A 56,177-nucleotide genomic window follows, 5' to 3' on the forward strand; every position below is an offset into this window, starting at 1 on the left:
CATGGCCGCCATTGCCGTGACCACCGCCATCACCGTCGCCATGGCCGCCATTGCCGTGACCACCGCCATCACCGTCGCCATGGCCGCCATTGCCGTGACCACCGCCATCACCGTCGCCATGGCCGCCATTGCCGTGACCACCGCCATCACCGTCGCCATGGCCGCCGTTGCCGTGACCACCGCCGTCACCATCGCCACCACCGCCGTGGCCACCGTGTCCGCCGTGACCTCCACCGCCGGAGGTGCCGCCGCCGGAAGTGCCTCCGCCTGAAGTACCGCCACCGGAAGTGCCTCCGCCCGAAGTGCCGCCACCCGAAGTGCCTCCGCCCGAAGTGCCTCCGCCCGAAGTGCCTCCGCCCGAAGTGCCGCCACCCGAAGTGCCTCCGCCCGAAGTGCCGCCACCCGAAGTGCCTCCGCCCGAAGTGCCGCCACCGGAAGTGCCGCCACCGGAAGTGCCTCCGCCTGAAGTACCGCCACCGGAAGTGCCGCCACCGGAAGTGCCTCCGCCTGAAGTACCGCCACCGGAAGTGCCTCCGCCCGAAGTACCGCCACCGGAAGTGCCTCCGCCCGAAGTGCCGCCACCGGAAGTGCCTCCGCCCGAAGTACCGCCACCGGAAGTACCGCCACCGGAAGTGCCTCCGCCCGAAGTACCGCCACCGGAAGTACCGCCACCGGAAGTGCCACCACCGGAAGTGCCACCACCGGAAGTGCCACCACCCGAAGAACCACCACCCGAAGAACCACCACCCGAAGAACCACCACCCGAACCCCCGGTGCCAGACGCATTCCCTCCGCGGCCCGAGCCACCCGAACCACTCGTACCGCCGGATGTTCCGCTCGTCGTTCCACCGACGCCAGCAGGTCCGACGGTACCGTTCCCGTTGTTGCCACTGCCGCTGCCATTGCCATTTCCGCTACCGGGGCTGCCGCCGCTGCCATTGCCATTGCCGCCGGCACGACCACCGGCGAAGACGTGCACCGCGCACGCAGCCGGATTGGCTGCGCAAGGCGAAGCGTCGTCGACCAGCGTCATGATGGCGTCCGCGTTGGCAACTGCATCGGCCGCGGAGTCCGGTGTCGCATCCTGCGCGACGGCATACGAGCAGCAACACGCGAACGCGGCTGCGGCGAACAAGGTTGCGCGATAGCGCCGTCCCGGCGTACGGAACGGTTGTTTCGTCTTGAGCATCATGGCCTCCCCATGCGCGCGATGCCTCGTCGCCGCGCGGCGATCTACGTGTGGTGCAGGGGGCCAGTAAAGGTTCGTAGTCCTGTCGGCAGCCGATCGCTTTCGGGCGGGCGCTGGACGCCAGCCGAGATCGCGGAACGGCATGCGGGCCCGCCGTGCAGAATCCCTATCTGCGAGATTCGTGCCACCGGCCGCTTACGCCCGTCGCACAAGGCGCACGCAGGCGCGCGACGGCGCATGCAACGTTTTTGGGGGGAATTTTGTTTCCGGAATGAAACGTCTGAGCTAAGTTCAGCGCGCCGGCGCGTCGGCCGCGCGCTGCCAGCGGTGGAACAGGATCGACGCGATCCAGCAGACGAGAAACAGCGCGACGATGCCATAGCCGATCGTGCCGAAGCGGTCGCCGACCGCGTCGAGCGCATCGCGCACCGGGCCCGTCAGCGACAGCTTGTCCGCGAGCAGGCCGGCGGCCTCGATCCCGCCGATCGCGATCGCGACGGCCGCCGACACGAACGTGATGCTCGCGTTGTAGAGCAGCTTGCGCTGCGGATCGTCCATCGCCCAGCCATACGCATGAATCATCAGCACGTTGTCGGTTGAATCGATCAGCGTCATGCCGGCCGTGAACAGCGCGGGAAACAGCATCACCGTATAGACCGGCAGCCCCTGGCTCGCCTGCGCGGCCGCGATCGCGAGCAGGCCGATTTCGGTTGCAGTATCGAAACCCAGCCCGAACAGCACGCCGACCGGATACATGTGCCAGCTTTTCGACACGAACCGGAACAGCGGACGCAGCAGCCGGGACACGAGCCCGGCAGGACGGTGCACATGCGTGGCATCGTGCGTGTGCCCGTGCCCGTGCGTGCCGCGATAGCGCCGCCACAGATCGCGCAGGATCACCAGGTTCACGCACGCGAGCACGAGCAGGAAGGTGGCTGACACCGCCGTGCCGATCGTGCCGCCGATCTCGCGGAACGCATCGAACCGGTCGCGCAGCGCGAACGCGGTGAGCGCGATGCCGAGCGTCGCGGCGATCACGATCGTCGAATGGCCGAGCGAGAAGAACAGGCCGACGCTCACCGGGCGCTGGCCGTCCTGCATCAGCTTGCGCGTCGCGACGTCGATCGCCGCGATATGGTCGGCATCGACCGCATGGCGCAAGCCGAGCCCATACGCGATCGCGGCGGTGCCGAGCAGCAGCGGATGATCGTGCAGCACCGCGAGCGCCCACAGCCAGACAGCGGCATTCGCGGCGATCAGGCCGGCATAGAGGATCAGCAGGCGGCGCAGGGCAGGGGTGGACGGCATCGGGACGGTTCCATCTGACGAATCGCGATGCATTGTGTCACGCGAAAAAATTGCCGGGCGTGCCGATCAAAAAGCCGTGCACCGTGCGCAGCGGACGAAAAAAAGCCCGTCCGGAACCGGACGGGCCTTGCCTGCATGCGACAGCGCGCGAGCGCGCTGCGCTTACTTCACTCTCGCGCTGATCACGCCTTCCGATACGTTGGCCGGCGTTTCCGCGTACTGCTTGAACTCCATCGTGTAGGTCGCGCGGCCCTGCGTGGCCGAGCGCAGCGACGTCGAATAGCCGAACATTTCCGCAAGCGGCACTTCGGCGCGCACGAGCTTGCCGCCGCCACCCGCGATGTCTTCCATCCCCTGCACGATGCCGCGCCGGCTCGACAGGTCGCCCATCACGTTGCCCATGAATTCCTCGGGCGTCTCGACCTCGACGGCCATCATCGGCTCGAGCAGCACGGGCTTCGCCTTGCGCATCGCTTCCTTGAACGCCATCGAGCCGGCCATCCGGAACGCGTTTTCGTTCGAGTCGACGTCGTGGTACGAGCCGAACGTCAGGTGCACCTTCACGTCGACGACCGGGTAGCCCGCGAGCACGCCGCTCTTCAGCGTCTCGGTGATGCCCTTGTCGACGGCCGGGATGAATTCGCGCGGAATCACGCCGCCCTTGATCTCGTCGAGGAACTCGTAGCCCTTGCCCGGGTTCGGTTCGAGCGTGATCACCGCGTGGCCGTACTGGCCGCGGCCACCCGACTGCTTGACGAACTTGCCTTCGACGTCGGACGCCGTGGTGCGCACCGTCTCGCGATACGCGACCTGCGGCTTGCCGACCGTCGCTTCGACGCCGAATTCGCGTTTCATCCGGTCGACCAGGATTTCGAGGTGGAGCTCGCCCATCCCCGAAATGATCGTCTGGCCGGATTCTTCGTCGGTCTGCACGCGGAACGACGGATCTTCCTGCGCGAGGCGGTTCAGCGCGAGGCCCATCTTTTCCTGGTCGGCCTTCGTCTTCGGCTCGACCGCCTGCGAGATCACCGGCTCCGGGAACTCCATCTTCTCGAGGATGATCGGCTTGGCCGGATCACACAGCGTGTCGCCGGTGGTCGCTTCCTTCAGGCCGACGGCCGCCGCGATGTCGCCCGCGCGCACTTCCTTGATCTCCTTGCGCTCGTTCGCGTGCATCTGCAGGATCCGGCCGAGCCGTTCCTTCTTGTCCTTGGTCGCGTTGAGCACCGTGTCGCCCGATTCGACGACACCCGAATACACACGGAAGAAGATCAGCTGGCCGACGAACGGGTCGGTCATGATCTTGAACGCGAGCGACGAGAACGGCTCGTCATCGCTCGGATGACGTTCCGCCGGCTTTTCCGGATCGGCGAAGTCGTGGCCGAGGATGGCCGGCACGTCGACCGGCGACGGCAGGTAGTCGATCACTGCGTCGAGCATCGCCTGCACGCCCTTGTTCTTGAACGCGCTGCCGCACAGCATCGGCACGATCTCGTTCGCGATCGTGCGCTTGCGCAGCGCGGCCTTGATTTCGTCCTCGGTCAGCGATTCATGGTCGTGCAGGTACTTCTCGAGCAGTTCCTCGCTCGCTTCCGCCGCGGCCTCGACCATCTTCTCGCGCCATTCGTGCGCAAGCTCGACCAGGTTCGCGGGGATGTCCTCGTACGCGAACTTCACGCCCTGGCTTTCGTCGTCCCACACGATCGCCTTCATCTTCACGAGATCGACGACGCCCTGGAAATGATCTTCCGCGCCGATCGGAATCTGGATCGGCACGGCGACGCCTTTCAGGCGCTCGCCGATCTGCCGCTGCACGCGGAAGAAATCGGCGCCGATGCGGTCCATCTTGTTGACGAACGCGATGCGCGGCACCTTGTACTTGTTGGCCTGGCGCCAGACGGTTTCAGACTGCGGCTGCACGCCGCCGACCGAGTCGTAGACCATGCACGCGCCGTCGAGCACGCGCATCGAGCGCTCGACTTCGATCGTGAAGTCGACGTGCCCGGGCGTGTCGATGATGTTGATCCGGTGCTCCGGATAATTGCCGGCCATGCCCTTCCAGAAGGCCGTGGTCGCCGCCGACGTGATCGTGATGCCGCGTTCCTGCTCCTGCTCCATCCAGTCCATCGTGGCCGCGCCGTCGTGCACTTCACCGATCTTGTGGCTCACGCCGGTGTAAAACAGGATGCGTTCGGTCGTCGTGGTTTTGCCGGCATCGATGTGAGCGCTGATCCCGATATTGCGATAGCGCTCGATGGGGGTTTTGCGGGGCACGTGAACCTCCTTAGGTTCGGATCGTAAGCGGGCCGGCGGGGCCGGCCCGGGCTGGACTAGCGAGACTTAAAGCATAGCGCTTGCGCGTGGCTTTTGCAGATGCGGCCAGCACGGGCGGAATCAAGCCGGGTGCCACTGCCGGCGGGCGAAAAAAAAGCCGGCGCGCAACGGGCGGCCGGCTTCGGTCGATGCGCGGCGCGACGCCGCGGCAATGGCCGTTACTGGGCCTTCGGCAGCCCTTCGAGCTTCATGCCGGGCTTGATGCCCTTCGCTGCGAACCAGCCCTTGCTCATTTCGAGCGCGTAGACGCCGTTGTTGCGCGGGCAGTGGTTGTCGGTCGTCTCGGCCTTCATCTCGTCGATGTCGGTGATCGTGCCGTCCGCGCGGATGAACGCGATCGACAGCGGGATCAGCGTGTTCTTCATCCAGAAGCAGTGCACCGCGTTCTCGTTGAACACGAACAGCATGCCTTCGTTCGGCGCGAGCTGCGAACGGTACATCAGCCCCTGTTCGCGGTCGGGGTCGTTCGCGGCGACGGCCGCGTCGATCACGTACATGCCGGCGCGCAGCTTCACGCGCGGGAATTCGCTCGGCTGCTTGGCGCCAGGGGGCACTTGCGCGCTGGCGGCCTGCATGCCGAGCGCGAGGACGGCGAGCGCGGCGGGAAACACGGCGGCGCGCGCAAGGCGGCCGAGCGACGAGCGCAGGGAGAATTGCACAGCAAGGCTCCTATCTGGAAAACGAGACCCGCATGGTACGCGATGCGCACCGGCGGGCACACAAAAGAAAAAGGCAGATCGCCTTGCGGTGATCTGCCTTTCAACGCCGTAAGAACGGCAAGACTGCGTGTTCTTGACTGCGTTATTACAGCAAGCTTACTTAGTTCGAAGCAGCTGCCGGTGCTGCTGCGTCGCTTGCTGCAGCCTTCTTCGATGCCTTGTGGTGCTTCTTAGCTGCGTGGTGCTTCTTAGCAGCGTGCTTAGCCGGTGCCGAAGCAGCTTCAGCAGCTGCCGGAGCAGCTTCCGGAGCCGATGCTTGTGCGAAAGCAGCCGTTGCGAAGAGGCCAGCGACCAGAGCGGCGATCAGTTTGTTCATGTTGTGTTCCTCAGCTTTAGTTAATTAACCAAATGACCCGGCAATAGGAGTCATGTCGTCTAACGGTGCCATCCACCTTTCGGTTGACAGACGCTTCGAGAAATTTCTCATTGCGCTGCGGGCGCCGAATCGTATTCGATTAAAACGTCGCTTTCGTGACGCAAACACGGGTTCGGCTGCCAATGCCGGATAGCTAAGGTTGGCATCTGCGTGGTTTAACGCGCGATCTTCGCAGGCGGTTGACGAAAAAGATGACGAAAAATTCGCCCGTCGCGAATTCGTCATCCGGCGGGCGCGAAACCGTCCCACGGCGCGCGCGGCGGCAGCGCGATTGTTTCTCCCGGTGCAATGCCGAGCGCGAATATATCCAGCGCTCCGACGCCGACGCGCACCAGGCGCAACGTCGGGAAGCCGACGGCCGCCGTCATCCGGCGCACCTGCCGGTTCTTGCCTTCGGTGATCGCCAGCTCGATCCACGTCGTCGGGATCGCGGCGCGGTAGCGGATCGGCGGGTTGCGCGGCCACAGCGTGTCGGGCGGTTCGATGAATTCGGCGCGGCATGGGCGCGTCACGTAGTCGCCGAGGTCGACGCCGCGCGCGAGCGCCTTCAGGTCGGCGGGGCCGGGCGCACCCTCGACCTGTGCCCAGTAGCGCTTGACGAGCTTGTGGCGCGGTTCGGCGATGCGCGCCTGCAGCGCGCCGTCGTCGGTGAGCAGCAGCAAGCCCTCGCTGTCCGCGTCCAGCCGGCCGGCCGCGTAGACGCCGGGCGTTTTTACCCAGTCGCCGAGCGACGGGCGCGTCTCGTGCGCGGAAAACTGGCAAATCGTGCCGAACGGCTTGTTGAGGGCGATCAGGTTCATGGCGGGGCGTCCGCCCGGCGGGCCGCGGGAAGCGGGGGCGGGCGGTCTATGGCAAATGGCGGAATCTTAATGCATAATACGGAACGGCAAGTCCTCTGTCTTATATAAGACATAAGTGGGGTCTTGATACGCAGTGCCGCGCTTCATGCCGAAGTGCCCGGTTGGGGCGCTAGAATAGCGGCTCGCTGTTGCCGTCACGGGGTGGCCATGCCGCGCCCCCGCCGCGCGCGCAGCTTCGACCAGCATCACCTGCTCAGCCACGTCACTGGAGTCGATCATGCCGTATCAGCACATCAAGGTTCCGGAAGGCGGTGACAAGATCACCGTCAACAAGGACTTCTCGCTCAACGTTTCCGATCAGCCGATCATTCCCTATATCGAAGGCGACGGTACGGGCTTCGATATCACGCCGGTCATGATCAAGGTCGTCGACGCGGCGGTCGCGCATGCCTACAAGGGCAAGCGCAAGATCCACTGGATGGAGATCTTCGCGGGCGAGAAGGCGACGAAGGTGTACGGCCCGGACGTGTGGCTCCCGGACGAAACGCTGCAGGTGCTCAAGGAATACGTGGTGTCGATCAAGGGGCCGCTCACGACCCCGGTCGGCGGCGGCATCCGGTCGCTGAACGTCGCGCTGCGCCAGGAACTCGACCTGTACGTGTGCCTGCGCCCGGTGCAGTACTTCAAGGGCGTGCCGTCGCCGGTGCGCGAGCCGCAAAAGATCGACATGGTGATCTTCCGCGAGAACTCGGAAGACATCTACGCAGGCATCGAATGGGCCGCGGGCTCCGAGCAGGCGAAGAAGGTGATCAAGTTCCTGCAGGACGAGATGGGCGTGAAGAAGATCCGCTTCCCGGAAACCTCGGGGATCGGCGTCAAGCCCGTGTCGACCGAAGGCACCGAGCGTCTCGTGCGCAAGGCGATCCAGTACGCGATCGACAACGATCGCAAGTCGGTCACGCTGGTGCACAAGGGCAACATCATGAAGTTCACGGAAGGCCTGTTCCGTGATGCCGGCTACGCGCTCGCGCAGAAGGAATTCGGCGGCGAGCTGATCGACGGCGGCCCGTGGATGCGTGTGAAGAACCCGAAGACGGGCAACGAGATCGTGATCAAGGATTCGATCGCCGATGCGTTCCTGCAGCAGATCCTGCTGCGCCCGGCGGAATACGACGTGATCGCCACGCTGAACCTGAATGGCGACTACATCTCCGACGCGCTGGCCGCGCAGGTCGGCGGCATCGGGATCGCGCCGGGTGCGAACCTGTCGGATTCGGTTGCGATGTTCGAAGCGACCCACGGCACCGCGCCGAAGTACGCGGGCAAGGATTACGTGAACCCCGGTTCCGAGATCCTGTCGGCGGAAATGATGCTGCGCCACCTCGGCTGGACGGAAGCAGCCGACACGATCATCGCCGCGATGGAGAAGTCGATCCTGCAGAAGCGCGTCACATACGACTTCGCGCGCCTGATGGAAGGTGCGACGCAGGTGTCGTGCTCGGGCTTCGGTGAAGTGCTGATCGAGAACATGTAAGTCCCCTTCCGGGGTGGGCCGGCGCGTGTCCGGCCGCCCCGGCGCCTACTGCCGGCGCCGGAGCGTTTCGTGGATGGCAGGTTTGTTGGCAGGGCGGTCCGGCATGCGGGCCGCGGCGCCGCGATGCGGCCCGGAGCCCCTGCAAGGTAGAACATGACGGCCCTCGCAACACCACCGCCCGGCTGAGCCGGCGCGCCCCTTTCGCGACCGACCCGGTCGCTCCCCGCCGGTTACCCGCCGGCGCTCCCAGTCCAAATTTTCAAGTAGCAACGCATCGACCATGTCCACTTCGCCCAAGATCATCTACACCCTCACTGACGAAGCGCCCGCGCTCGCGACCTATTCGCTGCTGCCGATCGTCAAGGCCTTCACGCGCTCGTCCGGCGTCGCCGTCGAAACGCGCGACATCTCGCTCGCCGGCCGCATCATCGCGGCATTCGCAGACGTCCTGCCGCCCGAGCAGAAGGGTGCCGACGATCTGGCCGAACTGGGCCAGCTCACGCTGAAGCCGGAAGCGAACATCATCAAGCTGCCGAACATCAGCGCATCGGTGCCGCAGCTCAAGGCCGCGATCGCCGAACTGCAGGCGCAGGGCTACAAGCTGCCGGCCTATCCGGAAGATCCGTCGACGGACGAAGAGAAGGCGGTCAAGGCCCGCTACGACAAGATCAAGGGCAGCGCGGTGAACCCGGTGCTGCGCGAAGGCAACTCCGACCGCCGCGCGCCGCTGTCGGTCAAGAACTACGCACGCAAGCATCCGCACAAGATGGGCGCATGGAAGGCCACGTCGAAGGCGCACGTCGCGCACATGAGCGAAGGCGACTTCTACGGCAGCGAGAAGTCGGCGCTGATCGCCGATGCCGGCAGCGTGAAGATCGAACTCACGACGGCCGACGGCGCGAAGAAGGTGCTGAAGGAAAAGACGGCCGTGAAGGCCGGTGAAGTCATCGACGCATCGGTGATGAGCCGCAACGCGCTGCGCAGCTTCATCGAAGCGCAGATCGCCGATGCGAAGGCGCAGGACGTGCTGTTCTCGGTGCACCTGAAGGCGACCATGATGAAGGTCTCCGATCCGGTCCTGTTCGGTCATTTCGTGTCGGTGTTCTACCGCGACGCGCTCGCGAAGCACGCTGACGTGCTGGCGCAGGCCGGCTTCAACCCGAACAACGGCATCGGCGACCTGTACGCGCGCCTGAAGGACCTGCCGGCCGACACGCGCGAAGCGATCGAAGCCGACATCAAGGCCGAATACGCCGTGCGCCCGCGCCTCGCGATGGTCAACTCCGACAAGGGCATCACGAACCTGCACGTGCCGAGCGACGTGATCGTCGACGCGTCGATGCCGGCGATGATCCGCGATTCGGGCGGCATGTGGGGCCCGGACGGCCAACTGTACGACGCGAAGGCCGTGATTCCGGATCGTTGCTACGCGGGTGTCTACCAGGCCGTGATCGAGGATTGCAAGCAGCACGGCGCGTTCGATCCGGTCACGATGGGCAGCGTGCCGAACGTCGGCCTGATGGCGCAGGCGGCTGAAGAATACGGTTCGCACGACAAGACGTTCCAGATCCCGGCGGACGGCGTCGTGCGCGTCACCGACGAAGCGGGCAACGTGCTGCTCGAGCATGCGGTGGAAGCGGGCGACATCTGGCGCATGTGCCAGACGAAGGACGCACCGGTGCAGGACTGGGTCAAGCTCGCGGTGAACCGCGCGCGCGCGACCGGCGCACCGGCCGTGTTCTGGCTCGATCCGGCTCGCGCACACGACGCGCAGATCATCGCGAAGGTCGAGCGTTACCTGAAGGATCACGACACGAACGGCCTCGACATCCGCGTGATGACGCCGGTCGACGCGACGCGTTTCTCGCTCGATCGCATCCGCGCGGGCAAGGACACGATCTCGGTCACCGGCAACGTGCTGCGCGACTACCTGACCGACCTGTTCCCGATCATGGAACTCGGCACCAGCGCGAAGATGCTGTCGATCGTGCCGCTGATGGCCGGCGGCGGGATGTTCGAAACGGGGGCGGGCGGCTCCGCGCCGAAGCACGTGCAGCAGTTCGTCGAGGAAGGCTTCCTGCGCTGGGATTCGCTCGGCGAATTCCTCGCGCTGGCCGCGTCGCTCGAGCACCTCGGCAACGCCTACCAGAACCCGAAGGCGGTCGTGCTCGCGAAGACGCTCGACCAGGCGACCGGCAAGTTCCTGGACGAGAACAAGTCGCCGGCGCGCAAGGTCGGCGGCCTCGACAACCGCGGCAGCCACTTCTACCTGTGCCTGTACTGGGCGCAGGCGCTGGCCGAGCAGAGCGACGACGCGGCGCTGAAGGCGCAGTTCGAAGGCGTGGCGAAGGCGCTGTCCGACAACGAAGCGCGCATCCTGGAAGAACTGGCGGCTGCGCAGGGCAACGCGCAGGCCATCGGCGGTTACTACCGTCCGAACGTCGACCTGACGAGCCAGGCCATGCGCCCGAGCGCGACGCTGAACGGCATCGTCGACGCGGTCGCCTGACGCGGGCCGCGCGATCGCGCGAGTCGATGCGTGTACCGGCGCGGTGGGCATTGCCGCCTGCCGCCCGTTACAAAAGGAAAACGCCCCGGACGCCCGGGGCGTTTTTCGTTGCAGGCTTGCCATTCAGACGTGAACGATTTCCCATTCGGCGATTTCGTGCGGCACTTCGAGCGTGGCCGTATCCAGTTCGGACGGTTGCTCGCAGTCGCCGCGGGAGATGTGGTCGGCTGCCACTTCGGGGCACGAGAACGCGCCGAGCAGGGCGTTGCCGAACGTCGCTTCCCAGCCGCCGTTACCCGGCAGGATGTAGAACGACCCGAGCGCTGAACCAAAGCGAAATCCCTTCATTTCCGTTCTCCCTTTCTGATCACAAGCGATTCTGTTGTGCCATCTGGTGGCCCGACTGGCTGCTTGCACCGGGTTCCGTATCGAACGTCGTGGCGAAGCGTCAGTGCATGGAACAAAGTCTACGTCCGGGACCCGATCGGATGGTGCATGTAGAACAGCTTCACTAAACAAAAATTCTCTTTTAAAAACAAATAATTATTTGCATCGTTTTGTATTGCGGAACGTTTTTTGGCATCGCGAAACGGGAAATTTGTGCCCTGCACCACGAATTTTTACAACGCAGAGACTTGTTCCGCATTGTGAAAAATTGACGGGATGGCGGGCGGGTGGTGCGGCAAGCGCCAAGGCGGGGCCGAACGACAGGCGCCGGGCGACCACCTGGAAGCCGCAAGGGGCGGGATTGAGTGGGGTTGCGGTCGCGCGTGACTCGCCGTGCAGCGCCGGTCGGCGATGTCGGTCGACGTGCATGAATCGGGTACGGCGTTGTTGAACGCTGCGGCGTATCGCCGCCCGGCCGGCGGCGGCGCTTTTCAATATGGGCCTGCGGTTATGATGACGCGGGCATCAGGATTCGCGTCGCGCATCGAGCGACAGCCCGCCGGCGCGGGCGTTGCGGCGGCCGCGCGACGCAGCATGGATAACGAGGAACGATTGATGATACGGAGAACCTTCCTGTCGCGCGCCATCGGTGTCGCGGCCGCGTCGCTGTTCGCGCGCGCCGCGTGGGCGCAGCATGCCGGTCACGCAGGCATGGCCGGTATGGACTCGATGGACGACATGCCAGGCATGTCCGGCATGTCGGGGATGGCAGGGCACGGGCAGCACGGCAAGTCCGCCCCGGCTGCGCTCGCGGCCGCCGACGCGCTGCCGGCCGGCGCGCCGCTTGCGGCGCTGCGCACGCTCGCGAACGAAAGCCGCGAGCCCGGCACGTTCCGGGCCACGCTGGTGGCGCAGCCGGTAGCGCGCCCGATGCTGCACGGCGCGCGGCCGACCACGTTCTGGCAGTTCGGTGCGGGCACGCAGGGCCCCGTCGTCGGTCCGCTGATCGACGTGCGCGAGGGCGACACGGTCGAGATCAAGTTCGTGAACCAGCTACCGCAGCCGTCGACGATCCACTGGCACGGCCTGCCCGTGCCGCCCGACCAGGACGGTAATCCGTCCGATCCCGTCGCGCCCGGCGCGTCGCGCGTGTACCGCTTCACGCTGCCGAAGGGGAGTGCCGGCACCTACTGGTACCACCCGCATCCGCACATGATGACGGCCGAGCAGGTCTTCCGCGGGCTGGCCGGCCCGTTCGTCGTGCGCGCCGCGGACGATCCGCTGGCCGGCTGGCCCGAGCGCAACCTGTTTGTGTCGGACCTGAAGCTTGCGCGCGACGGCACGATTGCACCGAACGACATGATGGACTGGATGAACGGCCGCGAGGGCCAGTTCGTGCTGGTCAACGGCGCGCGCCGGCCGCGGCTCGACGTCGCGGGCGACGAGCGCTGGCGCGTGTGGAACGCGTGCAGCGCGCGCTACCTGCGCGTCGCGTTCGACGACGGCCGTGCGTTCGAGCACGCGGGCACCGACGGCGGGCTGTTCGACGCACCGCGCCGCGTCACGTCGCTGCTGATCGCGCCGGGCGAACGGGCGGAGCTGCTGGTGCGTGCCGGCGATCGCCCGTCGCACGCGGTGTTGCAGGCGGCTGACTACGACCGCCGCACGATGTCGATGTCGCACGATGACGGGCACGGCAGCCTGCCGCCCGATCCGGCGCTGGCCCTGGCCCTGGCCAACGTCGCATTCGCGCCGGCCGCCGCACGTGTGCTGCCGGCGACGCTGCGCGCGGTGCCGCCGCTGGGCGAGCCGGTCGCGCACAAGGAGGTCGCGTTCGGCGAAGAGATGGACATGGACGCGATGATGAAGGGCGGGGCGCACGGCCGCCCGGCGGGCATGCGCTTCACGATCAACGGCGACACCTACGCGCCGCACCGCGCGACGCTCACGAGCCGCCGTGGCGACGTCGAGCGCTGGACGATCCGCAATGGCACCGACATGGATCACCCGTTCCACCTGCACGGCACGCAGTTCCAGGTGATCGAGCGTGCGTCGGGCGGTTCGCGCACGAGCGAACCGTTCCGTGCATGGCGCGATACCGTGAACGTGCGCAGCGGTGAAACCGTGACGATTCTCGTCACGCAAGACATGCCCGGCGAGCGCATGTTTCATTGCCACATTCTCGAACACGAGGATCTCGGCATGATGGGCACGCTGAAGGTCGTGTAACGAAGTAGTGATTATGTTTCACGTGCCGGACGAGTATCCGATTTGCGCGCGAGACAAGACAATGCGTGTTCAATTATCGGGATTGAACGAAAAGGCCGGCCAATCGATTATCGATTGGCCGGCCTCAAATAAAGAAACCCGGCGCAATACATGCGCCGGGTTTCTTCGTCAGATATCCGGTGCCTTATGCGGCCTGGATGTTCGACGCTTGCTTGCCCTTCGGTCCTTGAACGACGTCAAAGCTCACCTTCTGGCCTTCCTTCAGCGTCTTGAAGCCATTCATGGTGATAGCCGAGAAGTGCGCAAACAGATCTTCACCGCCCTCATCGGGAGTGATGAAACCGAAGCCCTTCGCGTCGTTGAACCACTTAACGATACCAGTTGCCATTTCCTACTTCCCCTGTCACACAGTCGCTGCTACTTACCACGAGCACGCTCGAAAAGCTAAACGACCGGAAAATACAGCCGTTCCCCCCTCACAAGCTCACCTTCGGCCTCTTTCATTTTGCCAACCGGCAAATTGAAAAAAGTGCCAGCTTGATTGTTGGCGCTCTTTATTGGAGTGTCAAGTGGAATTTTTAGACGTTTAGAGGGTCGTTGTAAAGAACCCATTTTCAGGGTTTTTCCGGCTTTGCTTGGCAGCACGCGGCCAAGCGCGAGGTCTTGAAAAGCCGCATAATCGGCTCATATACCAGGCTCGAGTGACACGCGTTCGAGTCGTCCCGGCTTGTGGGATACTGGATGCGGACACGACGTTCCGGTGCGGTTCCCCCTGACGGTTCGTGTTCCGCGCCACGCGTGAAAGCCGGCACCGCAGCCGGCTTTCGTATGGCACGAAGAAGATCGCGTGTTCCGGGATTCCGGGGAGGGCGCCGGCCGGTCGGTCGGGTAATGGCAGGATTGCGGGCCTGTCCGAGTTGTTTAGAATGGGTGTATGGCGATTATCCCGGACAAGCAGGACAGCACCGTCCTGGAACGCAAGCAGCAGAAGCTCAAGCCGCCTTCGATGTACAAGGTGGTGCTGCTGAACGACGACTTCACACCGATGGAGTTCGTCGTGATGGTGGTCCAGGAGTATTTCAAGAAGGATCGCGAGACGGCCACGCAGATCATGCTGAAGGTCCATCGCGAAGGGCGAGGGGTTTGTGGGGTCTATACGCGGGACATCGCGTCGACCAAGGTTGAGCAAGTCGTTACCCATGCGCGGCAGGCCGGGCATCCGCTGCAGTGCGTGATGGAGGAAGCATGATTGCCCAGGAATTGGAAGTCAGCCTGCACATGGCGTTCATGGAAGCACGCCAGGCGCGCCATGAGTTCATTACGGTCGAGCATTTGCTGCTGGCCCTGCTGGATAATCCGACGGCAGCCGAGGTGTTGCGCGCGTGCGCGGCAAACATCGAGGACTTGCGTCAGAACCTGCGCAATTTCATCCACGACAACACACCTACCGTCCCGGGCACCGACGATGTCGATACCCAGCCGACGCTCGGTTTCCAGCGCGTGATCCAGCGCGCGATCATGCACGTCCAGTCGACGTCGAACGGCAAGAAGGAAGTCACCGGCGCGAACGTGCTGGTCGCGATCTTCGGCGAGAAGGATTCGCACGCGGTGTACTACCTGCAGCAGCAGGGCGTCACGCGCCTCGACGTCGTGAACTTCATTTCGCACGGCATCGCGAAGACGAACAACGGCGAAGCCGCAAAGTCGGCCGATGCGAACGCGGAAAGCGAAGACGCGAATGCGCAGAAGGAAACGCCGCTCGCGCAATTCACGCAGAACCTGAACCAGATGGCGAAGGACGGCCGCATCGATCCGCTGATCGGTCGCGAGCCCGAGGTCGAGCGCGTGGTCCAGGTGCTGTGCCGTCGCCGCAAGAACAATCCGCTGCTCGTCGGCGAGGCCGGTGTCGGCAAGACCGCGATCGCGGAAGGGCTCGCGTATCGCATCACGCGCGGCGAGGTGCCGGACATCCTCGCGAACGCGCAGGTCTACTCGCTCGACATGGGCGCGCTGCTCGCGGGCACCAAGTACCGCGGCGATTTCGAGCAACGTCTGAAGACGGTGCTGAAAGAGCTGAAGGAGCGTCCGCACGCGATCCTGTTCATCGACGAAATCCATACGCTGATCGGCGCGGGTGCCGCGTCGGGCGGCACGCTCGATGCGTCGAACCTGCTGAAGCCTGCACTGTCGTCGGGCACGCTCAAGTGCATCGGCGCGACCACCTTCACCGAGTATCGCGGCATCTTCGAGAAGGATGCGGCGCTGTCGCGGCGCTTCCAGAAGGTCGACGTGACGGAGCCGACCGTCGAGCAGACGGTCGCGATCCTGCGCGGGCTGAAGTCGCGCTTCGAGGAGCATCACGGCGTCAAGTATTCGTCGGGTGCGCTGTCGGCCGCGGCCGAACTGTCGGCACGCTTCATCACCGACCGTCACCTGCCGGACAAGGCGATCGACGTGATCGACGAAGCGGGTGCCGCCCAGCGCATCCTGCCGAAGTCGAAGCAGAAGAAGACGATCGGCAAGAGCGAAATCGAGGAAATCATCTCGAAGATCGCGCGTGTGCCGCCGCAGAGCGTGTCGCAGGACGACCGCAGCAAGCTGCAGACGCTCGACCGCGACCTGAAGAGCGTCGTGTTCGGCCAGGATCCGGCGATCGACGCACTGGCTGCGTCGATCAAGATGGCGCGCGCGGGCCTCGGCAAGATGGACAAGCCGATCGGCGCGTTCCTGTTCTCCGGCCCGACGGGCGTCGGCAAGACCGAAGTGGCGCGCCAGCTCGCGTTCACGCTCGGCATCGAGCTGATCCGCTTCGACATGTCGGAATACATGGAGCGTCACGCGGTGAGCCGCCTGATCGGCGCGCCGCCGGGCTATGTCGGGTTCGACCAGGGCGGCCTCTTGACCGAAGCCGTCACGAAGAAGCCGCACTGCGTGCTGCTGCTCGACGAAATCGAGAAGGCGCATCCGGACATCTTCAACGTGCTGCTGCAGGTGATGGACCACGGCACGCTGACGGACAACAACGGCCGCAAGGCGGATTTCCGCAACGTCATCATCATCATGACGACGAACGCGGGCGCCGAGTCGATGCAGAAGGCGACGATCGGCTTCACGACGCGCCGCGAGACGGGCGACGAGATGACCGACATCAAGCGCCTGTTCACGCCGGAGTTCCGCAACCGCCTGGATTCGATCATCAGCTTCCGCTCGCTCGATGAGGAAATCATCATGCGCGTGGTCGACAAGTTCCTGATCCAGCTCGAGGAACAGCTGCACGAGAAGAAGGTCGACGCGCTCTTCACCGACGCGTTGCGCAAGCATCTCGCGAAGCACGGCTTCGACCCGCTGATGGGCGCGCGGCCGATGCAGCGGCTGATCCAGGACACGATCCGGCGCGCGCTGGCCGACGAGCTGCTGTTCGGCAAGCTCGTCAACGGCGGCCACGTGACGGTCGACGTCGACGAAAACGACAAGGTGCAGCTGTCGTTCGACAAGCTGGCGAATCCGCCGCACAAGCCGAACGAAGAGGCGGTCGAAGTCGAGTAAGCGATAATCGGGTAGTTCATGCGAACGGCGCGGGATGTCTTCCGCGCCGTTTCGTTTTATCTGGCGCCGGCGGCGCGTGGGTGGTGCAGGGGAGTGGCAACGCAGTGACACAACAACAACGGACGTTCGACGACATCGTCGCGCGCGAACAGGGTTTGCGCCATGCGCTGACGTCAGGGCAGATGGCGATGATCGCGATCGGCGGCGCGATCGGCACGGGGCTGTTCCTCGGCAGCGGGTTCGCGATCGGGCTCGCCGGCCCGAGCGTGCTGGTCTCGTATGCGATCGGTGCGTTGATCGCGCTGCTGCTGATGGGCGCGCTCGCGGAAATGACGGTCGCACATCCGACGGCCGGCTCGTTCGGCGCGTATGCCGAGCACTATGTCGGCCCGCTCGCGGGCTTCCTGGTGCGCTATGCGTACTGGTTCGCGGTCGTGTTTGCGATCGGCACCGAGATCAGCGCGATCGCCGTGTTCATGAAGTACTGGTTCCCGGCCGTGCCCGGCTGGTACTGGGTAATCGGCTTCTCCGCGCTGCTGATCGCCGTGAATCTCGCGAGCGTCACGCTGTACGGCACGGTCGAATATGCGTTCTCGCTGCTGAAGATTGCGGCGATCATCGTGTTCATCGTGCTCGGTGCGTATCTCGTGTGGTCGGCGCCGGCCGCATCGGGCATCGGTTTCGCGAACTACACCGCGCACGGCGGCTTCATGCCGAAGGGGCCGTGGGGTACCTGGGTCGCGGTGATCGTCGCGATCTTCAGCTACATGAGCATCGAAGCCGTCGCGATCGCGGCCGGCGAGGCACGCGATCCGCAGCACGCGGTCACGCGCGCGTTCCGCTCGACCGTGTTCCGGCTCGTGCTGTTCTACCTGCTGACGCTGTCGCTGATGCTCGCGATCGTGCCGTGGACGCAGGCCGGTACCGACGAAAGCCCGTTCGTGAAGGTGATGGCTGCGACTCACGTGCCGTACGCGGCAGGCGTGATCAACTTCGTGCTGCTGATCGCGGCGCTGTCGGCGATGAACAGCCAGCTTTACGTGACGACGCGGATGATGTTCAGCCTGTCGCGCGCGCGACTCGCGCCGGCGGTGTTCGGCCAGCTCGGCACGAATGGCGTGCCGCGCGCGGCGCTGTGGATCTCGACGAGCGGCGTCGCGGTGGCGGCCGTGCTGGTCGCGCTGGCACCCGACACCGCGTTCACCGTGATGATGGCGATCGCGATGTTCGGCGCGCTGTTCACGTGGCTGATGATCTTCGTCACGCACCTGCGCTTCCGTGCGCGGTATCGCGGCCCCGCGCTCGCGTTCCGGATGTGGGGGCACCCGTTCGGCAGCCTGCTCGGTGCGGGGCTCGTCGCGGCGATCCTGTTCACGACCGCGTTCACGCGTGAATTCCGGATGACGATGGTGGTCGGCGTCGTGTTCGTCGTGCTGCTCACGCTCGCGTACGCGCTGCATTACCGGCACCAACACGCGCGTTGATGGCCATGGCGCGGCCGCCCGCGTCGATTCCCCGTTCGCTAAGGTGCCGTTAAGCCCGCGGCGACTACATTCGATCCTGTCTGCAAGGCGGGCCGGCACGCGCCGGACCGCCGCTTTCCTGCATAAAGGGGTTCGAATGAACAAACTTCCCGAAATCACGCTCGCGTTCTGGATCATGAAGATCTGCGCGACTACGCTTGGCGAAACCGGCGGCGACCTGCTGTCGATGACGCTGAACGTCGGCTACGCGGTGAGCTCCATCCTGCTGTTCGGTTTCTTTCTCGTGACGCTGGGCGCGCAGCTCAAAACGACACGCTATCGCCCGGCCATCTACTGGGCCGTGATCGTCGCGACGAGCACGGCCGGCACCACGATGTCGGACTTCATGGACCGCACGCTCGGCCTCGGCTATGCAGCCGGCTCGTCGATCCTGGTCGCGATCCTGCTGGCCATCTTCGCGGTGTGGCGACTCAGCGGCGAATCGCTGTCGGTCGACCTGATCCGTACGCGCAAGGTCGAGCTGCTGTACTGGATCGCGATCCTGTTCTCGAATACGCTCGGCACCGCGCTCGGCGATTTCCTCGCGGACAGCTCCGGGCTCGGCTTCGGCGGCGGCGCGCTGCTGATCGGCGGGCTGCTCGCGCTGATCGTGCTCGCCCACTACTTCACGCGGATCTCGGGTGTGCTGCTGTTCTGGGCCGCGTTCGTGCTCACGCGCCCGTTCGGCGCGACGGTCGGCGACCTGCTGACGAAGCCGGCGGCGAAGGGCGGTCTCGCGCTCGGCACGATCGGTTCGTCGGCCGTGCTGCTTGGGGTGCTGGTCGCGCTGGTGATCTACGCGATCGTGGCCCAGGCGCGGCAGCGCGACCTGACGCCCGTGCGGATCGCACAACCCGTCGAGGAATGACGGCGAAGGAAAAGAAAAAGGGGCCTTCCAGGAGGCCCCTTTTTCGTTGCGTCGTTCAGTGACGGCCGGTGCTGCCGAAGCCGCCCTCGCCACGATCGCTTTCGGCGAAGTCGTCGACGATGTTGAACTGCGCCTGCACGACCGGCACGATCACGAGCTGCGCGAGGCGCTCGAACGGGTTCAGCACGAACTCGGTCTGGCCGCGGTTCCACGTCGAGATCATCAGTTGGCCCTGGTAATCGGAATCGATCAGGCCGACGAGGTTGCCGAGCACGATGCCGTGCTTGTGGCCGAGGCCCGAGCGCGGCAGGATCAGCGCCGCGTAGCCGGGATCGGCGAGATGGATCGCGAGGCCGGTCGGCACGAGCGCCGTTTCGCCCGGCTTCAGCGTCAGCGGCGCATCGAGGCACGCACGCAGGTCGAGGCCCGCGCTGCCGGTGGTCGCGTAGGCGGGCAGGTAGTCGCGCATGCGCGCGTCGAGAATCTTCAGGTCGAGTTTCATGCGGTCGTCGGATGGGTCGGGAAGGGCGCGGCAGCGACGGCCGCCGCGCGGGAGATCAGATCAGGCGGTTGTCGGGCAGGCGCTTCGCGATTTCCGCGACGAGCGTGTGCGCGAGTTCGTCCTTCGGTGCGCGCGGCAGGCGCGTGAGGCCGGCGGCCTCGAACAGCACGACTTCGTTGTCGTCGCGGCCGAACGTCAGCGGGCCGAGGTTGCCGACGAGCAGCGGCACGTTCTTGCGCTTGCGCTTCTCGTCGCCGTGCACGTCGAGGTCGCCGCTTTCCGCCGCGAACCCGACGCAGAACGGCGGATCGGGCAGCGCCGCGACCGACGCGAGGATGTCGGGGTTCTCGACGAACGCGAGCGCGGGCACCTTGTGGTCGGCCGTCTTCTTCATCTTGTGCTCGGCCGGCTGCGCAACGCGCCAGTCGGCGACCGCGGCCACCGCGATGAAGATGTCGGCATCGGCGACGGCATGCATGACCGCGTCGTACATCTGCTGGGCCGTCTGCACGTCCTGGCGGTAGACGCCCCACGGCGTGTCGAGCGCCACCGGCCCCGCGACCAGATGCACGTCGGCGCCAGCCTGCTGCGCGGCGCGCGCGAGCGCGAAGCCCATCTTGCCGCTCGAGCGGTTCGTGAGGCCGCGCACCGGGTCGAGCGGCTCGAACGTCGGGCCGGCGGTAATCAGCACGCGCCGGTGCGCGAGCACCTTCGGCGCGAAGTGCGCGACGATCGCTTCATAGATCGCCTCGGGCTCGAGCATGCGGCCGTCGCCGACTTCGCCGCACGCCTGCGTACCCGAATCCGGGCCGAGCACCGACACGCCATCCGCGCGCAGTTGCGCGGCGTTGCGCTGCGTGGCCGGGTTCTGCCACATCTGGCGGTTCATTGCGGGGACAACGAGCAACGGACAGTCGCGTGCGACGCACAGCGTGGACAGCAGATCGTCCGCGAACCCGTGCGCGAGCTTCGCGAGGAAATCCGTCGACGCGGGCGCGATCACGATCGCGTCGGCTTCGCGCGACAGGTCGATGTGCGCCATGTTGTTGTCGACGCGCGCGTCCCACTGGCTCGTGTAGACGGGCCGGCCCGACAGCGCCTGCATCGTGACGGGCGTGATGAACTGGGTCGCGGCTTCGGTCATCGCGACCTGGACGGTCGCGCCAGCCTTCGTGAGCAGCCGGGTGAGCTCGGCGATCTTGTAGCAGGCGATGCCGCCCGTCAGGCCGAGAACGAGGTGTTTTCCAGCGAGTTCTGCGTGTGCCAACTCAGGCCTCCAAGGGTCGAACGGAACGGCCGGCGCGAAGCCGGCCGTCGACGCCGAGTATGCGCGCTTAGCGTGAGCCGCGCACGCGACGCAGTTCGTCGTAGATCAGCAGCACCGCGCCGATCGTAATCGCGGAATCGGCGAGGTTGAACGCCGGGAAGTGCCAGGCGCCGAGATGGAAATCGAGGAAGTCGATCACGTGGCCGTAGACGAGCCGGTCGATCACGTTGCCGAGTGCGCCGCCGAGGATCAGGGCGAGCGACAGGCTGAACATACGCTGCTGGCCGTGACGCTTCAACAGGAAGCAGATCACGAGCGTCGCGGCGATGCCGAGCGCGGTGAACGCCCAGCGCTGCCAGCCGCCCGCGGTCGACAGGAAGCCGAACGCGGCGCCGCGGTTGTACACCAGCACGAGATTGAAGAACGACGTCAGCTCGTGCTGCGCGCCGTACACGAACGTTTTCAGGATCGAGATCTTCGACAACTGGTCGAACAGGATCACGATCAGCGAAATGCCGAGCCAGGGCGCAAGCGCGCCGCTGGCCGGTTTCGACAGGGTTTTCGCCATAGTTAAGCAGCGCTCCGGATTTCGCCGTTTTCAAACAGGTTGGAGAAGCAGCGGCCGCACAGCGTCGGATGATCGGCGTGCGCGCCGACATCTTCGCGGTAGTGCCAGCAGCGCTCGCACTTCTGGTACTTCGACGCGGCCACGTCGACGCTTTCCTGCGCTTCGTCGTCGACCTTGACGACCGTCGCAGCCGACGTGATCAGCACGAACTTGAGATCGTCGCCGAGGCTCGTGAGCGCGTCGTAGCGAGCGCCGCTCGCGTGCACCGCAACTTCGGCCTGCAGCGACGAACCGATGCGGTTCGCGGTGCGCGCTTCCTCGAGCGCCTTCGTCACGTTGCCGCGCACATCGCGCAGCAGCGCCCACTTCTCGATCAGCGCGGCGGAGCCGGCGACTTCCGGATACGCGTAGTAGGTTTCCGTGAAGATCGTGTCGCTGGCCGGCTGGAACACCTTCCACGCTTCTTCCGCCGTGAACGACAGGAACGGTGCGAGCACGCGCAGCAGGCCGTGCGTCAGGTGATACAGCGCCGTCTGTGCGGAGCGGCGGGCGCGCGAATCGGCCGCGCTCGTGTACAGGCGGTCCTTCAGCACGTCGAGGTAGAAGCCGCCGAGATCTTCCGAGCAGTACGTCTGCAGCTTCGCGACGACCGGGTGGAACTCGTACTTCTCGTAGTGGCCGAGCAGCTCCGTCTGCAGTTGCTGCGAGAACGCGACCGCATAGCGGTCGATTTCCAGCCATTCCTCGACCGGTACCGCGTGCTGGGCGAAGTCGAAGTCCGACAGGTTCGCGAGCAGGAAGCGCAGCGTGTTGCGGATGCGGCGATAGCCTTCGGTCACGCGCTTCAGGATTTCCTCGGAGATCGCGAGCTCGCCCGAATAGTCGGTCGACGCGATCCACAGGCGGATGATTTCCGCGCCGAGGCGGTTCGCGACTTCATGCGGGTCGATGCCGTTGCCGAGCGACTTGCTCATCTTGCGGCCTTCGCCGTCGACCGTGAAGCCGTGCGTGAGCAGGCCCTTGTACGGCGCACGGCCGTCGATCATCGACGCCGTGAGCAGCGACGAGTGGAACCAGCCGCGGTGCTGGTCCGAACCTTCGAGGTAGAGATCGGCCGGGAACTGCAGCTGATCCTTGTGCGAGCCGCGCAGCACGTGCCAGTGCGTCGTGCCCGAGTCGAACCACACGTCGAGCGTGTCGCGGTTCTTTTCGTACAGGTTCGCGTCGTCGCCGATCAGCTCGCGCGGGTCGAGCGTCTGCCACGCCTCGATGCCCGACTGCTCGACGCGCTTCGCGACTTCCTCGAGCAGCTCGAGCGTGCGCGGGTGCAGCTCGCCGGTTTCCTTGTGCACGAAGAACGCCATCGGCACGCCCCATTGGCGCTGGCGCGACAGCGTCCAGTCGGGACGGTTCGCGATCATGCTGAACAGGCGCTGCTTGCCCCACGACGGGTAGAACGCGGTCGCGTCGACGCCTTCGAGCGCCGTTTCGCGCAGCGTCTTGCCGCCGTCGCGCGGCGTCACGTCCATGCCGGCGAACCACTGCGACGTCGCGCGGTAGATGATCGGCGTCTTGTGGCGCCAGCAGTGCATGTAGCTGTGCGTGTACTTCTCGCTGCGCAGCAGCGAGCCGGCCGCATTCAGCGCCTCGATGATCTTCGGGTTCGCGTCCCAGATCGACAGGCCGCCGAACAGCGGCAGCGATTCGATATAGCGGCCGTCGCCCATCACCGGGTTGATGAAGTCCGCATCGGTCATCCCGTGCGCCTTGCAGGACACGAAGTCCTCGATGCCGTACGCGGGCGACGAGTGCACGACGCCGGTACCCGTGTCGGTCGTCACGTAGTCGCCGAGGTAGGCGGGCGAGGTGCGCTTGTAGCCGGGGTGGGCCGACGCGAGCGGGTGGTGGAAGCGCAGGTTCGCGAGCTTCACGCCCGGCGTCGTCGCGATGACGCGGCCGGTCAGCTTGAAGTCGGTCATGCATGCTTCGACGCGCTCTTCCGCGATGATCAGCAGCCCGCGCTCGGTGTCGACCAGCGCGTAGACGATTTCCGGATGGAGGTTCAGCGCCTGGTTCGCCGGGATCGTCCACGGCGTGGTGGTCCAGATCACGATGCCGCCTTCGGCGCGCGGCAGGGCCGGCAGGCCGAACGCTTGCGCGGTCTTTTCCGGTTCCGCGAACGCGAACATCACGTCGATCGTCGGATCGGTGCGGTCCTTGTACTCGACTTCCGCTTCGGCGAGCGCCGAGCCGCAGTCGAAGCACCAGTTCACCGGCTTCAGCCCGCGATACACATAACCCTTCTCGATGATCTTGCCGAGCGCGCGGATCTCTTCCGCCTCGTTGAGGAAGTTCATCGTCTTGTACGGATTGGCCCAGTCGCCGAGCACGCCCAGGCGCTTGAAGCCGACCTTCTGCTTTTCGATCTGCTCGGTCGCGTACGCGCGCGCCTTGCTCATCACTTCGGCCGCCGGCAGCGACTTGCCGAACTGCTTCTCGATCTGGATCTCGATCGGCATCCCGTGGCAGTCCCAGCCCGGCACGTACGGCGCGTCGAAGCCGGCCATGTTGCGCGACTTGACGACGATGTCCTTCAGGATCTTGTTGACGGCGTGACCGAGGTGGATGTCGCCGTTCGCATACGGCGGGCCGTCGTGCAGGATGAACTTCGGCCGGCCAGCGCTGGCCGCGCGGATCTTCTCGTAGAGGCCGCGCTCTTCCCATTCCTTGACCCACTGCGGCTCGCGCTTGGGCAGGTCGCCGCGCATCGGGAACGGCGTGTCGAGCAGGTTGACCGGATACTTGGCCTGCGGTTTCGAATCGGCTTTCTTGTTGCTCATGATGGGATCGCTATCTAAATCTCGGGGGACGCGCGAGCGTCGTGAATCGGGAGTGCGCGCGAGTGAGCGGCGCGAGGGTGCGGCGCAGGGCGCCGCCGTCCGGATCAGCTAATTCGGTCGGTGGCCGACGTCGAGAAGCCCGTGGCGCGGCTGCCCGGCGCACGGTCGCGCTCGATGAAGTACGCGCGCGCATTCGCGACGTCCAGCGCAATCGCGCGCGACAGCGCCTCGAGATCGTCGAATTTCGCCTCGTCGCGCAGCTTCTTCAGGAATTCGACGCGGATGAGCTTGCCGTACGCATCGCCGTGCCAGTCGAGCAGGTGGACTTCGAGCAGCACGCGGCCCGAATCGTCGACGGTCGGGCGCAGGCCGAGGCTCGCGACGCCCGGCAGCGGGGCCGGGCCGAGGCCGTGCACCTGCACGACGAAGATGCCCGCGAGCGCCGGCCGCTTGTGGGCGATCGGTATGTTCAGCGTCGGGAAGCCGAGGTCACGGCCGAGCTTCAGCCCGTGCGCGACGTGGCCGCTGATCGCGTAGCCGTGGCCGAGCGCCTGCGCGGCCGCGTCGAGATCGCCGGCCGCGAGCGCGGCGCGCACGCCCGAACTCGAGATGCGCGTGCCGTCGCTGCCGGCCACCGTACCCATCTGCTCGACCTCGAAACCGTACTGCGCGCCGGCTGCCTTCAGCGTGTCGAAGGTGCCCGCGCGTTTCGCGCCGTAGCAGAAATCGTCGCCGACCATCATCCAGCGCGTGTGCAGCCCGTTCACCAGCGTGCGTTCGACGAACGTTTGCGGCGACTGGCTCGCGAACGTGTGGTTGAAGTGCTCGACGACCACGCGGTCGACGCCGTGATCGCGCAACGCCTCGAGCTTGTCGCGCAGCATCGCGATGCGCGGCGGCGCGCCGGCCGGGTTGAAGAATTCGCGCGGGTGCGGCTCGAACGTCATCACGCACACGGGCAGGCCGCGCGCGTCCGCTGCCGCGCGCACGCGCGCGAGCAGGGCCTGGTGGCCGCGATGGACACCGTCGAAGTTGCCGATCGTCAGCGCGCACGGGGCGCGGCTCTCGGCGTTGGGCAGGCCGCGGAAGACTTTCACGATAGCGGATGCAGCGTCGGGGAATGGGCGGTGGGATGCCGCAAAGCAGAAGATTATAAACGTTCGGGCGGGCCGGCGGCCGAGAAGGGGGGAAACGCGGGGGCGAATGGTAAAATTCGCGAATGAAAAAACTCGTGATCCTGATTTCCGGTCGCGGCAGCAACATGGAGGCCATCGTCCGCGCGTGCGCGCAGGAACGCTGGCCGGCCGAGGTTGCCGCCGTGATCGCCAACCGGCCCGACGCGGCCGGCCTGGCATTTGCCGCGTCGCACGGGGTGGCGACGGCGGTGGTCGACCACCGGTCGTTCGATGGCCGCGACAGCTTCGACGCGGCGCTGGCCGCCGAGATCGACCGATTCGCGCCCGATCTCGTGGTCCTCGCCGGCTTCATGCGCATCCTCACGCCCGCATTCGTCAGACGATATGAAGGCCGGCTGCTGAACATCCATCCGTCGCTGCTGCCGAGCTTCAAGGGCATCCACACGCACCAGCAGGCGCTCGACGCGGGTGTCGCGCTGCATGGCGCGAGCGTGCATTTCGTGATTCCCGAGCTCGACAGCGGCGCGATCGTCGCGCAGGGCGCGGTGCCCGTGCGCGCGGGCGACGACGCGGCCGCGCTCGCGCAGCGCGTGCTGACGGTCGAGCATGTGCTGTATCCGCGCGCGGTGCGCTGGTTCGTCGAGGGGCGTCTGCGCCTCGAGAACGGCCGTGCAGTGGTGGCGCCGGAAGAGGCGCGCTGGATTTTCGCGGATCAACCGCATACCGAAACGAGTGAGGGCGTATGAAGCTGCACGGATTCCTGATTGGCCAGACCGAAACTTTGCTGGCCGAGGTGCTGAAGTTCGCCGGCCCCGCCGATGCGACGACGAGCCGGTTTTTCCGCGCGCACCCGAAGCTCGGGCATGCCGAGCGCGGCGTGATCGCCGAAGCGGTGTTCGCGGTGCTGCGCCGGAAGATGGAGTTTTCGCATCTTGCCGAAAGCGGCACCGGTACGCCCGCGCGGCGCCTCACGCTGCTCGGCCTGATGCAGACGGTCGGCCGCAACGCGCTGAGGCCGTTCCTGTCCGACACCGAGTCCGCATGGCTCGAGCACGTGTCGAAGATCGATCCGGCGAGCCTGCCGGTGCGCATTCGCTCGAACCTGCCCGACTGGATCCACCAGGCACTGTCGGCCCGTTTCGATGGCGAGGAGCTTGCACAGCTCGCCGCCGCGCTGAACTACCCGGCGCCGCTCGACCTGCGTGCCAACGCGCAGAAGGCCAGCCGTGATCAGGTAATCGACGGGTTGCGCGCGGAAGGCATCGATGCGGGCGCGACACCGTTTTCACCGTTCGGCGTGCGCGTGGTCGGCAAGCCGGCGCTGACGCGCCTGAGGCTGTTCGAGGAAGGCGCGATCGAGGTGCAGGACGAAGGCAGCCAGTTGCTGTGCTCGCTGGTCGCGCCGCGCCGCGGCGAGATGGTCGTCGATTTCTGCGCGGGCGCGGGCGGCAAGACGCTCGCGCTGGGCGCGATGATGCGCTCGACCGGGCGTCTCTATGCGTTCGACGTGTCGGAAAAGCGCCTGGCGAAGCTGAAGCCGCGCCTCGCGCGCAGCGGGCTGTCGAACGTGAACCCGGTGCTGATCGACAGCGAACACGATGCGAAGATCAAGCGGCTCGCCGGCAAGATCGACCGCGTGCTGGTCGACGCGCCGTGCAGCGGCCTCGGCACGCTGCGCCGCAACCCGGACCTGAAGTGGCGCCAGACGCGCTCGGCGATCGACGAGCTGACGCCGAAGCAGGCGTCGATCCTCGCGAGCGCCGCGCGTCTCGTGAAGAAGGGCGGCCGGCTCGTCTACGCGACCTGCAGCGTGCTCGACGCCGAGAACGAACGCATCGTCGAACAGTTCCTGGCCGATCATCCCGATTTCGTGCTGGTGCCGGCGCAGCAGGTGCTGGCCGACCAGCGCATCGAGCTGGAGACGGGCGACTACCTGTCGCTGTGGCCGCATCGTCACGCGACCGACGGCTTCTTCGCCGCGGTGCTCGAACGGCGCGCCGCGCAGTAACGACTGCCCGGACGGACGATGGAAAATCTGCAGAGCCGCCTGCTGTCGCACCGGCTGGCATCGGTCATTCGTGACTTCCACCAGCCGGTGATGATCTGGCAGGCGGCGATCCTCGTCGGCGCGCTGTGCTTCGCGTGGGTGACCGCGCGCTTCGTGCACGGCCGCATCGATGCGCGTCGCCGCGCGGCTGGCCGCGCGCCCGGCGCGGGCGCGCAAAGCCTGAAGCGCGCGTTGTTTCCGCTGTTCGGCAGCGTGTTCGTCGGCGCTGCGCAGCTCGCGTTCGACCCGTTCATGTCGACGTCGCTGCTGTCGCTTGCGCTCGTGCCGCTGTTCGGCATCGGGTCGATCTACGTGCTGTTCTTCTTTGCGCGGCGCGTGTTCGCGCGCGACGGCCACACGCATGCGTGGCTGTCGATCGTCGAGAAGATCGTGTCGACCGTCGTGTGGGCCGCGATGGTGCTGACGGTGCTCGGCATCCAGCGCGACGTGCTCGGCTGGCTCGACAGCGTGCAGTTCCGTGTCGCCAATGCGCATCTCACGCTGCTGTCGGTGATCTCGGGCGCGTTGTGGGTGTGCGTGACGCTGATGGTCGCGATGTGGCTCGGTTCGGTGCTCGAGGATCGCCTCACGCGCGCGAGCACGCTCGACGCGAACCTGAAGGTCGTGCTGTCGCGGGTCGGCCGCGCGCTGCTCGTGTTCGCGGCGATCCTGATCGGGCTGTCGCTGGTCGGTATCGACGTGACGGTGCTCGGCGTGTTCGGCGGTGCGGTGGGTGTCGGCCTCGGTTTCGGGCTGCAGAAGATCGCCAGCAACTACGTGTCGGGCTTCATCATCCTGCTCGACCGCTCGCTGCGGCTCGGCGATGCGATCAGCGTCGGCGGGCTGCAGGGCATCGTCACGCAGATCCGCACGCGCTATACGGTCGTGCGTGGCCTCGACGGCAACGAGACGCTGATCCCGAACGAGAAGCTGATCACCGACGTCGTGCAGAACCAGTCGTCATACCTGACGCGCGGCTACGCGAAGGTCGCGGTGCAGGTCGCGTACACGAGCGACGTCGAGCATGCGCTCACGCTGCTCGCCGATGCGGCGAAGGGCGTGCCGCGCGTGCTGGCGGAGCCCGCTCCGACCCCGTATCTGGTGAGTTTCGGGGCGGACGGGATCGACCTGGAGCTCGGTTTCTGGATCGAGGATTCGGCGAAAGGCACGTCCGGCGTGCGTTCGAGCGTGAACCGCAACATCTGGCGCCTGTTCAGCGAGCACGGGATTTCGATTCCGTTCCCGCAGCGCGAAGTGCGCGTCGTCGGGTTGCCTGACGGTTTTCCTGCCGCGGCCGGGCTCGATCCGGCGGCCGGCAACGGCGCGGTGGACGGGCGCGCACCGGCTGCGTAGCGCACGCCGGCCGTCAATCGTATCGACCCCGCGGTCGGAACCGGATCGCGGGCCTTTCCAAGTCCGCCCATGGACTGCGCTTGTTGCGTCAGGGCAAGAAAATGTTCATTTTTTACAAAGACTTGGAACGGTTGAAGTAAAATTCTGGTCTACACGCGGTATGCTTTCATTTTTCTGACGCTTGGCGCGGGCCGGCGTCGCTCTCATCACAGGTAACTGCCTTGTTGAATTCCCTGCTCGATTTTCTTTCCCACGGGCTCCTGCATTTTTCGTGGTGGCAGGTCGCGCTGTTCGCGCTCGCCGTCACGCACGTCACGATCATCGGCGTGACGGTCTACCTGCACCGTTGCCAGGCGCACCGCGCGCTTGAGCTGCATCCGATCGCGAGCCACTTCTTCCGCCTCTGGCTGTGGATGACGACCGGCATGCTGACCGGCCAGTGGGCCGCGATTCACCGCAAGCACCATGCGAAGTGCGAGACCGAGGAAGATCCGCACAGCCCGCAGACGCGCGGCATCTGGAAGGTGTTCCTCGAAGGCGCCGAGCTGTATCGCGCGGAAGCGAAGAATGAAGAGACGATGCGCAAGTTCGGCCACGGCACGCCGAACGACTGGGTCGAGCGCAATGTCTATTCGAAGTACCCGATTCTCGGCATCAGCCTGATGATGGTGATCGACGTCGCGCTGTTCGGCGTGATCGGCCTGACCGTGTGGGCCGTGCAGATGGTCTGGATTCCGTTCTGGGCGGCTGGCGTCGTCAACGGCTTCGGTCACTTCTGGGGTTATCGCAACTTCAACTCGGCCGACGCGAGCACGAACCTGTTCCCGTGGGGCATCGTGATCGGCGGCGAAGAACTGCACAACAACCACCACACGTTCGCGACGTCGGCGAAGCTGTCGAACAAGTGGTACGAGTTCGACATCGGCTGGATGTACATCCGAATCATGTCGGCGTTCGGTCTCGCGAAGGTGAAGAAGGTTGCGCCGACGCCGCGCCTGAACAAGCCGAAGACGGTGCTCGACCAGGAAACGCTGCAGGCCGTGCTGTCGAACCGCTACGAAGTGATGGCGCGCTACGGCAAGGCCGTGAAGCGTGCGTACCGTCAGGAGCTCGCGCACCTGAAGGAAATCGGCGGCGAGAAGTACCAGATGATGCGTGGCGCGCGCAAGTGGTTCCACAAGGATGCCGACGGCCTCGACGAGCCGCAGAAGAAGCTGCTGCCGGAAATCTTCGCGAACAGCCAGAAGCTGCAAACGTACTTCCAGCTGCGCCAGGATCTCGCCGCGATCTGGGATCGCTCGACCGCATCGCGCGAACAGCTGCTCGCGCAATTGCAGGATTGGTGCCATCGCGCAGAACAAAGCGGCATCAAGGCGCTGCAGGAATTCGCGACGCGCCTGCGCCGCTACGCCTGATTCGAAATCGATTAGAATCTAAGGACGTCAAAAACCCCGCGTTGGCGGGGTTTTTTATTTGGTCCGCCGGTTTTTGAACGGTGATCGGCAGGGCCGGATTCGTATGAGGCTTGGGGCAGCGTGGAAGCGTTGTTCCGGGGCGAACGCAGGGGATGGGATCGGAGTAAGTGCTGAAGCACTAACTCTGGTCGACCGCGAAGCATGGGATCAGAGTAAGCGCTAAAGCACTAACTCTGGTCGACCGCGAAGCATGGGGTGGGAGTAAGTGCTGAAGCACTAACTCCCGCCGACCGCGAAGCATGGGGCGGGAGTAAGTGCTAAAGCACTAACTCCCGCCGACAGGAGATATGGAGATGCAGTCGACGATCAAACCCGTCGAATACGATCGGCCCGTTGCAGCCGGGACCGTGTGCGGCGTGGGACAGGCGTGGGCCAAGGTGCCCGACGCACCGTCCGCCGAAGAGCGGGTTGCGCTGAAGGAGCGCATCAAGGCATTGCTCGTGCGTGAAAAGGCCGTGCTGGTCGCGCATTACTACGTCGATGCCGAGTTGCAGGAACTCGCCGACGAAACCGGCGGTTGCGTCGCCGATTCACTCGAAATGGCCCGCTTCGGCCGCGATCACGACGCGCAGACGCTGGTCGTCGCCGGCGTGCGCTTCATGGGCGAAACCGCAAAGATCCTGAGCCCGAACAAGCGGATCCTGATGCCCGACCTCGACGCGACCTGCTCGCTCGATCTCGGCTGCCCGGTCGACGAATTCTCGGCATTCTGCGACGCGCATCCCGACCGCACCGTCGTCGTCTATGCGAATACCAGCGCGGCCGTGAAGGCGCGCGCGGACTGGATGGTCACGTCGTCGATCGGCCTCGAGATCGTGGCCGACCTGCACGCACGCGGCGAGAAGATCATCTGGGCGCCGGATCGCCATCTCGGCAGCTACATCCAGAAGAAAACCGGCGCGGACATGCTGCTGTGGCAAGGCTCGTGCCTCGTTCACGACGAGTTCAAGGGTATCGAACTCGACCTGCTGCGCGCCGAGTATCCGGACGCGAAGGTGCTCGTCCACCCCGAATCGCCGGAAAACGTCGTCGCGCAGGCCGATGTGGTCGGCTCGACCACGCAACTGATCGACGCGGCCGTCAAGCTCGACGCGACGCACTTCATCGTCGCCACCGATCTCGGCATCCTGCACAAGATGCAGCTGGCCGCGCCCGGCAAGACCTTCATCGCCGCGCCGACGGCCGGCAATAGCGCAACTTGCAAGAGCTGCGCGCACTGCCCGTGGATGGCGATGAACGGCCTCGCGAACCTCGCCGACGTGCTCGAACGCGGTCACAACGAGATCTTCGTCGATCCCGCGATCGGTGAGCGCGCACGCCTGCCGATCGACCGGATGCTCGATTTCGCAGCGGCGCACAAGAAGCGCGTGCAGGCGAGCGGCGATCTGCAGCACGACCAGCAACTGTTTGCGAACGTGGGGGCTGCATGAGTCAGGCTGTATCCCCGCTGTTCGACATCGTCCGCGAGCAATACGGCGCGGCATTCGACGATGCGATCGCGCGCAACGTGGCCGATGCGATCGCGGAAGACGTCGGTACCGGCGACCAGACCGGGCGGCTCGTGCCGGCCGGCGGGCACCGCCGTGCACGCATCATCGTGCGCGAGGAAGCCGTGCTGTGCGGTGTGCCGTGGTTCGAGGCCGTGATCGCGCGGATCGATCCGTCGATCACCGTGCAATGGCGCTATCGCGAAGGCGACCGCATGACGCCCGATTCGACCGTCTGCGAACTCGACGGACCGGCGCGCGCGCTGCTGACGGCCGAGCGCAACGGGCTCAATTTCCTGCAGTTGCTGTCGGGCGTCGCGACCGCGACGCGCCGCTACGTCGATCGCGTCGAAGGCACGCGCACGAAGATCCTCGATACGCGCAAGACGCTGCCGGGCCTGCGGCTCGCGCAGAAGTATGCGGTGCGCGTCGGCGGGGGCGAGAACCAGCGTCTCGCGCTGTACGACGGCATCCTGATCAAGGAGAACCACATTGCGGCGGCAGGTGGTGTCGGCGAAGCGCTCGATGCGGCGTTCGCGCTGGAGTCCGGCGTGCCCGTGCAGGTCGAAGTCGAGACGCTCGCGCAGCTCGACACGGCGCTCGCGCATCGCGCGCAGTCGGTGCTGCTCGACAACTTCACGCTCGACATGATGCGCGAAGCGGTGCACGTGGCGAACGGCAAGGCCGTGCTCGAAGTATCCGGCGGCGTCAATTTCGACACGGTGCGCGCGTTCGCGGAAACGGGCGTCGATCGCATCTCGATCGGCGCGCTGACGAAGGACGTCCGCGCGACCGACTATTCGATGCGGATCGTCGACTGACCGAACCTCGTCCAGTCAGACAAAAAAAGCCGTTGGCGCGCAAACGCCAACGGCTTTTTCTTGTGCGCCCCCGGCTGCAGCCGGGGAGGGCCGCTCAGCGACGCGCGCGCGGCGTAAGCACGCTCGGCAGTGCCTTCGGCAGCGTGTTCGGCCAGTCTCGGCTGTAGTGCAGCCCGCGGCTTTCGCGGCGCGAGTGCGCGCTCTTCACGATCAGGGTCGCCACGTCAACGAGGTTGCGCAGTTCGAGCAGGTCGCGCGTCACGCGGAAGTTCGCGTAGTACTCCTGGATCTCGTCGCGCAGCAGCGACAACCGGTGCTTCGCGCGTTCGAGGCGCTTGTCGGTGCGCACGATGCCGACGTAGTTCCACATCAGGCGGCGCAGCTCGTCCCAGTTGTGCGCCACGACGACTTCCTCGTCCGCATCCGATACGCGACTCTCGTCCCACGCGGGCAGCGTGGCCGGCGTTTCGGCATCGAAGCCGGCCGCCTCGATCGCCTCGGCCGCCGCACGGCCGATCACGAGACATTCGAGCAGCGAATTGCTCGCGAGACGGTTCGCGCCGTGGAGCCCCGTGTACGACGTTTCGCCGACCGCATACAGGCCGGTGAGATCGGTGCGCCCGGCGAGGTCGGTGACGACGCCGCCGCACGTGTAGTGCGCGGCCGGCACGACGGGAATCGGCTCTTTGGCGATGTCGATGCCGAATTCGAGGCAGCGCGCGTGGATCGTCGGGAAGTGTTCGCGCAGAAACGCTTCCGGCTGGTGGCTGATGTCGAGATACACGCAATCGATACCGCGCTTCTTGATCTCGAAGTCGATCGCGCGCGCGACGATGTCGCGCGGCGCAAGCTCGGCGCGCGGATCGTGTGCGGGCATGAAGCGCGTGCCGTCGGGCAGCTTCAACAGGCCGCCTTCGCCGCGCACGGCTTCCGAAATCAGGAACGACTTCGCATACGGATGGAACAGGCAGGTCGGGTGGAACTGGATGAATTCCATGTTCGACACGCGGCAGCCCGCACGCCACGCCATCGCGATGCCGTCGCCGGTCGCGGTGTCGGGGTTCGTCGTGTACAGGTAGACCTTGCCGGCGCCACCCGTTGCGAGCACCGTATGCGGCGCTTCGATCGTGATCGTGCGGTCGTTGTCGACGTCGAGCACATACAGGCCGTGACAGCGGCGGCCGGGCAGGCCGAGCCGGTCCGACGTGATCAGGTCGATCGCGTGGTGGTTTTCGAAGAACGTGATGTTCGGATGCTGGCGCGCGCGGTCGGACAATGTCGCGAGCACGGCATGGCCGGTCGCGTCGGCCGCGTGGATGATCCGGCGGTGACTGTGGCCGCCTTCGCGCGTCAGGTGGAAACCGAGTTCGGCCGCATCGTCCTTCGTGAACGGCACGCCCTGCGAGATCAGCCATTCGATCGCTTCGCGGCCGTGCTCGACGATGTAGCGCGTCGCGCCTTCGTCGCACAGGCCGCCGCCGGCGACCAGCGTGTCGTCGACGTGGTTCTCGATGCTGTCCGCCGAATCGAGGACAGCCGCGATGCCGCCTTGCGCGTTATCGCTCGCGCCCTCCATCATCGACCGCTTCGCGATCAGCGCGACACGTCGCGTGCTGGCCAGATTGAGTGCGACCGACAGCCCTGCCAGGCCGCTGCCGACGATCGCCACGTCGAATTTCATGCTGCATCTCCATCGTTACGCTTTTGATCTTGTGCGTTCCGGCGGCCGTGGCCGCGGAAAGAGGAGAGCATACCGCGTCGCGCCAGAGCGTGCGCGCAAAACAAAAAGCCCCGCAGGTGCGGGGCTTTTCGGTCGCCGTCAGGCTGGCAGAAACCGGAGATTACTTGATCTTGGTTTCTTTGTACTCAACGTGCTTGCGGACGACGGGATCGAACTTCTTGATCGCCATCTTTTCCGGCATGTTGCGCTTGTTCTTCGTGGTCGTGTAGAAGTGACCCGTACCAGCGGTCGACTCGAGCTTGATCTTGTCGCGTGCGCCTTTTGCCATGATTGTGCTCCTTGGGCTTAGGCTTCGCCGCGTGCGCGCAGGTCAGCGAGCACGGAATCGATGCCGTTCTTGTCGATCAGGCGCAGGCCGGCGTTCGAGACGCGCAGGCGCACCCAGCGGTTTTCGCTCTCTACCCAGAACCGGCGGTTTTGCAGGTTCGGCAGGAAACGACGCTTGGTCTTGTTGTTGGCGTGGGAAACGTTGTTGCCGCTCATCGGCGCTTTCCCAGTTACTTGGCATACGCGTGCCATGAGAGCACTCCTAATACGCTAAATTCGGGGTTCGATCGCCGATGAAGGTTCCATCGCACCGCCACGTGATCCATGGCTGCACTCAGAACGCCGAAGCCCTTACAGACAAGGCCCTTCGATGGCTAGAACTGGTTGGAAAAAAGACAGACGGCGATTCTAGCAGAAAAAGTTCAGAAAAATCAAACCTAATTTCGCATCACCGTTGCGGCGCCCTTGGGCGGGCCGCAACCGCACAGTCTACAGCCAACCGGCCCTTGCGAACGAAAAAGTATCACTGGTGCCGATGACGACGTGATCGAGCAGCTTCACGTCGACGAGCGCGAGCGCGTCCTGCAGCACGCGTGTCAGGCGGCGATCTTCCGCGCTCGGCTGCACCGCGCCCGACGGATGGTTGTGCGCGACGATCAGCGCCGCGGCGTTGTGCACCATCGCGCGGCGCACGATTTCGCGCGGGTAGACGGCCATGCGCGTCAGCGAGCCGCGCGTGATTTCCTCCGTTTCGATCAGGCCGTGGCGCGCATCGAGGAAGACCGCGGCGAACACTTCGTGCGGACGCGCGCCGATCTTCAGCCGCAGATAGTCCTCGACCGCGCCGGGCGAATCGATCTGCTTCTTCTCGTGCGCTTTCTCCTTCAGCACGCGCCGCGCGATCTCGATGACCGCAACCAGCCGGGCGGAGCGCGCAGGGCCGATGCCGGGGTGTTCCTCGAAATCGTCGGCGGTTGCCTCGAGCAGCCCGCGCAACGTCTTGAACTGCGCGACCAGTGCGCGGGCGGTCGCGAATACATCGTGCCCGGGCTTGCCCGTGCCGAGCAGCAGTGCGATCAGTTCGTCGTCGGTCAGCGCGGCCGGCCCACGCTCCAGCAATCGCTCGCGCGGCCGCTCGGGCCGCCAGTCGCCCGGGCGGCGCTTGCGCCGGCGGATCGGGAGCACGCGGCCGGGTGGCGCGGCGGGCAGATCGGCGGTGTCGCGGCATTCGACGGGCGGCAGAGGCAGGGCTGGGCAGGGTGACAGCATGCTTGAAACTCCATTGGCGGCGGGCAGTGTGCGCGACGTCGTCGCACTTTCCGCCTTGCGCGCTCAGGTGACTTACAATATTGGCTTTGCGCCGGGCCTTTCGGCCGTAGCGGGCGCCGACTGAACGAGTAATTCATGAGCCTCATCGATCTATCCGAAGTGAAGCCCGGTTCCCACGTCACGTTGCATTACCGGCTGGCACTGGCCGACGGCGCCGACATCGTCAACACCTTCACCGACAAGCCGGCCACGCTGCTGCTCGGCGCGGGGCAACTGGCGCCGTCGCTTGAACAGATTCTGATCGGGCTCAGGGTCGGCGACCACTCGACTTTTCAGCTAACGCCCGAACAGGGGTTCGGTCCCCGCAATCCCGACATGCTCCAGCGCGTCACGCTGTCGACGCTGCGCGAGAACGGGATGGTCGGCGACGATTTCACGCCGGGCGAACTGATCGAGTTCAACGCGCCGGACGGCGGCCGCTATGCGGGGGTGCTGAAGGAAGTCAGCGAGACCTCGGCACTGTTCGACTTCAATCATCCGCTCGCGGGCCAAGCGCTCACGTTCGAAGTGAAAATCATCGGAATCCTGTAATCATGAGCACCACCGATACGCTGTCCGGGCAGACCGTCGCAGCCGATGCCGAAATCCTGCTGGCCCAGCCGCGCGGTTTCTGCGCGGGTGTCGATCGCGCGATCGAGATCGTCGAACGTGCCATCGCGATGCACGGTGCGCCGATCTACGTTCGTCACGAGATCGTCCACAACAAATACGTGGTCGAGGATCTGAAGAAGAAAGGCGCGATCTTCGTCGAGGAACTCGAGGAAGTGCCGGCCGGCAATACCGTGATCTTCAGCGCGCACGGTGTGTCGAAGGCCGTGCGCGACGAGGCGGACGTGCGCGGGTTGCGCATTTACGACGCAACCTGCCCGCTCGTCACGAAGGTACACGTCGAGGTGGCGAAGATGCGCCAGGACGGCGTCGACATCGTCATGATCGGACACAAGGGGCATCCGGAAGTCGAGGGCACGATGGGGCAGGTCGAGCGCGGCATGCATCTCGTCGAGAGCGTCGAGGACGTGCAGAAGCTCGAACTCGCCGATCCCGAGCGCATCGCGCTCGTCACGCAGACGACGCTGTCCGTCGACGACGCAGCCGAGATCATCGGGGCGCTGAAGGCCAAGTATCCGAAGATCCGCGAGCCGAAGAAGCAGGACATCTGCTACGCGACGCAGAACCGTCAGGATGCGGTGAAGTTCATGGCGCCGCAATGCGATGTCGTGATCGTCGTCGGCAGCCCGAACAGCTCGAATTCGAGCCGCCTGCGCGAAGTGGCCGAGAAGCGCGGTGTGGACGCATACATGGTCGATGCGCCCGACCAGATCGATCCGGCATGGGTCGCAGGCAAGCGCCGCATCGGCGTGACGGCCGGCGCGTCGGCGCCCGAAGTGCTCGCCCAGGCCGTGATCGCGCGGCTGCGCGAGCTCGGCGTGCGCAACGTTCGCGCGCTCGACGGCATCGAGGAAAACGTGTCGTTTCCGCTGCCGCGCGGGTTGAACCTGCCGCCCGCCGCCTGATTGCCGCATCGCATCTGCGGAACACCGAAGCGCGCCTCCCGGCGCGCTTTTTTTTGCCTGTCGAAATTGCAATCGCAACCATTATTCGGATTAATGGTGCAACTGGGTTGCTCTTCACGCTTCCAAGCGTCTCTCAAATTTGGTTGCAATGCAGGAAAACCCCATCGAATCAGGATTATTGGCGTCCTATAAATGGAGTTACAATGCGCCCGTTTTCAGGCCTGAATGGCTTTGAAATCGGGTTTTGGCAAGGCGCGGGAGACCATTCAATGCACGTGAAGTTGGCTTACGCCGTGTCCGTCGCCGCACCGGTTGCAATGCTTGCCGGCTGCAGCAAAAAGAGCGACGACGGGGCGGGCAGGGAGGCTGCGGTGTTCGCGGCACCGCCGGCCTGCGGCGTGCGCGTCGCCGGAACCGGTCGTGCGGCATCGTTCGCGTGCCGCAGCGCGCAATTGGGCAAGGACAAGGAAAACGGGGCACGTTTGGCGATCGAGGAAATCAACGCGCTTGGCCTGGCGAACGGCCAGGCAGCGGGCACGCAGGTTGCAACACCGCAAGCCGCCGGTCGTGGCGTGACAGCGACCGTGCGCGCCGATCGACGCAGGCCGGCCATGGTGCCCGGCAATGCGGGCAGCGTGCCGATGTCGCCGGTCCCCTTTCAATTCGATTCGACGAAACAGCGCGTTGCCGCGAGCAATGATGTCGCGACGCGCGGTCTGGTTCGTACGATGGATTCCGACGTAGTCCTGACGAATGTCGGGCGCGGCGTTCGCGGTGCCTTGCGAGGCGGCGCGGCACGGAATCCGATCTGCCCGGGTGCGGGGCTTGCCTCGCACCGGACGGAAAAAGGCACGGATGCCGGGCAACCGGACGATGGCCGTCTCGGCATGCTGCCCTACGACTTCAAGGAGGCCACGAACACCGTCCTCGATGTCGTGACGATTTAGCGACGGGACTCATGACGGCACCGGAACAGTGCGGTGCCGTTTTTGTATCCGCTCCGGCGGCAGGTCCGGCCGTACAGGCCGGGCGGCGCGCGCCGGGACGATCCACCCTTACCGGTATCGACTAGTACCCGCAGTGTCGCCGAGAAGGCGCGATTCCTCGCTTACCCGCGGGGCGCAACGTCCTCCGGCAGCACGGGCCAAGGAGCTTTAAATGGATATTTTCGTCCAGCAGGTTCTCAACGGGCTGGTGCTCGGCAGTGTCTACGCCATCATCGCGTTGGGCTACACGATGGTGTACGGCATTCTCGGCATCATCAACTTCGCGCATGGCGACGTGCTGATGATCGGCGCGATGGTCGCCCTGTCGGCCATCACCGTGCTGCAGAACCACTTCCCCGGACTCGGCAACGTTGCGACGCTGACGATCGGCCTGGGTATTGCCGCAGTCGTCTGTGCGTTCGTCGGCTTCACGATCGAACGGGTCGCATACCGGCCGCTGCGTCGCGCACCGCGCCTCGCCCCGCTGATCACCGCGATCGGCGTGTCGATCCTGCTGCAGACCGCCGCGATGATCATCTGGTCGCGCAACCCGCTGCCGTTCCCGCAATTGCTGCCGACCGATCCGATCAACGTGATCAAGGCGACCGACACGACGCCCGGCGCCGTGATCTCGGTCACTGAAATCGTGATCATCGCGGTGGCGTTCATCGTGATGGGTGGCCTGCTGCTGCTCGTGCACAAGACCAAGCTCGGCCGCGCGATGCGCGCGATCGCCGAAAGCCCGAACACCGCGAGCCTGATGGGCGTGAACCCGAACTTCGTGATCTCCGCGACGTTCATGATCGGCTCCGCGCTCGCCGCGCTGGCCGGCGTGATGATTGCATCCGAATACGGCAACGTGCACTTCTACATGGGCTTCATCCCCGGCATGAAGGCATTCACGGCCGCGGTGCTGGGCGGGATCGGCAACCTCGGCGGCGCGATGGTCGGCGGCGTGCTGCTCGGCCTGATCGAGCAGCTCGGGGCCGGTTACATCGGCAACCTCACGGGTGGCGTATTCGGCAGTAACTACCAGGACGTGTTCGCCTTCATCGTGCTGATCATCGTGCTGGTGTTCCGTCCGTCCGGCCTGCTGGGCGAACGTGTCGCGGATCGCGCGTAACGGAAGGGAGCAAACAACATGACATCCATTCAACCGATCGAATCCTCGACGTCGCTCGTCGAAGAGCGCAACACCACCAAGACGGTCATCATCGGCATCCTGACCGCGGTCTTCGTGATCGCCGCGCCGATCATCATCGGCTCGGCCGGCGGCAACTACTGGGTCCGCGTGCTCGACTTCGCGATGCTGTACGTGATGCTCGCGCTGGGCCTGAACGTGGTGGTCGGCTTCGCCGGCCTGCTCGACCTGGGCTACATCGCGTTCTACGCGGTGGGCGCGTACACCGCGGCCTTGTTGAGCTCGCCGCACCTGACCTCGCAGTTCGAGTGGATCGCGGCGCTGGCGCCGAACGGATTGCACATTCCGTTCTTCATCATCGTGCCGATCGCGATGGCGCTCGCGGCGACCTTCGGGATCCTGCTCGGCGCGCCGACGCTGCGCCTGCGCGGCGACTACCTGGCGATCGTGACGCTCGGCTTCGGTGAAATCGTCCGGATCTTCATGAACAACCTCGACCGTCCGGTGAACATCACCAACGGCCCGAAGGGGATCACGGGGATCGACCCGGTGCACATCGGCGACTTCAGCCTCGCGCAGACGCACTCGCTGTTCGGGATCCAGCTGCCGTCGGTCTACATGTACTACTACCTGTTCGTGCTGTGCTCGCTGCTGGTGATCTGGGTGTGTACGCGCCTGCAGCACTCGCGTATCGGCCGTGCATGGGCGGCGATCCGCGAAGACGAAATCGCGGCGAAGGCGATGGGCATCAACACCCGCAACGTGAAGCTGCTCGCATTCGCGATGGGCGCGTCGTTCGGCGGCCTGTCGGGTGCGATGTTCGGTTCGTTCCAGGGCTTCGTGTCGCCGGAATCGTTCACGTTCTGGGAATCGATCGTCGTGCTCGCCTGCGTGGTGCTCGGCGGCATGGGCCACATCCCGGGCGTGATCCTCGGTGCGGTGCTGCTCGCGATCTTCCCGGAATTCCTGCGCTCGACGATGAGCCCGCTGCAGCACGCGCTGTTCGGTCATGACATCGTCGATACGGAAGTGATCCGCCAGGCGCTGTACGGCCTCGCGATGGTGGTCATCATGCTGTATCGCTCGGAAGGCCTGTGGCCCGCGCCGAAGCATGAGGACAAGATCGCGAAACTGGCGAAGCGCGCCAGCAAGAAGCCGGTGCGCGCTTAACCTACGGACACTGGGGATACACACATGAGCGACAAACAAATCCGACTGTCCGTCAAAGGCGTGAACAAGCGCTTCGGTGGCCTGCAGGCACTGTCCGACGTCGGCCTCCAGATCAAGGAAGGCGAGATCTACGGGCTGATCGGCCCGAACGGCGCCGGCAAGACGACGTTCTTCAACGTGATCACGGGCCTTTACACGCCGGACTCCGGCGAGTTCAAGCTCGACGGCACGGAATACAAGCCGACCGCGGTGCACCAGGTCGCGAAGACGGGCATCGCGCGCACGTTCCAGAACATCCGCCTGTTCGGCGGGATGACGGCCCTCGAGAACGTGATGGTGGGCCGCCACGTGCGTACCAAGCACGGGCTGCTGGGCGCGGTGTTCCAGACGCCGGCCGAACGCCAGGAAGAGCGCGAGATCAAGGAACGTGCGATCGAGCTGCTCGAATACGTCGGCGTGCTGCAGTACGCGGACTACACGTCGCGCAACCTGTCGTACGGCCACCAGCGCCGTCTCGAGATCGCGCGCGCACTGGCCACCGACCCGAAGCTGCTCGCGCTCGACGAGCCGGCGGCCGGGATGAACGCGACCGAGAAGGTCGAACTCACGCGCCTGCTCGACAAGATCCGCTCGGACGGCCGCACGATTCTCCTGATCGAGCACGACGTGAAGCTCGTGATGGGGCTGTGCAACCGGATGACGGTGCTCGATTACGGCAAGGTGATCGCCGAGGGTCTGCCGCAGGACGTGCAGAAGAATCCGAAGGTGATTGAGGCATATCTCGGCGCAGGGGTGCACTGATGGCAGCGGCAATGTTGAAAATCAAGGGCTTGCAGGTCAACTACGGCGGCATCCAGGCCGTCAAGGGCGTTGACATGGAAGTCCGTCAGGGCGAGCTCGTGACGCTGATCGGCGCGAACGGTGCCGGCAAGACCACGACGATGAAGGCGATCACGGGTCTCAAGGCGTATTCGGCGGGTGACATCGAGTACGACGGCAAGTCGATCAAGGGCATTCCGACGCACGAGCTGCTCAAGCGCGGCCTTGCGATGGTGCCGGAAGGCCGCGGGATCTTCGCGCGGATGTCGATCGTCGAGAACATGCAGATGGGCGCATACCTGCGCAACGACACCGAGCAGATCAAGAAGGACGTCGACCGGATGTTCGGCTTCTTCCCGCGCCTGAAGGAGCGTGCAACGCAGCTCGCGGGCACGCTGTCGGGCGGCGAGCAGCAGATGCTGGCGATGTCGCGCGCGATCCTGTCGAAGCCGAAGCTGCTGCTGCTCGACGAGCCGTCGATGGGCCTGTCGCCGATCATGGTCGAGAAGATCTTCGAAGTGGTGCGCGAAATCTCGAAGGAGGGCATCACGGTGCTGCTGGTCGAGCAGAACGCACGCCTCGCGCTGCAGGCAGCCGACCGCGGCTACGTGATGGATTCGGGCACGGTCACGATGGAAGGCGATGCGAAGCAGATGCTCGACGATCCGAAGGTGCGTGCCGCGTACCTGGGTGAATGAGTGAGTGAATGAGCGGGCCCGGTGGCGCGCGACGGCAGATGCCGGGCGCGTCTCGCACGGGCTTTCGAAAGGCTGTCACGGAATGCCGTGACAGCCTTTTTTTTCGTGTCACGCGATTCGGGGCGAACTTGTGCGGGCGGACGCGACTCCATTCGATTGTTGCGCCGCACCCGCGGCGCGGGAACGATGGGGTGGCCGCCGGCAGCCGGTCGCCCGCAAACCGACACACGGGCCGGGTAGCATCGACGGCCCATCGGGACACGGAGAGCACGCATGAGTCTGGACTACGGTTTCGTAAAGGCGAAAGTGACATCGGTGGCGAAGCTGAAGGGCTCGCCGCACGGCAGCGAGATCCAGTATCACATCCACCTGACGCTCGCGTTGCCGGGCGGCAACTGGGACGTCGCGATCAACGTCGGCACCAGCGACGCGGACGACCTGCTGAACTACAAGCTCGTCTACGATTTCCACCACCCGATCACGCAGACGCTCGCCGCTGCGGCCGAAGGCTATACGGACCTGACGGGGCAGGCCGCGTTGCCCGCGCTCGACTACATGCGCAGCGACATCCTGAACGAAACGGGGGCGTGGCGCCCGAGCGCCGTGATGGACGGTACCGAGAATCAGGAGCCGATTCCGTCGCTGCTGCGGCTCGTGAACGCCGCGCAGTCGCAGGGGCTCGACGTCGTCGTGTTCGGCCGCTCGTATTCGGAGGGCAACGGCATCCACGACACGCACATGAACCAGGGTTCGACCGGCGCGAACTACCTGCACCGTGCGGGCGACGACCACAACGACCACAACGACATCTGGCAGGACGGTGCGCTGATCGTGCGCGTGAGCGACACGCAGTGGGCCGCGTATTTTGCCGCGTTCGAGCAGCAGGCCGTGCCGACCGACGCGCTCGGCAATCCGCTGCCGGGCGCGGGGCCGATCACGCGCTGAGCGGGCCGGCTGCCGGCCTTGGCTTCATGCGGCCGGCAGCGTCTTGCCGAACGAGATGCGTTCCTCGACGCGATAGCCGAGTGCCGCATAGAAGCGGCACGCGTCGTCGTTGCCGGGCAGCACCTGCAGGTTGATCTTCAGGCAGCCGCGCGCGGCGAGCGCGCGTTCCGCATGCGCGATCAGTGCGCGGCCGATGCCGAGCCGCCGCGCGTCGTTCGATACGCCGAACGAGTAGAGCCAGCCGCGATGTCCGTCGAAACCTGCCATCAGCGTGCCGACCACGCGCGCGCCGCAGGTCGCGACGAAGAACAGTTCCGGCTGCGTCGCGAGCTTCAGCGCGATCGATCGCAGCGGATCGCGGTGCGGCGGCGCGTCCGCGTCTTCGTACTGCGGGAACGCGTCGCGCCATACCGCGAGCACGGCATCGGTGTCGGCGCGTTCGAACGGGCGGATTGCGACAGCATCGGCGGCGGCATCCATCGCGGCGGTCTCCTTAGAGCGTGTCGAGAATCGACCGCAGCATCGCCATCATCTGGTCGATTTCGTCGGTCGTCACGTTCAGTGCGGGCATGAAGCGCAGCAGGTTCGGCCGCGCGGCGTTCAACAGCAGGCCGTCGGGCTGCATGTCGCGCGCCTTCTCGACGATCTGGGGGCCGATGTCCTTGCCGAGCAGCAGCGCGCGCAGCAGGCCTTCGCCGCGTTCGCCTTCGAAGCCGCGCTCTTCCGACAGCTCGAGCAGCTTGCGCTTCAGGTATTCGCTACGCTCACGCACGCCTTCGAGGAAGCCCGGCGCGACGAGCTGCGAGATCACCGAGTAACCGACCGCCGTCATCAGCGGGTTGCCGTTGTACGTGCCGCCCTGGTCGCCGGCCTCGAACACCGCAAACTCGGCCTTCGACAGCAGCGCGCCGAGCGGAGCGCCGCCGCCGATGCCTTTCGCGAGCGTCATGACATCCGGCTCGATGCCGGACAGCTCGTACGCGAACAGCGTGCCTGCACGGCCGCAGCCGCTTTGCACTTCGTCGACGATCAGCAGCAGGTTGTGCTGCTTCGTCAGCGCGCGCAGCGCCTGCATGAATTCACGCGTCGCCGGAATCACGCCGCCTTCGCCCTGGATCGGCTCGAGCATCACCGCGACGGTCTTGTCGGTGATCAGCTTCTCGACCGAGTTGATGTCGTTCAGTTCGGCCTTCGGGAAGCCCGGCACCTGCGGCGCGTAGATCGTGTCCCAGCCCGGCTTGCCGCTGGCCGACATCGTCGCGAGCGTGCGGCCGTGGAAGCTGTGGTCGAACGTGATGATCTCGTACGCGCCGTTCTTGAACTTGCGGCCCCACTTGCGTGCGAGCTTGATCGCGCCTTCGTTTGCTTCCGCGCCGCTGTTCGTGAAGAACACCTTGTCGAACACGCTGTGCTGCGTGAGCAGGCCCGCGAGCTTCGCCATCGGTTCGTTGTAGAACGCGGGCGACGGGTTCAGCAGCTTTTCCGCTTGCGTCTTCAGTGCTTCGACGATGCCGTCGTTGCAGTGGCCGAGGCTGTTGACGGCCCAGCCCTGGATGAAGTCCAGATAGCGCTTGCCGGTGTGATCGTAGAGCCACGAACCCTTGCCGTGCGTAAACACGATGTCGGGGCGGTTCGTGATGTACATCAGCGAGTCGATCGGATAATCGTTCAGGGGCATGGCAGCAGACTCCAGCGGAGGTTGAAAGGGAAACAGGCAATAAAAAAGCCACGGAAGGCCGTGGCTGGTGGGTCGAACAGCTTGTGCGTAACCGGTGAAGCAGTGCGGGGGTTACGCGCGAGTCCGTGACGAGCCTGCGGCATCCGGGCGGAGCGGCGAGCGGCGACGTCGAAGGGCGGACAGGAAGCAGTTCATGTGCGCAAGCATAAGGCATCCCGCGCCTCACTGTAAACCGCCGCGATGCCACGGATGTGACATCGCGGCGCGCAGCGCCGTACGCGGGTGCGCGGGCCTTAGACCGGATGCGCGAGATCGGCGGCGCTCGTGAACGAGTCCGCGTAGAACTCGTCGGCCGGCAGCGCGTGGTGCTGCGTGAAGTCGCGCTGCGCGGATTCGACCATCACCGGCGCGCCGCACGCGTACACCTGGTGGGCCGACAGATCGGGCAGGTCCTCGATCACCGCGCGATGGACGAAGCCCGTGCGGCCCGTCCACTGATCGCCGGCGTCCGGCTCGGAGAGCACCGGCACGTACTTGAAGTTCGGGATCTCGCGTGCCCACTGCTCGGCCAGCTCGTCGAGATAGATGTCCTTCTTGCGGCGCGCGCCCCAGTAGAGCGTCATCGGGCGCGTGATGCCCGTGTGCTTCACGTGCTCGATGATCGCCTTGATCGGCGCGAAGCCCGTGCCCGATGCGAGCAGCACGATCGGCTTGTCGGAATCTTCACGCAGGAAGAACGTGCCGAGCGGGCCTTCGAAGCGCAGGATGTCGCGCTCCTTCATCGCGCCGAACACGTGGTCGGTGAACTTGCCGCCCGGCATGTGACGGATGTGAAGCTCGATCGGGCCTTCCTCGTGCGGCGCATTCGCCATCGAGTAGCTGCGGCGCGAGCCGTCCTTCAGGATGAACTCGACGTACTGGCCGGCGAGATACTGCAGGCGTTCGTTGGCGGGCAGCTGCAGCTTCACGACCATCACGTCGTCGGCCTTGCGTTCGAGCGCGGCGATCCGGCACGGCAGCTTCTTGACCTGCACGCCGTCGACGCCGGCGATTTCGCGCACGTCGATCTCGAGATCGCATTGCGCCTTCGAGCAGCACAGCAGCGCGAGACCGCGCGTGCGTTCGTCGTTGGACAGTGCCGACGCGGCGTGCGGGCCCTGTTCGATCTGGCCCGACACGATCTGGCCCTTGCAGGAGCCGCACGCGCCGTTCTTGCAGCCGTACGGCAGATGGACGTTCTGGCGCAGCGCAGCCGCCAGCACGGTTTCATCCGACTCGACCTGGAATTGCCGGCCGCTTTGCTTGAGAGTGACGTTGAATGCCATAGAACCAAACTAGAACAAAATGTGGGGACCGTGCATATCGCGCACGGCAGCTACAATGCAAGCCCGTTGCGCGTCGCGCAACGGTGGCTACTGATTTCGCAACCAACATGATCGCGACTCGAATCCTGCGCCGGCCGCGCGCACTGATCGTCGGCTGCGGCGACGTCGGCATGCGCTGCGTCGCGCAATGGCGCGACACGCACCGCAACCTGCGGATCTTCGCGCTGACGAGCCACCCGGCCCGCCGCGACGAACTGCGCGCTGCGGGCGCGACGCCGATCGTCGGCGACCTCGATCGCCGCGCGACGCTCGGCCGCCTCGCGGGTCTGGCCCGCACGATCCTGCATCTCGCGCCGCCGCAGTCCGACGGCCGCGACGATCGGCGCACGCGTGCGCTGATCGCCGCAACGACCGTGCCTGCGCGACGGCCACCGGTGCCGCCGACACCGGCGGTCGGCCGGCTCCGAACGCTGCGCACCGCTGCCCGACAGGCCGGTGCGCCCGTTCGGGCAGCGCGTATTGTACCCGACGGCCTTCGTGCGCCGAGGCTCGTCTACGCCAGTACGACGGGCGTTTACGGCGACTGCGGCGGCGCACGCATCGACGAAACGCACCCGCTGCGCCCCGCGAATCCGCGTGCATTCCGGCGCGTGTCGGCCGAGCGGCAACTGCGCGCGGCGACGGTACGCGGCGTGCTGTCCGCGCGCATCGTGCGCATTCCGGGCATCTACGCGGCGAACCGTCTGCCGGTCGCGCGGCTCGAGCGCGGCACGCCGGCGCTCGAGCCGGCCGACGACGTCTACACGAACCACATCCACGCGGACGATCTCGCGGCGATCCTGCGCCGTGCGGCCGAACGCGGCAAGCCGGCGCGCGCCGTGCATGCGTCGGACGACAGCGAACTGCGGATGGGGGAGTATTTCGACCGGGTCGCGCAGGTGCTCGGCTTGCCGAAGCCGCCACGCGTCAGCCGCGCGGATGCCGAGCGTCAGCTCGAACCGACGCTGCTGTCGTTCATGCGCGAGTCGCGGCGCCTGTCCAACGCACGGCTCAAGGCCGAATTGTGCGTGACGTTGCGCTATCCGACCGTAGACGATTTCCTTCAAACGCTTGCGCCGGGCAGCGCGTCAGGTGAGCGCCGGTAACGCCTCGATCAGCAGGAAGCACAGCAGCGCGCCGATCAGCGCGCCAATCAGGTTCGGATGATATTTGTGCTTCATGTGCATCGCGGCCAGCAGCCCGCCGATCACGATGACACCGATGACCGCGAACGCGATCATCACGTACGACAGTTCGAAACTATGGCTGTTCATGATGTCTCCCCCTGCATCGCTGTTCTCTTACAGCTTGTGATTTCAGTATAGCGGGGGAACATGCGGCCGAGATGCGGCCGGGCGTCGAACGGTCGTGCGGATTTTCCCTTACAGGGTTTTGACCGGATTGCGTAATGCTGAAAGGTCGGTGTCATCGAGCCAGCGCCACGCACCCGGTGCGAGATCGTCCGGCAGCACGAGACCGCCGATGCTTTCGCGATGCAGTGCTTCGACGCGATTGCTTGCCGCCGCGACCATGCGCTTGACCTGGTGATACTTGCCTTCGAGGACGGTCAGCGCGAGTGCGTGCGTGTCGCGCGCGTCGGCTGCGACCGCCGCGATCGGCTTCGGCTCGCCGTGCAACTGCACGCCGGTGCGCAGCGTGTTCAACTGCGTGTCGTCGAGCGGGTGGCGCACGGTCGCCACGTAGGTCTTCGGCACTTTGCGCTTCGGCGACGTGTACGCGTGCACGAACTGGCCGTCGTCGGACAGCAGCAGCAGGCCCGTCGTGTCCTGGTCGAGACGTCCGACGCATTGCACGCCGCGCGCGACGATCGGTGCGGGCAGCAGGCTGAACACGCTCGCGTGGTGTTGCGGATCGCGCGAACACTCGTAGCCGGCCGGCTTGTTGAGCGCGAGATACGCGTGCGCGTGGAACGGCCACGCCGCATCGTCGACCGAGAACACGAGGCCGTCGGTATCGAACGCGGCGTCGGGGTCGGTCGCGCTGGCGCCCGCCACGGTGACGCGGCCCGCTTCGATCAGGCCGCGGCACTGGCGGCGCGAGCCGAAGCCCTGAGTGTAGAGAATGCTTTCGAGATCCATAGCGCGCGCATTCTATCAAGCGGCGGCGCGCGACCGGCAGGAACGCGCATGCGCTGGTAAGCTGCCGGTACGCCGCGCGGGGCGCGGCACCCGTTCATTCTTCACGGAAAGTCCATGCCTTTCGCTTCGTACCCGTTCGGCCGCAAGGCTGCTGCCTTCATCCTCGCCGCGACCGTTTCGTCGGTCGCGTTCGCGCACGCGCACCTCGCGAAGAGCGACCCGGCGGCGGGCGCGGCGGTGGATGCCGCACCGGCCGCCGTCACGATCGACTTCACCGAGCCGCTGGAGCCGGCGTTCAGTTCGATCGTCGTCGTCGCCGGCGACGGCAAGACGGTGTCGGACGGCCGAGCGCGCATCGACGCGTCGAACCGCAAGCGGATGACGGTGCCGCTCACGGCGGTCGGCACGGGCACCTATACGGTGAAATGGGTGGCCGTCGCGACCGACGGACACCGCACGCAGGGCGCGTACGGCTTCAGCGTGAAGTGACGCAACGGCGGCGGCAGGCCCGTGCCAGGGCTGCCGCCGCCTCTATCCGACTGGGAGTCCCGCATGAATCCGACGACGCTCGATGCACTCGCCGATTTCCCCCGTCTGCTCGAAGCCCATTTTGCGGCCGTCCCCGACGGCTATGCGCGCTGGACGCCCGACGACTGGGCCGGGATCCCGAGCGAGCACTTTTCGCCGCTCGGGCAGCTCTGCCACGTGCGCGACATCGAGATCGACGGCTATCACGTGCGGCTGCGGCGGATGCTCGACGAGGATCGGCCGCTGCTCGTGTCGATCGATGGCGACGCGCTCGCGATCGAGCGCCGCTACAACGACGCGTATGCGTCCGACGTGCTCGCGGCGATCCGCGAAGCGCGGCGCGAGACGCTGGACCTCGTGTCGCGCCTCACGCCGGAACAGCTCGCGCGCACCGGGGAGTTCGACGGCTACGGTTCGCTGACCGTGCGCGGGCTCGTCCACTACCTGTGCAGCCACGATCAGCAGCATCTGGCCGGCATGCAGTGGCTGCTCGGCAAGATCGATGCGGCGCTCTACGCGCGCTGAGTCGGCCGGCTTGCGCGGAATCGAACGCAAAATCCGGCGCGGTTGTCGGTGCGGCAGGCTGCACTGAGTCGATGCGATTGGATCGCTTTTCTGGATAATCCATCCAGCCGCGGCCGGCTGACCGGCGCGTCGCGCGTGCCTACACTCCAAGCTTCGTTCAACGAGAAAAGGAGTCAACCGTGGCAACTCATACGCTCGCAGACAAGGTCGTCCTGATCGCAGGCGGCGCAAAGAATCTCGGTGGCTTGATCGCGCGGGATCTGGCGAGCCACGGCGCGAAGGCGGTGGCGATTCATTACAACAGCGCCGCATCGCAGGCGCAGGCCGAGGAGACGGCCGCCGCGGTGCGCGCAGCCGGCGCGGAAGCCGCCACGTTCCAGGGCGACCTGACGACGGCCGCCGCGGTCGAGAAGCTGTTCGACGACGCGAAGCAGCGCTTCGGCAAGATCGACATCGCGATCAACACGGTCGGCAAGGTGCTGAAGAAGCCGTTCACCGAGATCAGCGAGGCCGAGTACGACGAGATGTTCGCGGTCAACAGCAAGTCGGCGTTCTTCTTCATCAAGGAAGCGGGGCGGCACCTCGAGGATCACGGCAAGCTCGTCACGCTCGTGACGTCGCTGCTCGGCGCGTTCACGCCGTTCTATGCGGCGTACGAAGGGTCGAAGGCGCCGGTCGAGCATTTCACGCGCGCGGCGTCGAAGGAATACGGCGCGCGCGGGATCTCGGTGACGGCCGTCGGGCCGGGCCCGATGGACACGCCGTTCTTCTACCCGGCCGAGGGCGCCGACGCGGTCGCGTATCACAAGACGGCGGCCGCGCTGTCGCCGTTCAGCAAGACGGGCCTCACCGACATCGAGGACGTCGTGCCGTTCATCCGCCATCTCGTCACCGACGGCTGGTGGATCACGGGCCAGACGATCCTGATCAACGGCGGCTATACGACCAAGTAACTGATCCGGCAACGGGCCGCGCAGCGCACCGCAATGGCGCGTTTGCGTGGACAATGGACGGGCGCGCGGCCTCGCGGCTGCGCGCCCGTTTTTTTTTCTGTACCGCCGGACCTTGCCGCGACGTGCGACGGCCGGCGGCGACGATCGTCCGAACCTACGTTCCCCGCCGATGGACAAGCTGGATCAGGTCAGAATCTTCCTGCAGGTTGCCGAGATGGGCAGCTTCATCAAGGCCGCGCATGCGCTCGACGTGCCGCGCGCGACCGTGTCGGCGGCCGTCCAGCAGCTCGAGACGGGGCTCGGCACGCGCCTGCTGCACCGCACGACGCGCCAGGTGCAGCTGACTGCCGACGGTGCGCTGCTGCTCGAACGCGGCCGGCGCCTGCTCGCGGAGGCCGACGAACTCGACCGCCTGTTCCGCCGCCGCGACCGCGACGTGATCGGCCGGCTGAACGTCGACGTGCCGAGCCGGATTGCGCGCCGCATGGTGGCGCCCGCGCTGCCGTCGCTGTTTCGCCGTTACCCGAAGCTGCAACTGTCGCTCGGCTCGACGGATCGTTCGATCGATCTGGTCCAGGAGGGCGTCGACTGCGCGATCCGCGTCGGGCGGCTCGCGGACAGCAGCCTCGTCGTGCGGCCGCTCGGGCAGTTCACGCTGATCAACTGCGCGAGCCCCGACTACCTGCGCGAATGCGGCGTACCCGAGCATCCGGATGCGCTCGCGCACGGACACTGGGCGATCGGCTATGCGTCGCCGACGACCGGGCGCGAGCTCGACTGGGAATACTGCGCGGATGGCCAGCGGCACACACTCGCGCTGCCGAGCCGCGTGATCGTCAACAACGCCGAAACCTATATCGCCAGCTGCATCGCGGGGATGGGGCTGATCCAGATTCCGCGCTTCGATGTCGCGCATCTGCTCGACAGCGGCGCACTCGTCGACGTGATGCCCGGCCACCGCGCCGCGCCGATGGATGTGTCGGCCGTGTATCCGCACCGGCGCCATCGTTCGCGCCGGCTCAATGCGTTCATCGAGTGGTTCGGAGAACTGATGGCGAGCGCGCTGACGAAGGGCGGAGAGGGTGACTGACCGGCACGGCCGGCTTGCATCGCGCACCGTCGTGCCTGTTTCAGCCGGGCGGCGCCGCGAACTGCCGGCTGCGCCCGGTTTCCCGCACCACGTCGATCAATGCCGCGCCGGCGCCATCCGGTTTCGCCGCGAACGCGTAGAAGCGCGCGGCCGGTAGCGCCGGCAGACCGTCCTGCGGCCCGCATTCGCGCAGGCCGTCGCGCAGCTGGCTGCGCGCCAGCGCGGTGACCGCGAAGCCCGCGAGCGCGGCCGACACGCAGCCGGCCATGCTGCTGCTCTCGAACAGCACGCGGAACGGCCGCAGCGCGGCGGCGAGTGCCGCGACGGCGGCTTCCCGATAGACGCACGGCTGCGGAAACAGTGCGAGCGGCACGTCGCCGCCTGCGTCGAGCGTGCGATCCGACGCGAACGCCCACACGAGGGGTTCTTCCCAAAGCAGTTCACCCGGCGTGTCGACCTGCCGGCACTGCTTGCCGAACACGACGTCGAGCCGGCCCAGCGTCTGCTCGCGCAACAACGATGCGGTGATGCCGACCTTCAGCTCGATCGACGTGCGCGGGTGGCGATCGCGAAACGTGCGCAGCACATGCGGCAGCCACGCGCCCGCGAAATCTTCCGACGCGCCGACTCGCAGCGGCCCGTGCGCCGGCGCGCCGCGCAGCCTCGCGCGCACTTCGCGCTCCATGTCGACGATGTTGCGCGCGTATGCGTACAGCGTGTCGCCGGCCGGTGTGAGCGCGATGCGGCGGGTCGTGCGCGCGAGCAGCACCGTGCCGGCCGCCTGCTCGAGCCGCTTGATGTGGCCGCTGACGGCGGACGGCGTCAGCGCGAGCCGTTCCGCGGCCGGCGCGAACCCGCGGCTGTCGACGACTTCGAGGAAGGTGCGCAGCAGCGTGATGTCGAGCGAGGTCGACGCGGGATCGGTCAGCGGTTCCATGGATCAATTCAACGCAATACTCGAAGAATAAACGATGATACTCCGTGAATCGTGATGAACGAACTACCTACCATCGTGCACTCGGATCGACCTAACGGAGTACACGATGACGACCTATGCGCATGCGACGACCGCGTCGCTCGACATTGCCTATCTCGAATGGAACCCGCACGGCGAGCGCGTGGCCGTGCTGCTGCATGGCTGGCCGGACAGCCCGATCGGCTGGGACGCGGTGGCGGCGGCGCTCGCCGCGCGCGGCTATCGCGTGCTCGCGCCCGCGCTGCGCGGTTTTGCGCCGACCCGCTTTCGCGACGCATCCGTGCCGCGCAGCGGCCAGCTCGCGGCGCTCGGACGCGACCTGCTCGACTTCGTCGATGCGCTTGGCATCGAGCGGCCCGTGCTGGTCGGGCACGACTGGGGCGCGCGGGCGGCCGCGAACGCGTGCGGGCTGCGTGACGCCGCCGCATCGCATCTCGTGATGCTGTCGGTCGGGTACGGCACCAACGATCCGGGACAGCCGCTGTCGCTGCAGCAGGCGCGCAACTACTGGTATCACTGGTTCATGGCGACGCCGCGCGGCGAGCAGGCGTTGCGCGACGATCGCCGCGCGTTTGCCCACTTGATGTGGGACACCTGGTCGCCGCCGGGCTGGTATCTCGACAGCGACTTCGACGCGGCCGCCGCTGCGTTCGACGGGCCCGACTGGATCGACGTCGTCCTGCATTCGTACCGGCATCGTTGGGGATTCGCGCCAGGCACGCAGGCCTATGCCGACGACGATGCGCGTCTGAATCCCGCGCCGGTGCTGGCGGTGCCGACGCTCGTGCTGCATGGCGGCGCGGACACCTGCAATCATCCGGACAGTTCGGCCGGGCGCGAGCGATGCTTTGCGGGGCGCTACGCGCGGCAGGTGCTGGACGGTGTCGGTCACTTTCCGCAGCGTGAGGCGCCGGCGGCGGTCGCCGACGCGATCCTCGGGTTCTGCGAGCAAGCTTGAGGCGCGCCGGCGTGTCCGGCGCGCAGCGGATCAGCCGGCGATGCGGGCCGCGAGCAGGTCGGCGAGGCCGATGTTCCTGAACATCTCGCGGCGGATGCGATCGCCGACGCGGAACACTTCCTCCGCGCCATCCTGCGACGGATCGACGAACACGCGGTACGGGCGCTTGCCGGCTGGCGCGGCGACGATGTCGGCAATCGCCGTCGCGACGGTGCCGGCATCGGCGTCCGCCGGTTCGAGCGCGGCGAGGCCCTGCAGCGCCTGCTCGGCGACGCCCGCATAGGGGCCGTCGTCGTAGGCGGCCTGAACGGCTGCATCGGCCGGCTTGCCTGCGTGGGCGAAGTGATTCGTGCCCTGGGTGAAGGCGCCCGGCACGACGATCGACGTCTCGATGCCCCAGCGGGCGAGTTCGGCCGCATAGGACACCGCGAGCGAATCCATCGCGGCTTTCGCGGCGAAGTAGGGGGCGAGGAACGGCGGCGTACCGCCGCGCGCGGACGACGACGACACCCAGACGAGCAGGCCGCGGCCCTGGCGGCGCAGGTGCGGCAGCGCCGCGCGGTTGACGCGCTGGGTCGACACGACGTTGATGTCGTAGAGCTGGGCGATCTGCTCGGGCGTGAACGCTTCGGCCGGGCCGAACACCATGTGGCCGGCATTGTGGACGATGACGTCGAGCCGGCTGGTATCCGCGATCACGCGATCGATGGCGGCACCGACGGACGCGTCGTCACCGACATCGAGCTCGACGGTGCGCAGGTCGACGCCGTGCTCCTGCGCGTAGGCGACGATGGCGGCGACGCGCGGTGCGTTGCGGCCGGTGCTTTCGCGCATCGACGCGTAGACGGTATGGCCGGCGCGGGCGAGTGCCTGGGCCGTCAGCAGGCCGAAGCCGCTGGATGCGCCCGTGACGAGGATGACTTCCTTCATGATCGATCTCCGGTAAGAGGCAGGCGCGGCAGGCGGCCGGTCAGCACATGCCGCCGTTCGCGCGCAGGATCTGGCCGTTGACCCATGCGCCGTCGGGGCCGGCGAGGAACGCGACGACGCTGGCGATGTCCGCGGGCTGGCCGAGCCGCTCCAGCGGGTTCATCTTCGCCATCCGGTCGACGAGTTCGGCGCTCTTGCCATGCAGGAACAACTCGGTCGCGACCGGCCCCGGCGCCACCGCGTTCACGCTGATGCCGCGGCCGCGCATTTCCTGCGCGAGCACCTGCGTCATGCCCTCGACGGCCGCCTTGGTCGCGATGTACACGCCGTAGGTCGGCAGGCGCATGCCGATCACGCTCGATGTCAGGTTGACGATGCGGCCGCCGTCGCGCACGCGCTTCGCCGCCTCTCGGCTGACGTTGAACGCCCCCTTCAGGTTGATCGCGACGGTCTGGTCGAACGCTGCGTCGTCGAACTCGGCAAGGGGGGCGAGCTTCATCACGCCCGCGCTGTTGACGACCACGTCGATCCGGCCGAATGCCTGCTCGGCCGCGTCGAACAGGGCGGCCACGGCCGCCGGATCGGCGACGTCTGCCTGTACCGCGACGGCCGTACCGCCATCGGCGACGATCGCGTCGACCACTTCCTGCGCGGGGCCGGTGCCACCGGCGTAGTTCACGACGACCCTGAAACCGTCGCGGGCGAGACGGCGGGCGATTTCCGCGCCGATGCCGCGCGACGAGCCCGTGACGAGGGCGACCTGTTCCGATGTGCTCATGTCCTGCTCCTTGGTTCGTGAGTGCCGTGCAATCCGGCGACAGGACTAATGTAGGCGCCCTCGTTCAATAAAAATAATGAATAATGATCAGATCAAGAATGACTGAAAGTATGTCTTATGGCATTCGACAGCAGGCTTTTGAGCGGCATCGGCGTGCTCTCGGCGGTGATCGAGGCCGGCACCTTCGCGAGCGCCGGCGAGGCGATGGGGTTGACGCAGCCGGCGGTGAGCCGCGCCGTCGCCCGGCTGGAAGAGCGCGTCGGCATCCGGATCTTCAACCGCACGGCGCGCGCGATCACGCTGACCGACGAAGGGCGGCGCTTCTATGAGGCGGTCGCGCCGCTGCTGGCCGGCATCGAGGAGGCGGCGATCGACGCCGGCCAGTCGAAGGCGCGTGTCAGGGGGCGGTTGCGCGTCAACGTCGACGCGACTTTCGGCCACTACGTGCTGGCGCCGAAGATGGCGGAGTTTCTCGACCGCTTTCCCGACCTGTCCGTCGAGATCAGCGTGCGCGACCGGATGGGCGACCTCGTCGCCGACGGGTTCGACGTGGCGGTGCGGTTCGGTATTCCGGAGCCGTCGTCATACCGTGCGCGGTTGCTGCTGGAAACGCGCGTGCTCACCTGCGCGTCGGCGGCCTATGTCGCGCGTCATGGCGAGCCGCGGCACCCGCGGGATCTCGCGGATGGGCATCGTTGCGTGCTGATCCGCGATCCGGTGACGGGGCGGCCATTCGAATGGGAATTCCATCGCGGCGAGGAGGTGGTGCCGTTCGATGCGGCCGGCCGGCTGATGGTCAACGATACGGGCATGCTGCTCGGCGCGTGCCTGGGCGGCGCGGGGATCGCGCAGCTGCTGGAACTCTATGCG

General features: G+C 66.0%; 53 protein-coding genes (1 of these 53 running past the window's edge). 29 read left to right on the forward strand and 24 right to left on the reverse strand.

Features of this window, described 5'->3' with window-relative positions; translation table 11 throughout:
• On the forward strand, positions 1-271 hold a 271-nt coding region (locus G3N61_RS40245), incomplete at its 5' end, for a hypothetical protein (protein WP_205821849.1).
• 1,209 nt (positions 272-1,480) lie between these two features.
• On the opposite strand, the gene G3N61_RS05955 is transcribed toward G3N61_RS40245, so the two are convergent.
• The 5 genes from G3N61_RS05955 to G3N61_RS05975 form a co-directional block, all read right to left on the reverse strand.
• Positions 1,481-2,497: a HoxN/HupN/NixA family nickel/cobalt transporter gene (locus G3N61_RS05955; RefSeq protein WP_179258722.1), complete on the reverse strand. Its 1,017-nt coding sequence runs from the start codon at positions 2,495-2,497 to the stop codon at positions 1,481-1,483.
• A gap of 162 nt (positions 2,498-2,659) precedes the next feature.
• Entirely contained in the window at positions 2,660-4,771 is a 2,112-nt protein-coding gene (gene fusA / locus G3N61_RS05960) for an elongation factor G (protein ID WP_043190027.1), read from the reverse strand.
• Between the two features lie 218 nt (positions 4,772-4,989).
• On the reverse strand, positions 4,990-5,490 hold the full coding sequence (locus G3N61_RS05965; protein WP_089451158.1) for a DUF192 domain-containing protein: 501 nt from the start codon (positions 5,488-5,490) through the stop codon (positions 4,990-4,992).
• Positions 5,491-5,650: 160 nt separating this feature from the next.
• Positions 5,651-5,866: a hypothetical protein gene (locus G3N61_RS05970; RefSeq protein WP_011352970.1), complete on the reverse strand. Its 216-nt coding sequence runs from the start codon at positions 5,864-5,866 to the stop codon at positions 5,651-5,653.
• A gap of 281 nt (positions 5,867-6,147) precedes the next feature.
• Entirely contained in the window at positions 6,148-6,726 is a 579-nt protein-coding gene (locus G3N61_RS05975; RefSeq protein WP_043190023.1) for a pseudouridine synthase, read from the reverse strand.
• Positions 6,727-7,003: 277 nt separating this feature from the next.
• Between G3N61_RS05975 and icd the strand changes: the two genes are divergently transcribed.
• Both icd and G3N61_RS05985 read left to right on the forward strand, forming a co-directional pair.
• A complete protein-coding gene (gene icd, locus G3N61_RS05980; RefSeq protein ID WP_006478026.1) occupies positions 7,004-8,260 on the forward strand; it encodes an NADP-dependent isocitrate dehydrogenase in 1,257 nt (418 codons plus the stop codon).
• A gap of 280 nt (positions 8,261-8,540) precedes the next feature.
• The gene (locus tag G3N61_RS05985) at positions 8,541-10,769 is read left to right on the forward strand and encodes an NADP-dependent isocitrate dehydrogenase (protein WP_043190020.1); all 2,229 of its coding nucleotides are present in this window, start codon (positions 8,541-8,543) and stop codon (positions 10,767-10,769) included.
• A gap of 123 nt (positions 10,770-10,892) precedes the next feature.
• Here the strand turns inward: G3N61_RS05985 and G3N61_RS05990 are convergent, their stop codons facing one another.
• Positions 10,893-11,117 (reverse strand): hypothetical protein, encoded by a 225-nt coding sequence (locus tag G3N61_RS05990; protein WP_043190017.1) that lies wholly within the window; start codon positions 11,115-11,117, stop codon positions 10,893-10,895.
• A 654-nt stretch (positions 11,118-11,771) separates the two neighbouring features.
• Between G3N61_RS05990 and G3N61_RS05995 the strand changes: the two genes are divergently transcribed.
• Positions 11,772-13,385 (forward strand): multicopper oxidase family protein, encoded by a 1,614-nt coding sequence (locus G3N61_RS05995; RefSeq protein WP_205821850.1) that lies wholly within the window; start codon positions 11,772-11,774, stop codon positions 13,383-13,385.
• Positions 13,386-13,569: 184 nt separating this feature from the next.
• Here the strand turns inward: G3N61_RS05995 and G3N61_RS06000 are convergent, their stop codons facing one another.
• Complete coding sequence (locus G3N61_RS06000) at positions 13,570-13,773, reverse strand: cold-shock protein (protein WP_006478030.1); 204 nt, start codon at positions 13,771-13,773, stop codon at positions 13,570-13,572.
• Positions 13,774-14,319: 546 nt separating this feature from the next.
• Here G3N61_RS06000 and clpS point away from each other — a divergent pair.
• The 4 genes from clpS to G3N61_RS06020 all read left to right on the forward strand — a co-directional run bounded on the left by clpS (position 14,320) and on the right by G3N61_RS06020 (position 19,322).
• Positions 14,320-14,634, forward strand: coding sequence for an ATP-dependent Clp protease adapter ClpS (gene clpS / locus G3N61_RS06005; RefSeq protein ID WP_006398529.1), 315 nt, complete (start codon positions 14,320-14,322; stop codon positions 14,632-14,634).
• Entirely contained in the window at positions 14,631-16,931 is a 2,301-nt protein-coding gene (gene clpA, locus G3N61_RS06010; protein ID WP_043190014.1) for an ATP-dependent Clp protease ATP-binding subunit ClpA, read from the forward strand. The genes clpS and clpA overlap by 4 nt, the downstream gene beginning before the upstream one ends.
• A gap of 104 nt (positions 16,932-17,035) precedes the next feature.
• On the forward strand, positions 17,036-18,415 hold the full coding sequence (locus G3N61_RS06015; RefSeq protein WP_205821851.1) for an amino acid permease: 1,380 nt from the start codon (positions 17,036-17,038) through the stop codon (positions 18,413-18,415).
• Between the two features lie 136 nt (positions 18,416-18,551).
• Complete coding sequence (locus tag G3N61_RS06020) at positions 18,552-19,322, forward strand: hypothetical protein (protein ID WP_205821852.1); 771 nt, start codon at positions 18,552-18,554, stop codon at positions 19,320-19,322.
• Positions 19,323-19,377: 55 nt separating this feature from the next.
• Here the strand turns inward: G3N61_RS06020 and dut are convergent, their stop codons facing one another.
• The 5 genes from dut to G3N61_RS06045 form a co-directional block, all read right to left on the reverse strand.
• A complete protein-coding gene (gene dut, locus G3N61_RS06025) occupies positions 19,378-19,824 on the reverse strand; it encodes a dUTP diphosphatase (RefSeq protein WP_089451154.1) in 447 nt (148 codons plus the stop codon).
• 55 nt (positions 19,825-19,879) lie between these two features.
• On the reverse strand, positions 19,880-21,091 hold the full coding sequence (gene coaBC / locus G3N61_RS06030) for a bifunctional phosphopantothenoylcysteine decarboxylase/phosphopantothenate--cysteine ligase CoaBC (protein WP_205821853.1): 1,212 nt from the start codon (positions 21,089-21,091) through the stop codon (positions 19,880-19,882).
• Positions 21,092-21,158: 67 nt separating this feature from the next.
• Complete coding sequence (lspA, locus tag G3N61_RS06035) at positions 21,159-21,659, reverse strand: signal peptidase II (protein ID WP_089451152.1); 501 nt, start codon at positions 21,657-21,659, stop codon at positions 21,159-21,161.
• Positions 21,660-21,661: 2 nt separating this feature from the next.
• Positions 21,662-24,499 carry an isoleucine--tRNA ligase gene (gene ileS / locus G3N61_RS06040; RefSeq protein WP_089451151.1) on the reverse strand — a complete coding sequence of 946 codons (2,838 nt, stop codon included), beginning with the start codon at positions 24,497-24,499 and terminating at the stop codon, positions 21,662-21,664.
• A gap of 104 nt (positions 24,500-24,603) precedes the next feature.
• Positions 24,604-25,596 (reverse strand): bifunctional riboflavin kinase/FAD synthetase, encoded by a 993-nt coding sequence (locus G3N61_RS06045; RefSeq protein ID WP_089451150.1) that lies wholly within the window; start codon positions 25,594-25,596, stop codon positions 24,604-24,606.
• A gap of 122 nt (positions 25,597-25,718) precedes the next feature.
• Between G3N61_RS06045 and purN the strand changes: the two genes are divergently transcribed.
• From purN to nadC, 6 genes are all read left to right on the forward strand, one after another.
• Positions 25,719-26,381, forward strand: coding sequence for a phosphoribosylglycinamide formyltransferase (purN, locus tag G3N61_RS06050; RefSeq protein ID WP_043189977.1), 663 nt, complete (start codon positions 25,719-25,721; stop codon positions 26,379-26,381).
• Positions 26,378-27,643 (forward strand): RsmB/NOP family class I SAM-dependent RNA methyltransferase, encoded by a 1,266-nt coding sequence (locus G3N61_RS06055; protein ID WP_175024835.1) that lies wholly within the window; start codon positions 26,378-26,380, stop codon positions 27,641-27,643. Before purN ends, G3N61_RS06055 begins: the two co-directional genes overlap by 4 nt.
• Positions 27,644-27,661: 18 nt before the next feature.
• The gene (locus G3N61_RS06060; RefSeq protein ID WP_043189971.1) at positions 27,662-29,035 is read left to right on the forward strand and encodes a mechanosensitive ion channel domain-containing protein; all 1,374 of its coding nucleotides are present in this window, start codon (positions 27,662-27,664) and stop codon (positions 29,033-29,035) included.
• Positions 29,036-29,256: 221 nt separating this feature from the next.
• Complete coding sequence (locus G3N61_RS06065) at positions 29,257-30,450, forward strand: acyl-CoA desaturase (protein WP_039368179.1); 1,194 nt, start codon at positions 29,257-29,259, stop codon at positions 30,448-30,450.
• Positions 30,451-30,803: 353 nt separating this feature from the next.
• Positions 30,804-31,940 (forward strand): quinolinate synthase NadA, encoded by a 1,137-nt coding sequence (gene nadA / locus G3N61_RS06070; RefSeq protein WP_043189988.1) that lies wholly within the window; start codon positions 30,804-30,806, stop codon positions 31,938-31,940.
• Positions 31,937-32,818 (forward strand): carboxylating nicotinate-nucleotide diphosphorylase, encoded by an 882-nt coding sequence (gene nadC / locus G3N61_RS06075; protein WP_205821854.1) that lies wholly within the window; start codon positions 31,937-31,939, stop codon positions 32,816-32,818. The genes nadA and nadC overlap by 4 nt, the downstream gene beginning before the upstream one ends.
• A 94-nt stretch (positions 32,819-32,912) precedes the next feature.
• On the opposite strand, the gene nadB is transcribed toward nadC, so the two are convergent.
• The 4 genes from nadB to radC all read right to left on the reverse strand — a co-directional run bounded on the left by nadB (position 32,913) and on the right by radC (position 36,095).
• Positions 32,913-34,499: an L-aspartate oxidase gene (gene nadB / locus G3N61_RS06080; protein WP_089451146.1), complete on the reverse strand. Its 1,587-nt coding sequence runs from the start codon at positions 34,497-34,499 to the stop codon at positions 32,913-32,915.
• Positions 34,500-34,659: 160 nt separating this feature from the next.
• Entirely contained in the window at positions 34,660-34,827 is a 168-nt protein-coding gene (rpmG, locus tag G3N61_RS06085) for a 50S ribosomal protein L33 (protein WP_006478046.1), read from the reverse strand.
• Between the two features lie 17 nt (positions 34,828-34,844).
• Positions 34,845-35,078 (reverse strand): 50S ribosomal protein L28, encoded by a 234-nt coding sequence (rpmB, locus tag G3N61_RS06090; protein ID WP_004186391.1) that lies wholly within the window; start codon positions 35,076-35,078, stop codon positions 34,845-34,847.
• A 237-nt stretch (positions 35,079-35,315) separates the two neighbouring features.
• Entirely contained in the window at positions 35,316-36,095 is a 780-nt protein-coding gene (gene radC / locus G3N61_RS06095; protein WP_205821855.1) for a DNA repair protein RadC, read from the reverse strand.
• A gap of 135 nt (positions 36,096-36,230) precedes the next feature.
• Between radC and G3N61_RS06100 the strand changes: the two genes are divergently transcribed.
• From G3N61_RS06100 to G3N61_RS06135, 8 genes are all read left to right on the forward strand, one after another.
• Complete coding sequence (locus G3N61_RS06100) at positions 36,231-36,686, forward strand: peptidylprolyl isomerase (protein ID WP_027786673.1); 456 nt, start codon at positions 36,231-36,233, stop codon at positions 36,684-36,686.
• A 2-nt stretch (positions 36,687-36,688) separates the two neighbouring features.
• The gene (gene ispH / locus G3N61_RS06105) at positions 36,689-37,669 is read left to right on the forward strand and encodes a 4-hydroxy-3-methylbut-2-enyl diphosphate reductase (protein ID WP_011352949.1); all 981 of its coding nucleotides are present in this window, start codon (positions 36,689-36,691) and stop codon (positions 37,667-37,669) included.
• A gap of 203 nt (positions 37,670-37,872) precedes the next feature.
• On the forward strand, positions 37,873-38,616 hold the full coding sequence (locus tag G3N61_RS06110; RefSeq protein ID WP_205821856.1) for an amino acid-binding protein: 744 nt from the start codon (positions 37,873-37,875) through the stop codon (positions 38,614-38,616).
• A 211-nt stretch (positions 38,617-38,827) separates the two neighbouring features.
• Positions 38,828-39,778 carry a branched-chain amino acid ABC transporter permease gene (locus G3N61_RS06115; RefSeq protein WP_006488946.1) on the forward strand — a complete coding sequence of 317 codons (951 nt, stop codon included), beginning with the start codon at positions 38,828-38,830 and terminating at the stop codon, positions 39,776-39,778.
• Positions 39,779-39,796: 18 nt separating this feature from the next.
• A complete protein-coding gene (locus tag G3N61_RS06120; protein WP_043189949.1) occupies positions 39,797-40,966 on the forward strand; it encodes an ABC transporter ATP-binding protein in 1,170 nt (389 codons plus the stop codon).
• Positions 40,967-40,990: 24 nt separating this feature from the next.
• A complete protein-coding gene (locus G3N61_RS06125; RefSeq protein ID WP_043187587.1) occupies positions 40,991-41,767 on the forward strand; it encodes an ABC transporter ATP-binding protein in 777 nt (258 codons plus the stop codon).
• Positions 41,767-42,483: an ABC transporter ATP-binding protein gene (locus tag G3N61_RS06130; protein ID WP_043189946.1), complete on the forward strand. Its 717-nt coding sequence runs from the start codon at positions 41,767-41,769 to the stop codon at positions 42,481-42,483. Before G3N61_RS06125 ends, G3N61_RS06130 begins: the two co-directional genes overlap by 1 nt.
• A 273-nt stretch (positions 42,484-42,756) precedes the next feature.
• Positions 42,757-43,428 carry a DUF2278 family protein gene (locus G3N61_RS06135; RefSeq protein WP_089451143.1) on the forward strand — a complete coding sequence of 224 codons (672 nt, stop codon included), beginning with the start codon at positions 42,757-42,759 and terminating at the stop codon, positions 43,426-43,428.
• A gap of 24 nt (positions 43,429-43,452) precedes the next feature.
• Here G3N61_RS06135 and G3N61_RS06140 read toward each other — a convergent pair whose 3' ends face one another.
• The 3 genes from G3N61_RS06140 to G3N61_RS06150 all read right to left on the reverse strand — a co-directional run bounded on the left by G3N61_RS06140 (position 43,453) and on the right by G3N61_RS06150 (position 46,431).
• Positions 43,453-43,908, reverse strand: a complete 456-nt coding sequence (locus G3N61_RS06140) for a GNAT family acetyltransferase (RefSeq protein WP_043189939.1) — start codon at positions 43,906-43,908, stop codon at positions 43,453-43,455.
• 13 nt (positions 43,909-43,921) lie between these two features.
• Entirely contained in the window at positions 43,922-45,106 is a 1,185-nt protein-coding gene (locus G3N61_RS06145; RefSeq protein WP_043189935.1) for an acetylornithine transaminase, read from the reverse strand.
• 293 nt (positions 45,107-45,399) lie between these two features.
• Positions 45,400-46,431 carry a CDP-6-deoxy-delta-3,4-glucoseen reductase gene (locus G3N61_RS06150; RefSeq protein WP_043189932.1) on the reverse strand — a complete coding sequence of 344 codons (1,032 nt, stop codon included), beginning with the start codon at positions 46,429-46,431 and terminating at the stop codon, positions 45,400-45,402.
• Positions 46,432-46,538: 107 nt separating this feature from the next.
• Here G3N61_RS06150 and G3N61_RS06155 point away from each other — a divergent pair, with 107 nt between their 5' ends.
• The gene (locus G3N61_RS06155) at positions 46,539-47,576 is read left to right on the forward strand and encodes an NAD-dependent epimerase/dehydratase family protein (RefSeq protein ID WP_205821857.1); all 1,038 of its coding nucleotides are present in this window, start codon (positions 46,539-46,541) and stop codon (positions 47,574-47,576) included.
• Here the strand turns inward: G3N61_RS06155 and G3N61_RS06160 are convergent.
• Both G3N61_RS06160 and G3N61_RS06165 read right to left on the reverse strand, forming a co-directional pair.
• Positions 47,559-47,744 (reverse strand): hypothetical protein, encoded by a 186-nt coding sequence (locus tag G3N61_RS06160; protein WP_043189927.1) that lies wholly within the window; start codon positions 47,742-47,744, stop codon positions 47,559-47,561. The two genes, G3N61_RS06155 and G3N61_RS06160, sit on opposite strands and share 18 nt — an antisense overlap.
• A gap of 108 nt (positions 47,745-47,852) precedes the next feature.
• Positions 47,853-48,569, reverse strand: a complete 717-nt coding sequence (locus G3N61_RS06165; protein ID WP_205821858.1) for a 16S rRNA pseudouridine(516) synthase — start codon at positions 48,567-48,569, stop codon at positions 47,853-47,855.
• A 114-nt stretch (positions 48,570-48,683) separates the two neighbouring features.
• Between G3N61_RS06165 and copC the strand changes: the two genes are divergently transcribed.
• The 4 genes from copC to G3N61_RS06185 all read left to right on the forward strand — a co-directional run bounded on the left by copC (position 48,684) and on the right by G3N61_RS06185 (position 51,665).
• On the forward strand, positions 48,684-49,058 hold the full coding sequence (gene copC, locus G3N61_RS06170; RefSeq protein WP_205821859.1) for a copper homeostasis periplasmic binding protein CopC: 375 nt from the start codon (positions 48,684-48,686) through the stop codon (positions 49,056-49,058).
• Positions 49,059-49,121: 63 nt separating this feature from the next.
• Complete coding sequence (locus G3N61_RS06175; RefSeq protein WP_175024823.1) at positions 49,122-49,622, forward strand: DinB family protein; 501 nt, start codon at positions 49,122-49,124, stop codon at positions 49,620-49,622.
• Between the two features lie 179 nt (positions 49,623-49,801).
• Positions 49,802-50,575 (forward strand): SDR family oxidoreductase, encoded by a 774-nt coding sequence (locus G3N61_RS06180; RefSeq protein ID WP_039368119.1) that lies wholly within the window; start codon positions 49,802-49,804, stop codon positions 50,573-50,575.
• A gap of 169 nt (positions 50,576-50,744) precedes the next feature.
• Positions 50,745-51,665, forward strand: a complete 921-nt coding sequence (locus tag G3N61_RS06185; protein ID WP_089451138.1) for a LysR family transcriptional regulator — start codon at positions 50,745-50,747, stop codon at positions 51,663-51,665.
• A 40-nt stretch (positions 51,666-51,705) separates the two neighbouring features.
• Here the strand turns inward: G3N61_RS06185 and G3N61_RS06190 are convergent, their stop codons facing one another.
• Positions 51,706-52,602, reverse strand: coding sequence for a LysR family transcriptional regulator (locus G3N61_RS06190; protein WP_089451137.1), 897 nt, complete (start codon positions 52,600-52,602; stop codon positions 51,706-51,708).
• Between the two features lie 106 nt (positions 52,603-52,708).
• Between G3N61_RS06190 and G3N61_RS06195 the strand changes: the two genes are divergently transcribed.
• Positions 52,709-53,599: an alpha/beta hydrolase gene (locus G3N61_RS06195; protein ID WP_205821860.1), complete on the forward strand. Its 891-nt coding sequence runs from the start codon at positions 52,709-52,711 to the stop codon at positions 53,597-53,599.
• A 30-nt stretch (positions 53,600-53,629) separates the two neighbouring features.
• On the opposite strand, the gene G3N61_RS06200 is transcribed toward G3N61_RS06195, so the two are convergent.
• Positions 53,630-54,529: an SDR family oxidoreductase gene (locus G3N61_RS06200; protein ID WP_205821861.1), complete on the reverse strand. Its 900-nt coding sequence runs from the start codon at positions 54,527-54,529 to the stop codon at positions 53,630-53,632.
• A gap of 40 nt (positions 54,530-54,569) precedes the next feature.
• Complete coding sequence (locus G3N61_RS06205; RefSeq protein WP_205821862.1) at positions 54,570-55,307, reverse strand: SDR family oxidoreductase; 738 nt, start codon at positions 55,305-55,307, stop codon at positions 54,570-54,572.
• A gap of 117 nt (positions 55,308-55,424) precedes the next feature.
• Between G3N61_RS06205 and G3N61_RS06210 the strand changes: the two genes are divergently transcribed.
• Positions 55,425-56,177: the 5' portion of a LysR family transcriptional regulator gene (locus G3N61_RS06210; protein ID WP_205821863.1), read on the forward strand. 150 nt of this gene lie beyond the right edge of the window; only the first 753 of its 903 coding nucleotides appear in the window; it begins with the start codon at positions 55,425-55,427; the stop codon falls past the right edge of the window.

The sequence above is a fragment of the Burkholderia sp. Ac-20349 genome, from assembly GCF_017104865.1.
GTDB lineage: Bacteria > Pseudomonadota > Gammaproteobacteria > Burkholderiales > Burkholderiaceae > Burkholderia > Burkholderia aenigmatica.

What these genes read in the sequence shown, in the direction of transcription:
- G3N61_RS05955 (WP_179258722.1), bottom strand. Translation starts at nt 2,497, where the DNA reads ATGCCGTCCACCCCTGCCCTGCGCCGCCTGCTGATCCTCTATGCCGGC.
- G3N61_RS05970 (WP_011352970.1), bottom strand. Translation starts at nt 5,866, where the DNA reads ATGAACAAACTGATCGCCGCTCTGGTCGCTGGCCTCTTCGCAACGGCT.
- G3N61_RS05975 (WP_043190023.1), bottom strand. Translation starts at nt 6,726, where the DNA reads ATGAACCTGATCGCCCTCAACAAGCCGTTCGGCACGATTTGCCAGTTT.
- icd (WP_006478026.1), top strand. Translation starts at nt 7,004, where the DNA reads ATGCCGTATCAGCACATCAAGGTTCCGGAAGGCGGTGACAAGATCACC.
- G3N61_RS05985 (WP_043190020.1), top strand. Translation starts at nt 8,541, where the DNA reads ATGTCCACTTCGCCCAAGATCATCTACACCCTCACTGACGAAGCGCCC.
- G3N61_RS05990 (WP_043190017.1), bottom strand. Translation starts at nt 11,117, where the DNA reads ATGAAGGGATTTCGCTTTGGTTCAGCGCTCGGGTCGTTCTACATCCTG.
- G3N61_RS05995 (WP_205821850.1), top strand. Translation starts at nt 11,772, where the DNA reads ATGATACGGAGAACCTTCCTGTCGCGCGCCATCGGTGTCGCGGCCGCG.
- G3N61_RS06000 (WP_006478030.1), bottom strand. Translation starts at nt 13,773, where the DNA reads ATGGCAACTGGTATCGTTAAGTGGTTCAACGACGCGAAGGGCTTCGGT.
- clpS (WP_006398529.1), top strand. Translation starts at nt 14,320, where the DNA reads ATGGCGATTATCCCGGACAAGCAGGACAGCACCGTCCTGGAACGCAAG.
- clpA (WP_043190014.1), top strand. Translation starts at nt 14,631, where the DNA reads ATGATTGCCCAGGAATTGGAAGTCAGCCTGCACATGGCGTTCATGGAA.
- G3N61_RS06020 (WP_205821852.1), top strand. Translation starts at nt 18,552, where the DNA reads ATGAACAAACTTCCCGAAATCACGCTCGCGTTCTGGATCATGAAGATC.
- dut (WP_089451154.1), bottom strand. Translation starts at nt 19,824, where the DNA reads ATGAAACTCGACCTGAAGATTCTCGACGCGCGCATGCGCGACTACCTG.
- lspA (WP_089451152.1), bottom strand. Translation starts at nt 21,659, where the DNA reads ATGGCGAAAACCCTGTCGAAACCGGCCAGCGGCGCGCTTGCGCCCTGG.
- ileS (WP_089451151.1), bottom strand. Translation starts at nt 24,499, where the DNA reads ATGAGCAACAAGAAAGCCGATTCGAAACCGCAGGCCAAGTATCCGGTC.
- purN (WP_043189977.1), top strand. Translation starts at nt 25,719, where the DNA reads ATGAAAAAACTCGTGATCCTGATTTCCGGTCGCGGCAGCAACATGGAG.
- G3N61_RS06055 (WP_175024835.1), top strand. Translation starts at nt 26,378, where the DNA reads ATGAAGCTGCACGGATTCCTGATTGGCCAGACCGAAACTTTGCTGGCC.
- G3N61_RS06060 (WP_043189971.1), top strand. Translation starts at nt 27,662, where the DNA reads ATGGAAAATCTGCAGAGCCGCCTGCTGTCGCACCGGCTGGCATCGGTC.
- nadA (WP_043189988.1), top strand. Translation starts at nt 30,804, where the DNA reads ATGCAGTCGACGATCAAACCCGTCGAATACGATCGGCCCGTTGCAGCC.
- nadC (WP_205821854.1), top strand. Translation starts at nt 31,937, where the DNA reads ATGAGTCAGGCTGTATCCCCGCTGTTCGACATCGTCCGCGAGCAATAC.
- nadB (WP_089451146.1), bottom strand. Translation starts at nt 34,499, where the DNA reads ATGAAATTCGACGTGGCGATCGTCGGCAGCGGCCTGGCAGGGCTGTCG.
- rpmG (WP_006478046.1), bottom strand. Translation starts at nt 34,827, where the DNA reads ATGGCAAAAGGCGCACGCGACAAGATCAAGCTCGAGTCGACCGCTGGT.
- rpmB (WP_004186391.1), bottom strand. Translation starts at nt 35,078, where the DNA reads ATGGCACGCGTATGCCAAGTAACTGGGAAAGCGCCGATGAGCGGCAAC.
- radC (WP_205821855.1), bottom strand. Translation starts at nt 36,095, where the DNA reads ATGCTGTCACCCTGCCCAGCCCTGCCTCTGCCGCCCGTCGAATGCCGC.
- G3N61_RS06100 (WP_027786673.1), top strand. Translation starts at nt 36,231, where the DNA reads ATGAGCCTCATCGATCTATCCGAAGTGAAGCCCGGTTCCCACGTCACG.
- ispH (WP_011352949.1), top strand. Translation starts at nt 36,689, where the DNA reads ATGAGCACCACCGATACGCTGTCCGGGCAGACCGTCGCAGCCGATGCC.
- G3N61_RS06110 (WP_205821856.1), top strand. Translation starts at nt 37,873, where the DNA reads ATGCGCCCGTTTTCAGGCCTGAATGGCTTTGAAATCGGGTTTTGGCAA.
- G3N61_RS06115 (WP_006488946.1), top strand. Translation starts at nt 38,828, where the DNA reads ATGGATATTTTCGTCCAGCAGGTTCTCAACGGGCTGGTGCTCGGCAGT.
- G3N61_RS06120 (WP_043189949.1), top strand. Translation starts at nt 39,797, where the DNA reads ATGACATCCATTCAACCGATCGAATCCTCGACGTCGCTCGTCGAAGAG.
- G3N61_RS06125 (WP_043187587.1), top strand. Translation starts at nt 40,991, where the DNA reads ATGAGCGACAAACAAATCCGACTGTCCGTCAAAGGCGTGAACAAGCGC.
- G3N61_RS06130 (WP_043189946.1), top strand. Translation starts at nt 41,767, where the DNA reads ATGGCAGCGGCAATGTTGAAAATCAAGGGCTTGCAGGTCAACTACGGC.
- G3N61_RS06135 (WP_089451143.1), top strand. Translation starts at nt 42,757, where the DNA reads ATGAGTCTGGACTACGGTTTCGTAAAGGCGAAAGTGACATCGGTGGCG.
- G3N61_RS06140 (WP_043189939.1), bottom strand. Translation starts at nt 43,908, where the DNA reads ATGGATGCCGCCGCCGATGCTGTCGCAATCCGCCCGTTCGAACGCGCC.
- G3N61_RS06145 (WP_043189935.1), bottom strand. Translation starts at nt 45,106, where the DNA reads ATGCCCCTGAACGATTATCCGATCGACTCGCTGATGTACATCACGAAC.
- G3N61_RS06150 (WP_043189932.1), bottom strand. Translation starts at nt 46,431, where the DNA reads ATGGCATTCAACGTCACTCTCAAGCAAAGCGGCCGGCAATTCCAGGTC.
- G3N61_RS06155 (WP_205821857.1), top strand. Translation starts at nt 46,539, where the DNA reads ATGATCGCGACTCGAATCCTGCGCCGGCCGCGCGCACTGATCGTCGGC.
- G3N61_RS06160 (WP_043189927.1), bottom strand. Translation starts at nt 47,744, where the DNA reads ATGAACAGCCATAGTTTCGAACTGTCGTACGTGATGATCGCGTTCGCG.
- G3N61_RS06165 (WP_205821858.1), bottom strand. Translation starts at nt 48,569, where the DNA reads ATGGATCTCGAAAGCATTCTCTACACTCAGGGCTTCGGCTCGCGCCGC.
- copC (WP_205821859.1), top strand. Translation starts at nt 48,684, where the DNA reads ATGCCTTTCGCTTCGTACCCGTTCGGCCGCAAGGCTGCTGCCTTCATC.
- G3N61_RS06175 (WP_175024823.1), top strand. Translation starts at nt 49,122, where the DNA reads ATGAATCCGACGACGCTCGATGCACTCGCCGATTTCCCCCGTCTGCTC.
- G3N61_RS06185 (WP_089451138.1), top strand. Translation starts at nt 50,745, where the DNA reads ATGGACAAGCTGGATCAGGTCAGAATCTTCCTGCAGGTTGCCGAGATG.
- G3N61_RS06190 (WP_089451137.1), bottom strand. Translation starts at nt 52,602, where the DNA reads ATGGAACCGCTGACCGATCCCGCGTCGACCTCGCTCGACATCACGCTG.
- G3N61_RS06195 (WP_205821860.1), top strand. Translation starts at nt 52,709, where the DNA reads ATGACGACCTATGCGCATGCGACGACCGCGTCGCTCGACATTGCCTAT.
- G3N61_RS06200 (WP_205821861.1), bottom strand. Translation starts at nt 54,529, where the DNA reads ATGAAGGAAGTCATCCTCGTCACGGGCGCATCCAGCGGCTTCGGCCTG.
- G3N61_RS06205 (WP_205821862.1), bottom strand. Translation starts at nt 55,307, where the DNA reads ATGAGCACATCGGAACAGGTCGCCCTCGTCACGGGCTCGTCGCGCGGC.